This is a genomic window from Gluconobacter sp. DsW_056 (genome assembly GCF_002153595.1).
Lineage (GTDB): Bacteria > Pseudomonadota > Alphaproteobacteria > Acetobacterales > Acetobacteraceae > Gluconobacter > Gluconobacter albidus.
This window is the reverse complement of record NZ_JOPF01000015.1, coordinates 1-57671: the sequence shown is the minus strand read 5'-3', so window position 1 is coordinate 57671 and position 57671 is coordinate 1. Positions and strand designations below refer to the sequence as shown.

At 58.3% G+C, this 57671-nt stretch carries 42 protein-coding genes and 1 pseudogene (1 of these 43 running past the window's edge); 11 read left to right on the top strand and 32 right to left on the bottom strand.

Annotated elements, in window-relative coordinates:
* The 3 genes from HK22_RS13150 to HK22_RS13140 form a co-directional block, all read left to right on the top strand.
* Positions 1–8367, top strand: the 3' portion of a protein-coding gene (locus HK22_RS13150) for a GH36-type glycosyl hydrolase domain-containing protein (protein WP_233142648.1). It extends 69 nt beyond the left edge of the window; 8367 of the gene's 8436 nt are visible here — the last part of the coding sequence; the start codon falls outside the window, past its left edge; the stop codon is at positions 8365–8367.
* An 89-nt stretch (positions 8368–8456) separates the two neighbouring features.
* Positions 8457–9323, top strand: coding sequence for a DNA/RNA non-specific endonuclease (locus tag HK22_RS13145; RefSeq protein ID WP_062028901.1), 867 nt, complete (start codon positions 8457–8459; stop codon positions 9321–9323).
* Between the two features lie 157 nt (positions 9324–9480).
* Positions 9481–10833, top strand: coding sequence for an inorganic phosphate transporter (locus HK22_RS13140; protein ID WP_086649582.1), 1353 nt, complete (start codon positions 9481–9483; stop codon positions 10831–10833).
* Between the two features lie 84 nt (positions 10834–10917).
* On the opposite strand, the gene HK22_RS13135 is transcribed toward HK22_RS13140, so the two are convergent.
* The 7 genes from HK22_RS13135 to HK22_RS13105 all read right to left on the bottom strand — a co-directional run bounded on the left by HK22_RS13135 (position 10918) and on the right by HK22_RS13105 (position 20676).
* Positions 10918–12561, bottom strand: coding sequence for a phospholipase C (locus HK22_RS13135; RefSeq protein WP_086649581.1), 1644 nt, complete (start codon positions 12559–12561; stop codon positions 10918–10920).
* Positions 12562–12674: 113 nt separating this feature from the next.
* Positions 12675–13685 carry an MYG1 family protein gene (locus HK22_RS13130; RefSeq protein ID WP_062107647.1) on the bottom strand — a complete coding sequence of 337 codons (1011 nt, stop codon included), beginning with the start codon at positions 13683–13685 and terminating at the stop codon, positions 12675–12677.
* Positions 13686–13778: 93 nt separating this feature from the next.
* Positions 13779–14159, bottom strand: a complete 381-nt coding sequence (locus HK22_RS13125) for a VOC family protein (RefSeq protein WP_086649580.1) — start codon at positions 14157–14159, stop codon at positions 13779–13781.
* Positions 14160–14215: 56 nt separating this feature from the next.
* A complete protein-coding gene (locus HK22_RS13120; protein WP_086649579.1) occupies positions 14216–14548 on the bottom strand; it encodes a hypothetical protein in 333 nt (110 codons plus the stop codon).
* A 143-nt stretch (positions 14549–14691) separates the two neighbouring features.
* A complete protein-coding gene (locus HK22_RS13115; RefSeq protein ID WP_086649578.1) occupies positions 14692–16266 on the bottom strand; it encodes an efflux transporter outer membrane subunit in 1575 nt (524 codons plus the stop codon).
* A 1-nt stretch (position 16267) separates the two neighbouring features.
* Positions 16268–17452, bottom strand: a complete 1185-nt coding sequence (locus tag HK22_RS13110) for an efflux RND transporter periplasmic adaptor subunit (RefSeq protein WP_086649577.1) — start codon at positions 17450–17452, stop codon at positions 16268–16270.
* Positions 17452–20676, bottom strand: coding sequence for an efflux RND transporter permease subunit (locus HK22_RS13105; protein WP_086649576.1), 3225 nt, complete (start codon positions 20674–20676; stop codon positions 17452–17454). Before HK22_RS13105 ends, HK22_RS13110 begins: the two co-directional genes overlap by 1 nt.
* Positions 20677–20955: 279 nt before the next feature.
* On the opposite strand from HK22_RS13105, the gene hpxZ reads away from it, so the two are divergent.
* Positions 20956–21357, top strand: coding sequence for an oxalurate catabolism protein HpxZ (hpxZ, locus tag HK22_RS13100; protein ID WP_086649610.1), 402 nt, complete (start codon positions 20956–20958; stop codon positions 21355–21357).
* Between the two features lie 9 nt (positions 21358–21366).
* Here the strand turns inward: hpxZ and HK22_RS13095 are convergent, their stop codons facing one another.
* The 3 genes from HK22_RS13095 to HK22_RS13085 are packed head-to-tail and all read right to left on the bottom strand — an operon-like array spanning position 21367 to position 23994.
* Entirely contained in the window at positions 21367–22188 is an 822-nt protein-coding gene (locus HK22_RS13095; protein ID WP_086649609.1) for an ABC transporter permease, read from the bottom strand.
* 4 nt (positions 22189–22192) lie between these two features.
* A complete protein-coding gene (locus HK22_RS13090; protein ID WP_086649575.1) occupies positions 22193–23017 on the bottom strand; it encodes an ABC transporter permease in 825 nt (274 codons plus the stop codon).
* The gene (locus HK22_RS13085; RefSeq protein ID WP_086649574.1) at positions 23014–23994 is read right to left on the bottom strand and encodes an ATP-binding cassette domain-containing protein; all 981 of its coding nucleotides are present in this window, start codon (positions 23992–23994) and stop codon (positions 23014–23016) included. The genes HK22_RS13090 and HK22_RS13085 overlap by 4 nt, the downstream gene beginning before the upstream one ends.
* Positions 23995–24383: 389 nt before the next feature.
* Here HK22_RS13085 and HK22_RS13080 point away from each other — a divergent pair, with 389 nt between their 5' ends.
* Positions 24384–25739 carry a carbohydrate porin gene (locus tag HK22_RS13080; protein WP_369827270.1) on the top strand — a complete coding sequence of 452 codons (1356 nt, stop codon included), beginning with the start codon at positions 24384–24386 and terminating at the stop codon, positions 25737–25739.
* Positions 25740–25743: 4 nt separating this feature from the next.
* Here the strand turns inward: HK22_RS13080 and HK22_RS13075 are convergent, their stop codons facing one another.
* Positions 25744–26172, bottom strand: a complete 429-nt coding sequence (locus tag HK22_RS13075; protein ID WP_062027508.1) for an Lrp/AsnC family transcriptional regulator — start codon at positions 26170–26172, stop codon at positions 25744–25746.
* A gap of 120 nt (positions 26173–26292) precedes the next feature.
* Between HK22_RS13075 and HK22_RS13070 the strand changes: the two genes are divergently transcribed.
* Entirely contained in the window at positions 26293–27360 is a 1068-nt protein-coding gene (locus tag HK22_RS13070; protein WP_062027524.1) for a saccharopine dehydrogenase family protein, read from the top strand.
* Positions 27361–27367: 7 nt separating this feature from the next.
* On the opposite strand, the gene HK22_RS13065 is transcribed toward HK22_RS13070, so the two are convergent.
* A complete protein-coding gene (locus tag HK22_RS13065; protein ID WP_086649573.1) occupies positions 27368–28414 on the bottom strand; it encodes a YeiH family protein in 1047 nt (348 codons plus the stop codon).
* Between the two features lie 109 nt (positions 28415–28523).
* Between HK22_RS13065 and HK22_RS13060 the strand changes: the two genes are divergently transcribed.
* Positions 28524–29420, top strand: a complete 897-nt coding sequence (locus tag HK22_RS13060; RefSeq protein WP_086649572.1) for a LysR substrate-binding domain-containing protein — start codon at positions 28524–28526, stop codon at positions 29418–29420.
* Positions 29421–29474: 54 nt separating this feature from the next.
* Here HK22_RS13060 and HK22_RS13055 read toward each other — a convergent pair whose 3' ends face one another.
* Positions 29475–29681, bottom strand: a complete 207-nt coding sequence (locus HK22_RS13055; protein ID WP_062027513.1) for a cold-shock protein — start codon at positions 29679–29681, stop codon at positions 29475–29477.
* Between the two features lie 375 nt (positions 29682–30056).
* Between HK22_RS13055 and HK22_RS13050 the strand changes: the two genes are divergently transcribed.
* Entirely contained in the window at positions 30057–31322 is a 1266-nt protein-coding gene (locus HK22_RS13050; protein ID WP_086649571.1) for a glycerate kinase, read from the top strand.
* 50 nt (positions 31323–31372) lie between these two features.
* Here the strand turns inward: HK22_RS13050 and HK22_RS13045 are convergent, their stop codons facing one another.
* Complete coding sequence (locus HK22_RS13045; protein ID WP_086649570.1) at positions 31373–32998, bottom strand: inorganic phosphate transporter; 1626 nt, start codon at positions 32996–32998, stop codon at positions 31373–31375.
* A gap of 353 nt (positions 32999–33351) precedes the next feature.
* Between HK22_RS13045 and HK22_RS15245 the strand changes: the two genes are divergently transcribed.
* Complete coding sequence (locus HK22_RS15245) at positions 33352–33519, top strand: hypothetical protein (RefSeq protein ID WP_165919968.1); 168 nt, start codon at positions 33352–33354, stop codon at positions 33517–33519.
* Between the two features lie 141 nt (positions 33520–33660).
* Entirely contained in the window at positions 33661–36150 is a 2490-nt protein-coding gene (locus tag HK22_RS13040) for a phosphocholine-specific phospholipase C (RefSeq protein WP_086649569.1), read from the top strand.
* A gap of 13 nt (positions 36151–36163) precedes the next feature.
* Here HK22_RS13040 and HK22_RS13035 read toward each other — a convergent pair whose 3' ends face one another.
* From HK22_RS13035 to HK22_RS12980, 12 genes are all read right to left on the bottom strand, one after another.
* Positions 36164–36448 carry a hypothetical protein gene (locus HK22_RS13035; RefSeq protein ID WP_086649568.1) on the bottom strand — a complete coding sequence of 95 codons (285 nt, stop codon included), beginning with the start codon at positions 36446–36448 and terminating at the stop codon, positions 36164–36166.
* The gene (locus tag HK22_RS13030; RefSeq protein ID WP_086649567.1) at positions 36445–37908 is read right to left on the bottom strand and encodes a PepSY domain-containing protein; all 1464 of its coding nucleotides are present in this window, start codon (positions 37906–37908) and stop codon (positions 36445–36447) included. Before HK22_RS13030 ends, HK22_RS13035 begins: the two co-directional genes overlap by 4 nt.
* The gene (locus HK22_RS13025; RefSeq protein ID WP_086649566.1) at positions 37905–38207 is read right to left on the bottom strand and encodes a hypothetical protein; all 303 of its coding nucleotides are present in this window, start codon (positions 38205–38207) and stop codon (positions 37905–37907) included. The genes HK22_RS13030 and HK22_RS13025 overlap by 4 nt, the downstream gene beginning before the upstream one ends.
* Positions 38191–40380, bottom strand: a complete 2190-nt coding sequence (locus HK22_RS13020) for a TonB-dependent siderophore receptor (RefSeq protein ID WP_086649565.1) — start codon at positions 40378–40380, stop codon at positions 38191–38193. The genes HK22_RS13025 and HK22_RS13020 overlap by 17 nt, the downstream gene beginning before the upstream one ends.
* A 183-nt stretch (positions 40381–40563) precedes the next feature.
* Positions 40564–41337 (bottom strand): SDR family NAD(P)-dependent oxidoreductase, encoded by a 774-nt coding sequence (locus HK22_RS13015; RefSeq protein WP_086649564.1) that lies wholly within the window; start codon positions 41335–41337, stop codon positions 40564–40566.
* 18 nt (positions 41338–41355) lie between these two features.
* Positions 41356–42459 (bottom strand): ABC transporter ATP-binding protein, encoded by a 1104-nt coding sequence (locus HK22_RS13010; RefSeq protein ID WP_086649563.1) that lies wholly within the window; start codon positions 42457–42459, stop codon positions 41356–41358.
* 53 nt (positions 42460–42512) lie between these two features.
* Positions 42513–43340 carry a carbohydrate ABC transporter permease gene (locus tag HK22_RS13005; protein WP_086649562.1) on the bottom strand — a complete coding sequence of 276 codons (828 nt, stop codon included), beginning with the start codon at positions 43338–43340 and terminating at the stop codon, positions 42513–42515.
* Between the two features lies 1 nt (position 43341).
* Positions 43342–44250, bottom strand: coding sequence for a carbohydrate ABC transporter permease (locus HK22_RS13000; RefSeq protein WP_086649561.1), 909 nt, complete (start codon positions 44248–44250; stop codon positions 43342–43344).
* A gap of 26 nt (positions 44251–44276) precedes the next feature.
* Positions 44277–45605, bottom strand: a complete 1329-nt coding sequence (locus tag HK22_RS12995) for a sugar ABC transporter substrate-binding protein (RefSeq protein WP_086649560.1) — start codon at positions 45603–45605, stop codon at positions 44277–44279.
* Positions 45606–45685: 80 nt separating this feature from the next.
* A complete protein-coding gene (locus tag HK22_RS12990) occupies positions 45686–47332 on the bottom strand; it encodes an FGGY-family carbohydrate kinase (protein WP_086649559.1) in 1647 nt (548 codons plus the stop codon).
* A gap of 260 nt (positions 47333–47592) precedes the next feature.
* On the bottom strand, positions 47593–48624 hold the full coding sequence (locus HK22_RS12985) for an Ldh family oxidoreductase (RefSeq protein WP_062107605.1): 1032 nt from the start codon (positions 48622–48624) through the stop codon (positions 47593–47595).
* Between the two features lie 166 nt (positions 48625–48790).
* Positions 48791–51127, bottom strand: coding sequence for a TonB-dependent receptor domain-containing protein (locus HK22_RS12980; protein WP_086649558.1), 2337 nt, complete (start codon positions 51125–51127; stop codon positions 48791–48793).
* 191 nt (positions 51128–51318) lie between these two features.
* Between HK22_RS12980 and HK22_RS12975 the strand changes: the two genes are divergently transcribed.
* The gene (locus HK22_RS12975) at positions 51319–51981 is read left to right on the top strand and encodes a GntR family transcriptional regulator (protein WP_143412425.1); all 663 of its coding nucleotides are present in this window, start codon (positions 51319–51321) and stop codon (positions 51979–51981) included.
* Between the two features lie 455 nt (positions 51982–52436).
* Here the strand turns inward: HK22_RS12975 and HK22_RS12970 are convergent, their stop codons facing one another.
* From HK22_RS12970 to HK22_RS15010, 6 genes and pseudogenes are all read right to left on the bottom strand, one after another.
* The gene (locus HK22_RS12970; protein WP_086649556.1) at positions 52437–53867 is read right to left on the bottom strand and encodes an efflux transporter outer membrane subunit; all 1431 of its coding nucleotides are present in this window, start codon (positions 53865–53867) and stop codon (positions 52437–52439) included.
* A complete protein-coding gene (locus tag HK22_RS12965) occupies positions 53864–55042 on the bottom strand; it encodes an HlyD family secretion protein (protein ID WP_086649555.1) in 1179 nt (392 codons plus the stop codon). Before HK22_RS12965 ends, HK22_RS12970 begins: the two co-directional genes overlap by 4 nt.
* 51 nt (positions 55043–55093) lie before the next feature.
* Positions 55094–56626 (bottom strand): MFS transporter, encoded by a 1533-nt coding sequence (locus HK22_RS12960; RefSeq protein WP_233142642.1) that lies wholly within the window; start codon positions 56624–56626, stop codon positions 55094–55096.
* A 123-nt stretch (positions 56627–56749) separates the two neighbouring features.
* The gene (locus tag HK22_RS12955; RefSeq protein WP_086649554.1) at positions 56750–57286 is read right to left on the bottom strand and encodes a 2'-5' RNA ligase family protein; all 537 of its coding nucleotides are present in this window, start codon (positions 57284–57286) and stop codon (positions 56750–56752) included.
* Entirely contained in the window at positions 57283–57615 is a 333-nt protein-coding gene (locus HK22_RS12950) for a hypothetical protein (protein ID WP_369827271.1), read from the bottom strand. The genes HK22_RS12955 and HK22_RS12950 overlap by 4 nt, the downstream gene beginning before the upstream one ends.
* A pseudogene (locus tag HK22_RS15010) lies at positions 57581–57671 on the bottom strand (integrase core domain-containing protein); the annotation flags it as partial. The gene HK22_RS12950 and the pseudogene HK22_RS15010, both read right to left, overlap by 35 nt.

Here is a 57671-nt window from a genome sequence, read left to right as displayed (position 1 = left end):
CTGATTGCCCGTCTGAACGACAATGCGCGGGTGTTGCAGGATATCAATATCGTTCTGTCCCACGCCTCGGAGCAGGGAAAGCAGCTGACGCCAGCGGCTGAATGGCTGATCGACAACTATTATCTGATGGATATGCAGATCCAGACCATCAAGGTCGAACTGCCTGTCGGATATTACCGTGATCTTCCAAAACTGGTGGATGGTGCATTTTCCGGCCTGCCTCGCGTGTTTGAAATCGCCTGGGCGCTGGTGGCGCATACTGACAGTCATATCAGCACGGAAACGATCCGGGAGTTTCTCGAGACCTATCAGCAGACCCAGCCTCTTCTGATCCGGGAACTCTGGGCGGTCCCGATCAATATGCGCATCGTCCTGATCGAAAATCTGCGGCGCATTTCACAAAAGATCAGTGATGACCTGAAGGCACGGGAGAAGGCCGACACTCTTGTTGATGCACTGACGGAAAACGGGGGTGCCAATGGCCCACAGACCATGCAGGTTCTCGCCAGGGTCGAGACCCCCATGCTCTCCCGCGCTTTTCTCGTTCAGTTTGCCCATCGCCTGCGCGGGCATGATCCACAGAAAGACCCCGCTTTTCTGTGGCTTGATGGGGTGCTTCAGGAAAAAGGAACGGATCTCGAAACGATCGTTCATGAGGAGATGCAGGAACAGGGGGCCCTGAACGCGACAATCCGCAACATCATCAACAGTATCAGGCTGATGACGACGACGGACTGGAACGATCTGGTCGAGGATGTCAGCCTCGTCAGCAGGACGCTGGCGGCCCATGGCGAATTTTCCAGGATGGATCTGACAACCCGCCATCTGTACTGCCGGGCTGTCGAAAAGCTTGCGAAAGGATCGCAGTTTTCAGAATGCGACATTGCCAGTTTGGCGGTCGCAAAAGCACAGAACGCACGGATTGAGCAGTCTGCAGAACCGCGGCGCGCGGACCCCGGATATTATCTGATTGCGGAAGGACGCCCGACTCTGGAGAAAGAGCTGGGCTTTCGCGCACCCTTGCGGGTCCAGGTCGGGAGGATCTGCCGACAGCTTGGCATTACCGGATACAGTATTGCCGTAACGCTGCTGACGCTGCTTCTGCTGTCAGGGTTTCTGTCGCTCATGAACGGCTATTTGCCGGGCCGTGCGTTTCTGCTGCTGCTTTTTCTGGGATTTATTCCGGCCTCTGATGCCGTGGTTTCCGGAATGAACCGTTTTCTGATGTGGGCCATTACGGTTTCGGAACTTCCGTCACTGGAACTCAAGCAGGGCATTCCAACGGATCTGCGGACGATGGTCGTAGTGCCGACCCTGCTGACGCATCGTCAGGCCGTTGGAGAAATGGTTGACCGGCTTGAAAAACATTATCTCGCCAGCCGGGACGGGGATATCAGTTTTGCGCTGCTGACGGACTGGACGGACTGGTCTTCCGAACATCGTGCGGGAGACGAGGACCTGCTGGAGCAGGCCGTGCAGGGCATTGCGCGGCTGAACCGTATGTACGGGCGAACTGATGGAGCGGCTGATGGGGCTTCGGAGCGTTTCCTGCTGCTGCATCGCCGCCGGAAATGGTCGGAAGGTGAAGGGAAGTGGATCGGCTGGGAGCGCAAGCGCGGCAAGCTGCATGAGTTGAACCGCCTTCTGCGCGGAGCACAAGACACGAGCTTCATGCTGCTTCCGGGGCAGCGGATTCCAGAAGGCGTACGATATGTCGTGACGCTCGATAGCGACACGCGGCTGCCTTACGAAGTGGTACGGCGCCTGGTCGGTAAACTGGCCCATCCCCTGAACAGGGCGAGCTTCGATCCAGGACGTGGTGCTGTCGTAGAAGGCTATGGGATCCTCCAGCCACGCGTGACGCCCTCTCTGCCCAAGACGCGGAGTAGTACGCTGTTTCAGCGCGTCTTTTCCAGCCCGAATGGTATCGAGCCCTACACGGCCGCTGTTTCGGACCTGTATCAGGACATGTTTTCCGAAGGATCGTTTGCCGGCAAGGGAATTTACGACATTGATGCCTTCGAGGCTGCGCTGGCCGGTCGTGTACCTGAAGGAACGCTGCTGAGTCACGATCTGTTCGAAGGTGTTTTCGCCCGTGCCGGACTTGTGACCGATATCGAAGTCATCGAGGAATTCCCGACGGACTATCTCGTTTCGGCATCCCGCCTGCATAGATGGGCGCGAGGGGACTGGCAGCTTCTGCCATGGATTTTTTCATGGATGGGACGTTTGCCGACGATCGGCATACGCTCGACACCCATGACAGGCATTGCACGCTGGAAAATGCTGGATAACCTGCGGCGCAGTCTGTCCGCACCCATGGCTGTGGCGGCATTGTTCGCAGGATGGATGCTGGGAGGGCATGATGCCTTTGTCTGGACGGCATGTATCGTTGCAACCGTCGCCATTCCAGCCGTTCTTCCTCTACTGATTGACGCGTTTCGCTTCCGGCAGGGGGAGACGCTTGACAGTTACCTTGCCCTGCTCGGAACGGATCTGAAACGGACTGTTCTGACGACCGCGCTCTGTCTGGTGTTTTTGGCCGATCAAGCCTGCCTGATGGGCGATGCGATCGTCCGCACGTTTGCGAGAGTGTTCGTTACCCGAAGGCATCTCCTGCAATGGGTGACAGCGGCGCAGGCCGCCGAGGCGCCGCGTGAAAGTCTGATGGGATACGTACGTCAGATGGGAGGGGCCATCCTCCTCGGTGCTTTCGCATTTGCTCTGATGTCTCTGATGGCACCTCTGGTGTGGCTTGTGATGCTGCCCTTTGCATGTGTCTGGGTGCTGTCGCCGGTCTTCGCGTGGAAGGCGAGCCAATACAGTGTTTCCGCGCGCAGACTTGAGGCAACAGTGGACGAAACAATGGTCCTGCGCCTTCAGGGAAGAAGGACATGGAAATATTTCGAGACCTTCGTCACGGAATCGGATCATTTCCTGCCGCCTGACAACTTTCAGGAAGAGCCCGCCGCCCTCTTGGCGCGCAGAACGTCGCCTACAAATATGGGGCTGTATCTCCTGTGCGTTGTCGCCGCGCATGATTTTGGCTGGATCGGTATGGCCGAGGCTGTGGAGCGGGTACAGGAAACGCTCGCGACGATGGCCCGGCTGCCACGCTACCGGGGACATTTCTACAATTGGTACAGCACGGAAGACCTGTCCGTTCTCACGCCGGTGTATGTCTCGACCGTCGATAGCGGCAATCTGGCAGGGCATCTGATTGCGCTGGGCCGGACCTTTATGGAATGGGAACACAAGGGCCGTTCGCCTGACGGCTGGAGACGGGGCGTGCAGGATGCGCTGGCTCTGGCGCAGGCAGACCTGACCGCAGCTGGCGACGCTTTTCGCTCGGTCAGCATCGCGCAGGATATCCGGTCGCTGTTGCATGAATTGCTGGAGAATGCTGCCGGGCAGATTTTTGTCGAGCAAAGACTGATGGCTCTCGTTGCCCGTGCCGGTGAGGCCGTGCAGTCCCTGAACGGAACGAGAGCACGGAAAGTCAGTGACAGGGATAGCGTTCCGGCAGGAGGAGCGGAAAGTGTCCTGTTCTGGCTGCAGGCTGCCCAGAATGCCATTCGCAGCGACCAGAGAGACGGCGGTGCCGGACTGCAGACAGCCAGACTGCTGAAGGAACTGGCAGAACAGGCCCGGACCATGGCGCTTGATATGGAATTCGGCTTCCTGCGTAACCGTGAGCGCGGTCTGCTTTCGATTGGGTATGTCGTCAATGACGGCGTTCTGGACGATAATTGCTACGATCTTCTGGCGTCTGAAGCGCGCCTCGCCTCATTTTTTGCAATTGCGAAAGGCGATGTTCCTGCCCGGGACTGGTTCCGGCTGGGGCGGCCTGTCGCTGCTGTGGCGCGTGGTGAGGCGCTCGTATCGTGGTCAGGTTCCATGTTCGAATATCTGATGCCATCTTTGGTTATGGCGGCGCCGTTCGACAGTCTGTTGGAAGGAACCAGCCGACAGATCGTCAGACGTCAGATCGAATATGGGCAGGCGCGTGAAACGCCCTGGGGCATCTCGGAATCAGCCTATAATGCCCGGGATCTGGACTATAATTACCAGTACTCCAATTTCGGCGTCCCGGGTCTGGGAATGAAGCGGGGCCTTGCACAGAACCTCGTAATTGCGCCTTATGCGACGGCGCTGGCCGCCATGGTGAATGCCCGCAAGGCCGTGGCGAATTTTGCCCGTCTGGAGGCACTCGGCGCACAGGGAGCATTCGGCTTTTACGAGGCCCTGGACTACACGAAAGAGCGCCTGCGGCCGGGAGAAAATCCTGCGATCATTCGCTCCTACATGGCGCATCATCAGGGTATGTCCATTCTGGCTTTCGCAGATACCATTCTGGATGGGATCATGCGCAGACGGTTTCATGCGGAACCCATGATGGGCGCTGCCGAGCTTCTGCTTCAGGAGCGCGCGCCGATCGGAGGGGCCATAACGCGTCCGCTGAAGGAAGAAAAACTGCTTCCGCCTCCGGCTTCGACGGGACAGGCTCCCGGAGGGCGGCAGGTCATGCTGGATGTGGATGCCCCTCCGGTGACGCATCTTCTCTCCAATGGTCGTTACAGCGTCATGCTGACCGCCGCAGGGTCGGGTTACAGCCGCTGGAACGGGCAGGCGGTAACGCGCTGGCGGGAGGATGGGACGCTCGATAACTGGGGATCTTATGTCTATCTGAGGGATACCGGACGTGGCCGTGTGTGGTCCGCCGGTTTCCAGCCCTGCGGGGTTCCGGCGGATCATTGCAGCGTCGAGTTCCGCGAAGACCGCGCCACCTATCTGCGTCAGGATGGTGAACTGACGACGATGATGGATGTCTTGGTCTCTGCGGAGGATGATGCGGAACTGCGTCGTGTCTCGGTCAGGAATACAGGTCTGGCGACTGTTGAGATCGAAGTGACTTCCTATGTCGAACTGGCGCTCTGCCCGCCGGAGACGGACCTTGCCCATCCCGCTTTCGCCCGGATGTTCGTACAGACGGAATATCTTCCATCGCAGCGCGCCATTATCGCCACGCGCCGTCGCCGCAGTCCGGGGGAGCAGGAAATCTGGGCCGCCTGTCTGGTCGTCGGGGGAGGACCTCTTTCCATAGAAACTGACCGCGCCCGGTTCGTTGGACGGGGCCGTGATCTTCGGGCACCACTCGCGTTGCAGGGAGCTGCGGAACTTTCAGGGAGCACCGGTACGGTTCTGGATGCGGCCTTTGCCTTGCGGTGCAGACTGGCTGTCCCGCCACGGGCCACACGTCGGCTGTCGTTCTGGACGATTGTGGCCTCAACGCGAGCCGCTCTGATGGACAGCATCGAGCGGCATCAGGATGCAGCGGATCTTGACCGCGCCCTGACGCTGGCATGGACGCATGCACAGGTTCAGTTGCGGCATCTCGACATCCGCCCCACTCAGGCTGATCTGTTTCAGAAGCTGGCGGGGTTCCTGCTTTACGCGGGTCCGACGCTGCGGGCCTCTCCTGAGCAGATCAGGCGCGGAGCGGGGCGCCAGACCGATCTGTGGGGGCAGGGCCTGTCGGGCGATCTGCCGATCCTGCTTCTTGTCGTGAGCGAAAGCGAGGACTTTGAGCTTGCCCGCACGGTTCTGAGGGCACAGGAATATTTCCGGATCAAGGCGCTGGCCGTGGATGTGGTCATCCTGAATGAACACCCGACATCGTATGCGCAAGATCTTCAACAGGCACTTGAAACGCTCGTCAGGTCGTCTTCGATGGGAAGCGGTGCCGGGGGTGTTCATCTGCTGCGGGGCAGCCTGATGTCGGGGGGCGTGAAGGAGCTTCTGTTTTCTGCTGCGCGCGTGGTTCTTCCCGGGAAGGGCGGGAGTCTGCAATATCAGATCACCCGGGCGGAAACGATCCGGCTGGACAGGGCAGGTTTGGGGAAGGAAACGTTCTTCCGGCCTTACCGGGCTTCAGGAGAAACTCCAGAACTTCCGGAACTCGAACTTTCAAACGGGTATGGAGGATTCACGGCGGAGGGGACGGAATATGTCGTAATTCTGCGCGGACGTCGCACCACGCCGGCGCCGTGGATCAACGTGATCTCAAATCCACATTTCGGGTTTCAGGTCTCAGCGGAAGGCAGCAGCTATACATGGTCTGAAAACAGCCGTGAGAACCAGCTCACGCCCTGGAGCAACGATCCTGTCAGCAATCCGCCGGGAGAGGCTTTTTATCTGTGCGATGAGGAGAGCCGGGTTTTCTGGTCGCCTCTGGCGGCGGTCTGTTCTGACGAAACGGCGGTCCATGTTGCGTATCACGGGCGCGGTTACAGTCGGTTCGAGCGGGTTGCGGACGGGATTGCCAGTACACTGCTGCAGTATGTGCCACAGGAAGATCCGATCAGGATTTCAAGGCTGCGTCTGGTGAATCAGACCTCCCGCACACGGACTTTGCGCGCGACGGCCTATGTGGAATGGGTTCTCGGGCGCTCCCGGATGTCTGCGGCGCCCTTTGTGTTCTCGGAAACCGATGCTGAAACGGGTGCCGTATTCGCCCGGAATGTATGGGGAGATACGTTCGGCGATCGTGTGGCATTTGCGGATTTCGGCGGGCATCCGGTTTCGGGTATGGATGACCGGACGGCATTTCTGGGACGTTACGGGAGCCTGTCCGCGCCTCGGGCGATTGTTCGAGGTGGTGATCTTGCGGGTTTTGTCGGCGCAGGTGTCGATCCCTGCGCGGCCTTGCAGACGGTCCTCAGTCTGGCGCCGGGTGAAGAGACGGAAATCGTCTTCCTTCTGGGGCAAGGACAGAATGTCGAGCACGCCCGGAAATTGATTGCGCAATACCGGGCCGCGGATCTCGATGTTGTTCTGGAGGAGGTGAAGCAGGGCTGGCGTTCTGTTACGGAAGCCCTTCAGGTTCGCACTCCGGACCGGTCGATGGACATCATGCTCAATGGGTGGCTCCTGTATCAGTCCCTGTCGAGCCGCATCTGGTCGCGGGCCGGATTCTATCAGGCCAGCGGTGCGTATGGGTTCCGCGACCAGCTTCAGGACGGGATGTCGCTTGTAACCTCCGCCCCTGCACTGGTCCGCGAGCATCTGCTGCGCGCCGCGTCGCGGCAGTTTGTAGAAGGCGATGTCCAGCACTGGTGGCTGCCCCAGAAGGGCAACGGCGTGCGGACGCGCATTTCCGACGACTGCGCATGGCTGGCATTTACAGTCGCGCAATATGTGCGTGTCAGCGGGGACCGCAGTGTCCTGGATGAGGAATTATCCTTCCTTGCGGCGCCTGTGCTGGCGAATGACGAGCATGAACGCTTCCTTCAGCCCTCAATGACGGAACAGCGCGCTTCGCTTTACGAACACTGTGCTTTAGCGCTCGACCACAGTCTGACATGGGGGGCTCATGGCCTGCCGCTCATGGGGACTGGCGACTGGAATGACGGGATGAACCGCGTCGGCGAGGCCGGTCGGGGAGAAAGCGTTTGGCTTGGCTGGTTCCTGTCCTCGGCGTTGAAGGCGTTTATCCCTCATGCGGAGGCGCGGGGCGACCAGGCCCGTCTTGAGAAGTGGCATCGTGCGCTTACGGATCTCAAGGCAGGACTTGAAAATGCCTGGGACGGGGAGTGGTACTGCCGGGCCTATTTTGATGACGGGTCGCCGCTGGGCAGTCATCTCAACAGGGAAGGGCGGATTGATGCGATCGCGCAGTCCTGGGCCGTGATTTCCGGGATTGGAGACCCTGAGCGCGCCCGCCTGGCCATGCAGGCAGTGCGGGAGCAGCTCGTGCGGCTTGACGACGGCATTATCATGGTCCTGACGCCGCCCTTTGATAAATCCGAGCCTGACCCAGGCTATATTCGCGGCTACCCGCCCGGCGTTCGGGAAAATGGCGGTCAGTATACCCATGCTGCTCTCTGGACCGTCATGGCGACCGCCCTTCTGGGGGACGGAGCTGCGGCCCATGCAATGTTTGCCACCATCAACCCCGTTCATCATGCCCGGAACGAAGCTGCTGCCGGGCGGTACAGGCTGGAGCCTTATGTGGTGGCGGCGGATGTCTATTCCGCAGCACCCCATGTCGGGCGTGGCGGTTGGTCCTGGTATACGGGCTCGGCAGGATGGATGCAGCGTGTTGGTACTGAGGTCCTGCTGGGTGTGCGGATCGAGGACGGCGAACTGTTTCTCTCGCCCTGCATTCCGCCGGAATGGCCGGGGTTTGACGTGGTGCTCCGCTGGAAAACAGCGACCTACCGGGTTGAGGTGAGAAATCCGGATCAGATCAGCCGGGGCGTGGTGGACGTCTGGGAAAACGGAAGCCACCTCGAAAATGAAGCGCCGGTTGTGCTGAAGGATGACGGAGCGGTGCACCTGATCAAGGCTGTCATGAAAAGAAATTGAAAAATCAGTCAGTTGCGCGGAGCGTCCTGATCCATTAACACCGGGCGCTCCCGGAACTGACCCCGTGAGACCGGGCGTGCGAGACGCTGTTGAAATATTTTCTGTATTTTCCTGTATTGGCCCTGATCTTTTCCACCTCGGCTCTGGCGGAGACATGTCCAGCCCTTTTTGCGGAGGGCCAGCCCCCCGCGATCCTGCGGGAAACCGCGCGGATCGGCACGGTTCAGCTCTGTAATTCCGGTTATGCCGTTCTTGTCTCGGAAGCGAGCAAAGGCCCACTCTGGTCTGCCGAGGACCTGACGGAAGAAAACCTGGAAATTGCAGACCGGACGCGCCGGCAGGGGAGTTTTTCCGCTGATGGGCGTCTTCCTTTCCGTATGCAGGCTACTCTGAACGATTACAGGGCATCGGGTTATGACCGGGGACATATGACGCCCAGCGGAGATGAGGCGGGCCTGAGGGCGCAGCAGGAGTCATTCCTGCTGTCCAACATCATCCCTCAGACAGCGGAGTTGAATCGTGGTCCGTGGGAAGGTGTGGAAAGTGCTGTCAGGGGCTGGGCGCGTCAGGAAGGCGAAATCTTCGTCGTAACCGGGCCGGGTTACGATCCGGATGACGTCCGGACGATCGGGAAGGGCCGTATTCCGGTTCCTGCGGTGACCTGGAAGGCTATTTATGATCCCGCAGTCAACGGCACAGGGGCGTATGTGTGTCTGAATACACACCGTCCGACCTGTCGCATTACGAGCGTGGCGCTGCTGACGCAGTTGGTAAATATTGATCCTTTCCCGGCACTTCCGTCCAGCATCAAGGATCATGTGAGTGCCATGCCACCAATCAGGGAAACGCCTGAAGCGCTTTCGAAACAGCCACAGGCTCGTGAACTGTTGCGGGAATGGGGCTCCAAAGCCGCACAGAAGGCTCTCAAGGCGCTCATAAAAGCACTTGTGCCCTGAGGAATGCGATACAGGCCGATAGAAGGCTGATGGCGCATCTTATACTTTATGTGTCTTATGCTGTTACTATGAAAGTTTTATGAAAAGCAGAAACGTCATAACTAAAAATTTATTAAATGGATTAAGGCAGGAGGCAGAATAACGGAATCCGGGATTTATGTTTCATTTTGACCCCTCCTCGGCTGTATCGCTTGTCGCGTTATGCCTCTGCTTCGTTCTGGTCTGTGTGTTTGAATTTGCCAATGGCTTTCATGACACGGCCAATGCTGTTGCAACTGTCATCTATACCAATTCGCTGAAGCCGACCGTCGCGGTCGTCTGGTCCGGATTGATGAATCTTCTGGGCGTAATTCTGGGCGGCATTTCCGTCGCTTACGCGCTGGTGGAACTTCTTCCGCCGGATGTGCTTTCGCCGCCGAGCGGTAATCCGGCTGTCCCTATGCTGGTTGCTCTTTTCGGCACGGCTCTTGCCTGGAACCTGATGACATGGTGGTTCGGGATCCCGAACTCTTCCTCCCATTGCGTTATCGGCTCGCTGGTCGGCATTGCCATTGGTGACTCCTTCGTTCACGCCCGTGAACTGGGGCACAGCGTGGACTGGAGCCAGATCTGGAAGGTGCTCCGTGCTCTGGCCGTGTCGCCTCTGTTGGGTTTTGTAGGCGCGCTTTTGCTGTATTTCCTCATCCGTTCGCTCGTGAAGATGCCGGAAATGTATAAGGCGCCGATGCCTGATCAGAAACCGAACCCGATCGTACGCGGTGTTCTGGTTCTGACCTGCACGCTCGTCAGCTTCTCGCATGGCAGCAACGACGGTCAGAAGAGCATCGGCCTGATCATGCTGACGATTATCGGCATCATGCCCGCGACTTTCGCACTGAATCCGGCCGCTCCTGTCAGCATTCAGCAGATCCGTCAGGACGCACAGCAGGCGCTCCCGCTGGTGACGCAGTATGACCGGTATTCTTTCAAGGAAGATGCCATCGCATCAATCAACCGCCTTTCGCAGACGGACGGCCCTTCAGAGGTACCGGCTGAACTGCGTGGCGATGTGTATCAGGTTCTGTCCGGCCTGCGGTCCGTTGCCGCAAATCCCGCTGCTTCCGATGCCGAGAAAAAGCAGGCTTCCCGCCTTGCATCCGAACTGCGGCCGACTGTTGAATACGCTCCCGGCTGGGTACGTCTTCTGAGTGCGCTCTGCCTCGGCATCGGAACGATGGTCGGCTACAAGCGCATCGTCCGGACGCTGGGTGAAGGCATTGGAACGACGCATCTGACGCCGGCACAGGGTGCGGCTTCGGAAGTCGTGGGGGCGGGCCTCATTATGACGGCAGGTTATACTGGCCTTCCGGTTTCCACGACGCATATCATCACATCCGGCGTGGCCGGAACGATGGTGGCTGCGGGCTCTGGCATTAACAAAAAGATGCTGAGCAAGATCGTGATGGCCTGGCTGCTGACGCTGCCCGTGACGGTCTGTGTTGCGGCGACGGTATTCTACCTTCTCGCCTGAGATATCTTTATCAGAGGCCGGAGCGTGTTCACGCTTTGGCCAAGACGACAAAGGGACGCGGTGTCATCGCGTCCCTTTGTCGTTTCAGGAGTGCTGTTTTACAGCACCCGTTCCGGCATCGAGAAACAGGGGCTCCGGTCTGGGTGCGTGACTGAAATCGAACAGGTCCTCGAGAGAATTGGCATCCGCATCGAAAGAGCCTTTGCCCAGTCTGTCGCCCTGAAGCCAGTTGTCTTCGATGAAGCGGGGGATGGAGGACTGGGTCAGGAAAACATGGCTGACATAATTCGTCCGTGCCCAGGGTGACAGCACCAGAAGGGGGATCCGTGTCCCCGGTCCGCACCGGCCGTTCACTTCAGAGCCGCCCACACCTTTCGGACGCGCTGCGGTTCCGCAATGTCCCGGTCGGTCCAGCTGATCGACTTCGGGATCGGCGGACCCATGACGGGGAGGGACGAAGGCGTGATCGTACCACCCGTCTGAATCGTCATAAGCAATGAAAATGGCGGTATCGCGCCATTCCGGGCGGGTCTGGATAAAATTGACGAGTTCAACTACGCCCTTCTGTTCATCCAGCGGGTCCGAATACCCCGCATGGGCGTCCTGCCAGGCGGGCATTTTTACAAAAGAAACGGCGGGGAGGTTTCCTGCTTTTGTCGCAGCAAAGAAGTCCTGAAGATCGTATTCGTGGTTGGCGGGGTCCGGCTGGCCGTTGTCCGGGCGCAGGCTGCGTCCGATGGCGGCTGTGGAAGACGGCCGTGCATGTGTCGGATTGGCCGTGCTGGCGTAATACTGGAACCAGTTATGATGGGGGATGTAGTCCGCCACGGTCTGGCTGACGGTCGGGGAGAGCGTCTGGCGCTGGCATCCTGTCGAGCCATCGGGATTGTGGATTGAAAGGTTGAATCCCCCCATGAAGCCACCCCAGGTGATTCCATGTCTGTTGAGCAGATCCCCGATATTCGGCCCGGTCATCCGTACCTGATTGTTGGGCGTGGAGCAGACGTCGTCTGCGGGATCAATGTCATTGATCATGGTCCAACCGCCCTGTCCGTCTCCGACATAAGGCGATGCGGCATGCAGTGTTGAAGGCTTCTGGGTCGTGGTTTTGATCTGCAGACCGTTGGTTTGGCCGGAAACCACTTCCAGTGCGCCGGGCGTGGAGGGGCCGTATGTGTCTGTATAGGTCGCATCGCTCATGGCGAAACGTTGTGCATAGCGCCATAGCGCCGTGACGGTGTTGCCGTCGAAATAGCCCATGACCTCCCCTCTGGTGCCAAACGCACCGACGCCGCCGGGCAGTGCTCGTCCGGTATAGCGTGGGAACAGGTCGGACCTTCCGTGGTCATAGGCCCGCTGTTCTGCCGTGTAGCCATGGTTCTGGTCGGCGGTTGCGGCCTGTGTGCGATCCAGCCGGAAGGGCAGGGAGGCGTCCCGGCCATTGGCCAGGATCGTGTTGGGATTGTGCCTCAGCAGGTCTGCCGTAGCGAGCGTATCGACACGCGGTGTGTCTGCTGACGGATGGAATTCGGGCTCGCCGGCGAGGTTGGCAGCCTTCGGATATGTTCCGAAGTAGTGATCGAACGAGACATTCTCCTGATAGATCACCACCAGATGTTTGATCGGGGTTCTGGTCGGAGGGGCCGTATCGGCTGCGTGAGCGGCGAGCGGCCACATCAGACACAGACCGATCGCCGCAACAGGAAGACGCAAAGGGAGGTTCGTCATCAAAGTGGTCCGCCGCTGAGAAATCCGGAATTCGGAGCTTTCCTAGCGGCAACACCGACTTCCGATGAAGAAATTTATTTGAAGATCAAGGCCCTGAGTTGAGACGTTTCGTCTCAGACCCCGGCGATCTGCAGAGCCAGCTGGGCCATGCGGATGGCCCCTTCGCGGCTCATTGCACCACAGATGAAGCGGGCAGGATGGGCAAATACGGCGTCGGAAACGCCAGAGACGGAAGCCAGCGTGTCCCGCTCCAGGCCGCCCCAGGCTTCCGGCAAGGAGACGCGCTGCCCAAAATCGCCACGCACAGGCGGAACGGCCTTGACGTTCCACTGCTCCGGCCCTGCCGGAGAGACGACATACACCACCGGCAGGTCACGCTCGAAAATGACCTTTTCCGTCGGCATGCCCGTTTCCATGACGAGAATGCGCTTGTCTTCGGCGCTCTCATACGCCGCGATCACGCGGTTCGTCGCTTTGAGGCTGGCACGGATGCGGTCCACGACATTGATCAGATGCGAGGCGACCGCTGTGGCGGCATTGGCGAAACCGAGGGATTCCCGTGCGCGGGCTTCTTGGCGTCCGTAAAGCTCAGCCGTATCCCATGGTGGGCTGCACGCCGAGACGATGTCCGCCAGCGAGAGCTTGCCCATCTTGACCACACCATTGTCATCCTGGTCGATCGGCAGGATCAGGGACTTGTCGAGGCTCTGCCAGATCAGATCCACGGTGGCGTCATCGGCCGCCGTGTTCAGGATGTTGCGAATGGCCGCGTGACCATAATCCTTCCATAGGAGACCAGCTGCGCTGTAGGGGGTGCCGTCTTCACGAAGGGGCTTGTCTTTCATGTGGTGGTCGTAACGGCCATGCGGCGGATCGTAGAGGCCACCGACGTCGAAAACGATATCGGCCGACTTGATGATATCCGGATTGCGCGTCCGGATGAAGGTCAGGCGGTCGGCGGATTTTTCTTCGAGAACACGCGCACGAAGATCCCCCTGCGGCGCAAGGGCATAGTGCAGGATGACATAACCCATGGTCTCATCGACATGAAAATTACCCGAATGGGTGAGTGCCGTGACGGGCGCAGAGCCGTTTTCGAGACCAATGGGGGTATGGTTAGACATCTTGGAAACCTGCCGACAGGGAAAAGGGACGTGTTGGTCCCTTTCATGCCGCAGGCCCGCCCGGCAGACAACCTCGCTGCCGGGATTGGTTTCTCAGCCGACCCGGTGCAGGGCGCAGAGCTTGTTGCCGTCCGGATCGCGCAGATAGGCCAGGTACAGGTCGCCCATTCCGGTATGGCGGATGCCGGGCGGGTTTTCGATGGCCTCGCCACCGTTTTCAACGCCGGCTTTGTGCCAGGCGTCCGCCTGTTCGGGGCTGCTCATGGCAAACCCGACAGTCCCGCCATTCGCACCAGTGGCAGGTTCGCCGTTCAGGGGCTTCGTGATGATCAGACGACCGCCGGAATGGGCATAGACAAGCCGACCCTTGGCGTCGGGTTCGGCGGCCGTACAGCCGAGGACACCAAGCGTTGCATCATAGAACGCCTTGGAACGGACAATGTCGTTGCTACCCAGCATGATGTGGCTGAACATGAAAAGACCTTCCTTTGTGAGGGGCTGCGGGAATACGAAACTGTTTCCGCGACGGATCAGTCGATATTGATGTTGCGGATGCCGCCGGGAATTTTCGTCTTGGAATCGCGCGGCACGAATGCAAGTCCGGCGGTATTGTAATCCGGGTTTTCCGCCATGGCCTGAAGGGTCATGTCGTCACGCACGTCCAGCGGGCGCCCATGTCCCTTGTTTTCCCTGCGGATGGCGGCGGCACAGAAGCCTGCGGCCGCTGCGAAGGGGCGGGCATTGCCAGTGGCCCCACTCACCATCTGTTCGCGGATGCATTTGCTGTCGGTATGTCCTGTGACCCACGGGGCAGAAGAACAGGATGCAAGCAGAAGAACACTGGAAAGAATGACGTAACGCATGAAGCAGAGCCTACTCGTGGCAGGGAACGGGGTAAAGCATAGGCCCGGTAGAACCTGGGTGCTTATTGGAGCGCTCCTTGCGGAAAGGTCAATGCCCTGTTTTGCCCTGACCCGTTTGACATCGGTCAGGGCAAAATATTCGTTCACCGTGCCGCTGGCAGGCCAGTCGTCAGGTTCTCGAACTGTTCGGGATGCTGTGACGTCGTGACGTCCCCGACGGGTTTGGGATGGTGCAGGTTGTCGTACTGCAACGGCGTAATGGACAGGGTCTGGTCCATTGTGGGCAGGTCGCGGATGGTCCAGCCGCCGCCAAGGCTGCGGATCAGGTCCACGTCCGCGTGGTACAGACGGGTTGCGATCTCGACCTGATGGATGCGGCTTTCCAGCGTGTTTTCTTGGCTGAAGATGGCCTCAAGATAGGTTCCGACGCCGCCCTGATAGAGCGTCATGGTCATGTTCTGCGTGGCGAGATTGGCTTTGACAGCCTGTTCCAGCGCCGCGTTTTCCTTGGTCAGACGTTCGGTCAGGGACAGCCCGTCTTCCACTTCGCGGAAGGCCGACAGAACTTTCATACGATAGTCGTCACGCGTTTCACGATAGGCCGACCATGTTCTCTGAAGTTCCGCCCGGCGCAGTCCGCCATCAAAGAGCGGCATGTCGAGCGTCGCGCCATAGGTCCACAGCGAGTTGGCCAGATTGGCCAGATCGAAGCCATTGGCGGAGAACCCACCATTCAGGCGCAGGGCGATATGCGGATAGAAAGCCGCACGTGCGATACCGATTTCACGATTGGCCTGTGCCATTTCGCGCTCGGATGATGCGATGTCCGGACGACGCTGGAGCAGGGTGGAGGGAACGTCCGTAGGGATCGTCGGCTGAACAAAATGAAACTGCGGACTGGCCGGGATGTGGAAGCTTGACGGCGAACTGTTGGTCAGCACCGCGATGGCATGTTCCGTAACCTGCCTTGCGGCCTGAATGTCCAGACGCGCTGCCTGTGTGGTGTAGAGCTGCGCCTGTGCCCGTGCCAGATCGAGGCGGGGAGCAGCCTGGTTCTGGACCTGATTTTCGGTGATATGAACGGCACGCTCATAATAGCCGATGGACTGCGCATAGATCGCATCCTGCGCGTCATAGCCGCGAAGCTGGATGTAGTCGCGCGCAAGCTCGGCCTGCGTGCTCAGGCGGGCCATCGCGAAATCGGCCGCACGCTGCTGGGCGAACTGTTTCTGTTCGCGGACGCGGTTGCGGATGGACGACCAGAAGTCAGGTTCCCAAGATGCCAGACCGCCATATTCCTCTTCGGTCTGGGTCAGGGTCGCACCGTTGCGGAACAGCCGATCGGCGGACTGCTTGTTGTCCGAGGCACCGGCTTCGAGGCTGACATGCGGGAGCAGTTCCGAACGCGCGGCCACGACGAGGGCGCGCGCCTGAACGAAGCGTTCGGCAGCGGCCTGGATGTCACCGTTATCCGAGGTGGCGCGGGCTTCAAGATCGTTCAGCAGCGGGTCCTGAAACATGGTCCACCAGTTGGTGGGTAGTGCTGTATCCGCGGGTGTGGCCACGGCGAACGGCGCCTGTCCCTGCCATGAAGCAGGGACGACGAGATTGGGGGCCTTGTAGCCCGGCGCCAGATCACATGCGGACAGGCCGAGCAGCGACAGGGCGGTGCCGCAGACCAGACCGGTGCGGCGGAGGCGGGAGAAGGATGGGATCATCTTACTCGTTCTCTTTTCCAAAGCCGGACTGGTTGTAGCCGCGCTGCGGTACCGTCACGTTGACCTTGTCGCCTTCGAGTACGTCCGCTGGAGGGTTGGCAATCACGCGGTCGTTCGGGCCGATGCCAGCCTGAATTTCCGTTGCCGTATCGGCCATGCGTCCGACCGTCACGTTCTGGAAATGGACCGTGTTGTCATCCCGGACCACTGCGAGCTGCATGCCCTTCTCCTGAAAGACCAGAGCACTCGTGGGCACTTCATAGAGATGGGCATTCTCGTTGTTTGCCTTGAGTTCCACCGAAGCAAAGGTGCCGGGCCACAGGACTTCATTCGGGTTGTCCATCTCGAATTCCGTGGTGGAGGTCCGGGTGTTCGGATCATAGCCGCGCGCGGTCGTCAGGAAGTTCGCTGTGAACTTGCGCTCCTTAAACTGCGGGACGGTGACTTCGGCTGTGATGTCCGGCTGGAGGACATACTGGAAGACTTCCGGCACTGAGACGAACAGACGCAGCTTGTGGACGTCAGCCACGGTGAAAAGCTCGGAGGCCGCACCCGCGGCGTTGAGGTTGCCACCACCGTCATGGACGTAGTCGCCGACGTTGATGTCACGCGAGGTTACGATACCATCGAAGGGGGCGACGATCGTTTTAAAGCGTTCGAGCGCCTCGAAATGCGCAACGTTCCGCTCGGCGGCTTCGACCTGCGCCTTGGCGGACTGCTGGTCAGCCTGTGCGACTGAGACGGACTGCCCCGAGACGGACTGTGAGCGGCCCATGGCCTGCCAGCGCTGGAGCGTGACATTGGACAGGTTGTATTTGGCCATGATCGACGCAAGGTCGGCTTTCGCCTGTGCGTATTGTGCGTCCAGCGCCGGGGCGTTGATCTCGGCCAGAACGTCGCCCTGCTTCACGCGGGCACCGTAGTCCTTGTACCACATCTTCACGTAGCCCGAGACCTGCGGATAGATCGGGGCCTGATACCAGGCGTCGATATTGCCGGGCAGCGTCAGGGCGACCTTCTTGGGTGACTGGATCGGCTTGACGACGGCAACGTCGGGAAGAGCATTTTCCCTGGTCTCGGCCGCGAGGGCGGTAGAGACATGAATGCGGTCCACGACGATATAGCCGACATAGAGCGCGAGGAGGCACCCTCCCGCAGCGGCGATGAGTTTGGGGGAGGTAGCCATCAGGCGATTTCCTTCTGACGCGATGTGCGGTTGTGGAGGATTGCGTAGACGCAGGGAACAAAAAGGAGGGTCGAGATCGTTGCGACGATCAGGCCGCCGATTACGGCGCGTCCGAGAGGCGCATTGGTCGAGTTCGATGTCGCCATCGGGATCATGCCCACGACCATGGCCAGAGCGGTCATGATGACCGGGCGGATGCGGCCATAACCGGCTTCGATAGCGGCTTTAAGCGCATCGCCGTGGATTTCGAGGCGTTCACGAGCAAAGGACACCACGAGGATCGAGTTCGCGGTTGCAGTTCCCATGCACATGATGGCGCCCGTCAGGGCCGGGACGGACAAGCGTGTCTGTGTGAGGAACAGAGCCCATGCGATGCCGCCGAGTGCGCCCGGAAGGGCTGTGATGATGATGAACGGATCCAGCCAGGACTGGAAGTTCACCACGATCAGCAGATAGATCAGGACGATCGAGATCGCGAGACCAATGATGAGCTGCTTGTAGGCGCTTGCCATCGTTGTGGCCTGACCATGGATATCGACTTCGGCGGAGGTCGGTTTGTTATGATCGTCGTGGGCGACGACCTGACGCACCTTGTCCAGCACGGAGCCCATATCGGTGCCTTCGATGTTCACATAGATGTCGATTTCGGACATCGAGTTGTAGTGCGAGACTTCGCCCGGGGTGCCGGCTGCCACGACATTGGCAAGAGCGCCGAGAAGCTGGGTCTTGTCGTTGGGATCGCCGTCTCCCTTGTCGACCGGGATGGTCAGCAGATCATTGAGATGGGTGAGCTGGTCCTGTGACGTGTAGACGTTGAGCGGGAAGGTGACGTTGTCGACAGGGTCGAGCCAGAACTGCGGATCGACGACGCCGGAACCGGCAAGCGTCAGCAGTTCGTTGGTTGCAAGATCGGCTTCCGTCACGCCAGTTGCCTGACTAAAGGTTCGGTTGCCATTCACCATCAGCGTTGGTGTGGACATCGTCTGCTGGATGTTCACGTCTGCCGTGCCCGGGATCTGGCGGATCAGCCCGATCAGGTGCTTGGCGTAGTTGTAGTTTTCCATGGCATCCGGGCCGGAGAGCTGGATGTCGATTGGGGCGGCGGAGCCGAAGTTCAGGATCTTGTTCGTCAGATCCGCAGGCTGGAAGGTGAAGACCGTTCCTGGGAAGCGTTTGGAGAGATCCTTGCGCAGGAGGGCACGGTAATCCCAGACCGGGGATTCAGCGTTCTTCAGGGCAATCGTCAGATCGCAATCCTGTGTCCCGATGGACGGGGTCGGGATGAAGGCCTGGTTATGCGGTCCTTCGGGAAGGCCGCAGTTCGAGATGATGTTCTCGATTTTGCCCGGCAGAAGCTGGTTGATGCGGTCATCCACGAGGGCGGCGATGCGGCCTGCAACTTCAATACGCGTTCCGAGCGGGGCGCGCATGTGCATCTGAAGGGCATCGGATTTCACTTCGGGGAAGAAGTCCCGCCCTGCGACGAAATAGAGCCCCATGGACGCAATGGAGAGCACCATGAAGATGCCGACAAAGGCGCCACGGCGTGCCACGCAGCGTGTGAGGATCGTGTTGTATCCTTCACGGAAGCTGGTGAAACGTGCTTCGAAACCTTTCTGGAAGCGGCTGAAGAAGCCCGATGGCGGACGCTGGGTCGCATGAGGGTTCGGGATGTCGATCGCAGAGTCATGGATGCCGTGCGGGTCTTCATCGGGGCCGGGCGCGCCGACGGGATGATGCACATGGCCTGCGAGAAGGTACTTCGCCATGGTCGGAACGAGGGTTCGCGACAGGATGAAGGACGCGATCATCGCGAACATGATGGCAAGGGCCATCGGCATGAAGAGGTAGCCTGCGACGCCATCCAGCTCAAACAGCGGCAGCCAGACGATGCAGATGCAGGTTGTGGAGACGAAAGTCGCGATGACGATCTGGTTTGCCGCATCAATAATGGCGGTTTCGAGATCCTTGCCCATTTCGAGGTGAACGTCGATGTTCTCGATCATCACTGTGGCATCATCGACAAGGATGCCGACTGCAAGGGCCAGACCACCGAGCGTCATGACGTTAATCGACTGGCCGGCCCATCCAAGGGCTATGATCGAGCACAGAATGGCGAGCGGAATTGAGGTCGCGATGATGACCGTGGAGCGCCAGGAGCCGAGGAAGAGCAGAACCACGATACCGGTCAGGAACGACGCGGTGATCATTTCCTGAACCACATCCTTGATCTGATCCTTCACCATGATGGAGGCGTCGGACAGGATGGAGATATGGACGTCAGGAGGCAGGATTGCTTTCAGGCGCGGGAGCAGGGCCTTGGTGGCCGCGACCACATCGAGCGTGGAGGCCGTACCGCCCTTCTGGGTGATCATCTCGACGCCCTGGCGGCCTTTGACCAGCACGAGGTTCGTCTGGGGATGGCCGCCGCGATAGACTGACGCCACATCGCGCACATAAATGACCGCATTGCCAACCCGCTTGACCGGAATATTGGCGATATCGTCCATGGATTCCGGGGCGGCGTTGGTCTGGACCATCCAGTCCGTTGCGTCGATCTTTTGGTCGCCTGCCGGCAGAACGATGTTCTGGGCGGTCAGGGCTGCCTGAACGTCTGCGGCGGAGAGGTGGTGGGCCTGAAGCTGCTTCTGGTCCAGGGAGACCATGACGAAGCTGTCCATGCCGCCGTAAGGATGGGCGACGATGGCGCCGGGAACCGTGGCAAGGAGCGGACGAACGCGAATGACACCGAGCTTGAAGAGATCGGAGGGCGTCTGTTTGTCAGACGTCATCTGAAGGGCAATGACCGGAACCTGTGACGGGTTCAGGGCCACGATCATCGGCGCCGGGACTTTGGGCGGGAGCCCGAGCAGCACGGTCTGTGCGATGGCCGATACTTCGGCTTCGGCGGTACCGACCGATGTTCCGGGCTGGAAATAGATATTGACGATCGAGCGGCCGTAATAGGAGCTGGACTCCATGTGCTCGATGTTCTGAACGGTCGTGGTAACGGCCAGTTCGAAGTTATAGGTGATACGACCGGCAAATTCCTGGGGCAGAAGTCCCGGGTAAGTCCAGATTGCCGCGACTACCGGAACCTTGATGTTTGGAAAAACATCGGTTGGCGTCTTGAAGATCGACATCACGCCAAGCAGCACGATCATGATCGACAGGACGACAAAGGTGAGCGGTCGCCTTAGCGCGGTGACGACGATGGCATTCATTCAGCTCGGTTCCCAACAGATTTTGAGCAAGGAAGGGAAACCGGGACAATAGGTGGGATGAAATACAACGTCTTTTAAATCGTGGTTTATGGAGTTTTTTTTACTTTTCAAAATCCATTAATTTTTTTTTATGATTTGGGGAGAGGAATCAGTATTTACGAAAAATGGTACAGATCTCGTTACGTTTCGAAAATTCACGAGATGGTGATTTTTTCGAAGAATGCTATGTCTTTTTCGTGAGTGAAAGCCCTTCTCGAAAGTCCTGCCGGAGACCGAATGATGACGCTGAATCCTTTTCCTGCGCTGAATGATCCTCAGGTTCTTGCAGACGTGACTGCGATGTCCGACCGCTATGAAAAGGCGCTGGGCGAGAACATCCTGCATGAACTGGATGCTCTTTTTTACGACGGCGCGGAAACGGTTCGTTACGGTGTGGGGGAGAACCTTTACGGGTTCGAGGAAATCCAGGCCTTCCGCCGGGCGCGGACGGGAGGGTCGCCGCCGCGGGAGGTTCTGCGGCGTGTCGTTACGGCTGTCGGGCAGGATGTGGCGACGGTGGATCTGGAGTTCCGGCGCATCGGGGCAGAGAAAATCGGGCGTCAGAGCCAGACCTGGTTCCGCACGCCAGATGGATGGAAGATCATTGCCGCGCATGTATCACTGATGAGTGCCGGGTCTTAAACCCCGCTGTCAGCTTCCGCTGGAAACATATCTGGCAACGGCCCGGTGCCAGATCAGGACCATGACGCCCAGAAAGGCAAAACCTGCTAGTGGCGAGAGGCTGCCGATCCATGTCGGTATGCCCAGCGGGTCGGGATGGTTGAGGCTGAACAGGGCGGGATAGTAGCAGACTGCTGCGAGCGGCAGGACAAAAGTGATGAACCGCCGGAGCCAGCGTCCGAACATGGTCAGAGGATACTGTCCAGCCTCGACGCCGCCATAGGTCAGGACGTTCACGACTTCCAGCCCCTCGACCGTGATGAAGCACAGTGCGGCCTGTCCGATCAGGACGCCGAGGAACATGGCTGCACCGCCTGCGATGGCGAGCGGCAGAACCAGAACCGCGCTCCACTGGACATGAGGCGCAAGCCATAATCCCGCGATGAGAACGAACGCGCCCTGAAGGAAACGTCCAATGGGGCGCAGGCGCAGTTCGTGGCCCAGAAGCAGAAGCAGGGTCGAGCGTGGCCGCAGGAGCAGGCGGTCGAAGCTACCTGTACGGACATATTCGCCGCCAAAGACCTCGAAACCGCGCCCCAGTGTTTCGGCGACCGCAAAGGCTACGTTCACAAGGCCATAAAGAACGGCGACCGTACCGATATCCCAGCCTGCGATACTGCCGAAGCGGCGAAAGAGGCTCCAGATGCCGAAGAAGCCGAGCAGGGTCGTGACGAAATTCCCGATGGCCTGAATGGCGAATGTGCCGGGGTAGCGGAGTTGTGCGACGATCGAAGCGCCCGCCATGCGGCGGTAGAGACCAAGGGCGCTGAGCGTGCGGGTCGGAGATGGCATCGTTTCAGGCACCCTGCACCTCCAGCCGGTTGACTGTCTGGCGCATCCACAGGCGTCCGAGCAGGGTCAGGGTGGTCAGCCAGAAAAGCTGAAGACCCAGTCCGGTTGCGACGCCGCCCGGAATGGGTGTGCCCAGATAGATCCGGATGGGAATGTCGGTAATTCCGGCAAAGGGCTGTGCGAGCAGGAAGGGACGGATCCAGTCGGGATAGAGCGGCAGCGGCAGGAGCATTCCCGACAGCAGCACGGCCAGCGGCGTGCCGACGGCGTAGCTGCCGAGGGGCGAAAGCGTGCGGGCCGTCAGGATATTCCACCACATGACGATGGTGGCCGAGAGCAGTGCGCCAAACGTGATGGAGAGCAGCGACAGTCCTGCTGCAGTCAGATCCGCTGGTGGCGCGAGGCTCCATGCGCCGAGGCCGACCAGCATGGCCAGCGGGCCCGCCACGCAGGCCAGCAGGACTGCACGTGGTACGGCATTGCCCAGCAGACGCGCCAGACTGGCCGACAGCCACCAGTTCCACATATCGACCGGGCGCAGCAGATCATAGACGATCGCGCCGGTTTTGGCGGCGTCTCCGACAGCGGGCAGGCAGCCCAGCGGTAAAAGCGTGAAGAGGGACTGCTGAATCCAGGTGTAGGTCATGGCCTGTCGCAGCGAGAGCGGGGCCTGGACGTCGGGGGCTGCGTGGTAAACGGAGGCATAGGCCATCAACGTCACGGCGCCGAACCACATCTGCGCCACCAGTCCGGCCACGACCGCGATACGGTAGCGCAGACCGATCTTCCATTGCAGCCCGAAGGCCGTGAGATAGGGGCGGAGCGTCATGCGGCGTGGTCCGCATAAAAGCGTGTGATGATCTCGTCGATTGAGGGGCGGCTGATCCTCAGATCGTCCAGTCCGGGCAGATGTCCCACATGGGCGACGAGGGCGGGGGCCGGAATCTGGCGCGGATCGAACGTGATGGTGAGGCTGTGTGGCGCGCGGGCGGTTTCGACCGCTCCGGCCGGAAGCGCCATTTCGGGTGGCGTACCGTGAAAATCCAGTTCGAGAATGCGTTCGGACAGGGTTGTCATGCGCAGATCCTCGAACGGGCTGTCCGCGAGGATACGGCCATGCCCGATGACGATCACGCGTTCGGCCAGCGCCTCTATATCATGCATGTCGTGGGTGGTGAGCAGAACGGTCGTGCCGCGGTCCCGGCAGAGTTCATGGACAAATGCCCGGACGGCGAGCTTGGACGGTGCGTCCAGACCGATGGTGGGCTCATCGAGAATCAAAATGTCGGGGTCGTGGATGAGGGAAGCGGCGATTTCGGCGCGCATTCTCTGTCCGAGCGAAAGCTGACGAACGGACTGGTCCATGATCTCGCCCAGATCAAGCGCATCGGCCAGACGGGCGCGGTTGCGGGCGAAGCGTTCGGGCTCGACGCCGTAAATGTCGCGCAGGAGCGCCAGACCTTCACCGACCGACAGATCCCACCAGAGCTGGGTGCGTTGACCGAAGACGACCCCGATCCGTGCGACGTGAGCGACGCGGCTGGTCCAGGGCACAAGTCCGTTGACCTGCACTTCGCCAGAGGTGGGGCGCAGGATTCCGGACAGGATTTTGATGGCCGTCGATTTTCCCGCGCCGTTCGGACCGATAAAACCGGCGATCTGGCCTTTGGGGACGGAAAAGGAAATTCCGTCCAGCGCCACGATCTCGCGCGTCTTTCCGCGCCAGCTTCCTCCTTCGCGGATCCGGTAGGTTTTCCGGAGATTATTGACGGTAATGGCGTCAGGAGCGGGGCAGGGAGGCTGCATCGGGATTCCGGGATGGGAGGATAATAAAAACTAATGTGATCTTATTTCCAAAATAAAGTCTTATTGTTTCAATTGTATCACTGTTTTGTGCCTTCCTGCAGCAAGGCTCTTTCTGTAAAGAGAACTGTAAAGTGAATTTTACTAAAGGTGTCCGATCATGGCATCGGTGTATTTCGCGTTTTTTGGCTCTGCAAGGGGATGTTGGTTTGAGGCATGTGAGTAAATTCCTGACGTTGGTTTCTTCTGGTACGGCTTATCGTCGATCCGGTTCCGCTCTGTCGTTCGCTTTCGCCTGCGGGCTGGGGGTGCTGACGATGGGGTCTGGTACTGCTGAGGCGCAGAGCAGCAAGAGCAAGGCCAGTTCGGAAGATCTGACGAATCCTGCCCCCATGGGGTCAGAGACGCAGCCGGTTCCTCCGCTGTCCACGACCATTCCGGGTTTTCTCCAGTCTCCTTATGGACCACCGTCCTTTGGTGCGCCCTACGGCACGACCCATATGTTCGGGACCTGGGGAGGGGTGCAGACCTGGCTCCAGAAGCATGGCATCTATGTTGCGGTGGATGTGTATGAAAGTCTTATGGGCAATGTGACGGGTGGTCGTCACCAGACCGAGACGAATGCCGGGCAGGTTGGCGTGACGGTTGATCTGGACTGGCACCAGATTCTGGGTGGCGACTGGTCGAAGGATCTGTGGCTGCATACGCTCATGGTCAACGGGCATGGCCGGAACCTGAGCGGTGATATCGGGGATAATGTCACGCAGGCCCAGCAGATCTATGGTGCGCGTGGCAATGTCGTGGCGCATCTCGTCTGGGCTTATGCGGAAAAAGCGTGGTTCAACCGGAAGGTGGATCTGGCGGCAGGGTGGATCCCGACGGGGACGTTCTTCAACAACTCCCCCTGGCTTTGCAGCTTCACGAACGTTTCCATGTGCGGAAACGTGACGCCGACCAAGTACCTCAATGGCGGACGTGACTGGCCGTCGGGCAATATGGGCACGGTTCTGCGTCTGATGCCGAACCCGCATCTCTATCTGATGGGCGGGCTGTTTGCCGTGTCTCCCCATTCCTATAATGGCGGTATTTCCGGCTGGTCCTGGGCGCAGAGCGGGCTTGGAAAGCTTTCTACCGAGGTTGAACTGGGCTGGATTCCGGAGTTTGGCAAGGACAAGCTGATCGGCCATTACAAGGTCGGCGCCATGTACGACAATTCGCGCTATCACGATCTGTATGATGACGGCTCTGGGCAGGCCTGGGTGTTGAGTGGCCGGAGTCCGCGCTATCAGAGTGGTCAGACGTCCGTCTGGGTGCTGATGGATCAGATGCTGATCCGGCATGGTGATGGTCCGATGAACGGCCTCATGCTGGCAGGATACTATTCCTATGCCTCTGGCCAGACCTCGGCGATGAACCATCATCTGGTCGGCTCTCTGCTTGATACCGGAAAGCTCTGGGGGCGTCCGCTGGATACGTGGGGTATTGCGTATCAGTGGATGAACTTCAGCCGGGCTGCGACCCTTCAGCAGGAAGCGTCGTTTGATAATGGGCTGCCGTTCCAGTCCACCAATTTCGGTGTTCCGCACGGCATTCAGTCCCATGAGAACATTTACGAATTCTTCTACAGCTATCACATCATGAATGGTCTGACGCTTCAGCCGGACTTTCAGTATTTCAACCGTCTTGGCGGAACCACCCGCTACAAGGATGCTGCGGTTCTGGGACTGGTGTTCAACGCCGCTCTCTGAGGGATCAGTTCCCTTTACGGAAGCGTGTGGAGAGGATGATGGCGGACACCGTCCTCTCTACGCCTTCCATCTGGCCGATGTCGTCAATGGCACGGTTGATGCCCTCCGTCGTTGCGGCGCCGAGCAGGGCGATCAGATCCGAGGCGCCGCTGACTGCGTGTAATTCGCGGAGTTCGGGTAGCGTTTTCAGGTCGCGCTCCACCTTCTGGCTGTGACGGGGCGTGATGACGATCGAGACATGTGCACGCAGCAGGTCGTCGTCAGTATTTTCCACAAGCGTATAGCCACGGATATGGCCCTGCCGCTCCAGGCGTTCCATGCGTCCCTGAAGTGTAGTGCGTGAAATCCCCAGCCTGCGCGCCAGCGCAGCTGTGGGCGTGCGCGCATTGCGACGCAGGATGTCGAGCAGGGCCTGATCTAGTGAATCCGTCATTCTGCCAGTTATAACCGGCAATCTGCCGATGGAAACTGTATTTCATCGTCGGGATGCCGCTTGAGATCCGTCTGCCCTGATCGTGATGCTGTCATAACACTTCCGGAACAGGATATGATCATGAAGCAGGTTACGGTTGCAGGCGCGGGAAAGATCGGTTCAGCCATTGCGGAACTCCTTCATCACGGAGGCTATGGCGTCACGCTGCTGGACTGCCATGCTGATCATCTTCAGGGACTGAGTTTGCCGGAAGGCATCAGGCGCAGGACAGTGGACATCGCAAAAGGGCTGGATCCGGCGCTGCTGGACGGTCAGTTCGCCGTACTGTCGGCACTCCCCTTTCATCTGACGCGGAATATTGCAAAAGCGGCTGCGGCGGCCGGCACGCATTACCTCGATCTGACGGAGGACGTGGCCTCCACGAAAGATGTGCGGGCGCTGGCCGAAGGGGCGTCCAGCGCATTCATTCCGCAATGTGGTCTGGCACCGGGCTTTGTTTCCATTGCTGCACATGATCTGGCGCAGCATTTCGATGAGGTGGAGACAATCCGGTTGCGGGTCGGGGCGCTGCCGCGGTTTCCGTCCAACGCGCTGGGTTATAACCTGACCTGGAGCACGGAAGGTCTGATCAACGAATATATCGAGCCGTGCGAAGCGATCGTAGACGGGCGGCGGGTTGTGGTTCCTGCTATGGACGGGGTCGAGACGCTGGGTGTTGATGGCGTGACCTATGAAGCCTTCAACACGTCAGGCGGGCTCGGGTCTCTGTGCGAGACCTATGAGGGCAAGGTTCGGGAACTCAATTATCGCACCATGCGCTATCCGGGCCATCGGGATATCATGAAGGTTCTGCTGTCGGATCTGCGTCTGTCGGAGCGGCGGCATATCCTTCAGGATATTTTCACGCATGCCATTCCGGGGACTGCACAGGATCTGGTTGTGCTTTCCGTTATCGTGACAGGTCTGAAGAACGGAAAGCTCCAGCAGGAAACCGTGGCCCGTTCCATTGAGGCGCAGGATTTCATGGGAGGGTTCCGCACGGCGATCCAGCTTACGACGGCCGGGTCCATCTGTGCCGTTCTGGATCTGCTGGCGGAAGGAAAAATTCCGACTCAGGGTTTTGTCCGGCAGGAAGATATTCCCCTAGCTGATTATCTGGCCAACCGTTACGGGAAAATCTACCAGTAGGATTGTGTCAGGTCAGGATCTTCATCAGCGCCAGACTGGCGCTGACGAGGCCGGCCAGAGACAGGGCGACCGTGAGCATCAACGGCCCGCTGGCCTTGAAGACGGAGCGGATATCGATGCTCATTCCCAATGCGGCCATCGCCATGACGGTCAGGGTCGTGGCGAGGGTGTTGAGGACGGGAAGAAGCGCTTCAGGGATTATGTTGAAAGACCGGCAGGTTATCATCAGCAGAAATCCCGTGATGTACCACGGGATAAGACGACGTGACGTTTGATGCGTTCCTGTCTGACGGTTTTTGCGGGCGTACAGAAGCGACAGGACAATGCACACGGGTCCCAGCGTCAGGACACGCATGAGCTTGACCAGTGTTCCGGTATGCAGGGCAGCGGTCCCGAATGGTGACGCTGCCGCCATGACCTGTGGGACGGCATAGACGGTCAGTCCGGCAACGCTGCCTTCCGCGATATCGGACAGATGCAGGAATGGCAGAAGAAGTGGCAGGCCCAGAACAATGGCAAGACCGCCTGTGGCGGTGAAGGCAAGAGCGGCGCCAATATCTTCTTCACGGGCATGAATGACGGGTGCGACGGCCATGATGGCGGAGTTTCCGCAGATCGAATTGCCGCAGGCCACGAGGAGGGTCTGTGAGTGGGACAGGCCGGTGAGGCGTCCGATCAGTATGGTCAGGGCAAGGCTGAAAGCGACTATTCCGAAAACACAGACGAGAATTCCGGGGCCTGCCGAGACAATTCCAGTCATGCTAAATCCGGTTCCAAGAAGAACGATTGCCACATCCAGAAGGGATTTTGAGCAGAACCTGATCCCTGGATCGAAAACGCGGCTTCGACTGGAGACCATTCGGAGGCAGATCCCGATGACAAGGGCCAGATTAAGCATTTCAAGCCATGATTTCTGAAGGAATGCGCGTTCGATTTTTTCTGCTTCAAAAGCCAGCAGGGCCGTGCTCGCGCAAAGAGCGATGCCGGGAAATTTTGTGACCAAAATTTCGGGCAATCTGAAAGCAGGCCGGTTTCTGAAGCAGGATATGTGCATGATGATCTCCCTTGCCGGAGATATCTAGGCTGAGGCCGATATATCATTCCAACGAATAACTTTTTTGATTCCAATCGGAAAATCAGATGGAATCTGTTAGAAAGACGGCATGACACTCGACCAGCTTCGTCTTTTCATCGCCGTTGCAGAACGGGAGCACGTCACAGCCGCAAGCCAGGCGATGAACGTGACCCAGTCCGCAGTTTCGGCCGCTATTGCGGCGCTGGAAGCGCGTTATGGGATCAAGCTTTTCCATCGGGTTGGGCGGGGGATCGGTCTGACGGATGCCGGACGGCTGTTTCTGCCGGAGGCACGGGCGGTGGTGGCGCAGGCAACGGCAGCTGAGAATATTCTGAAGGATATCAGCGGTTTGAGGCGGGGGACGCTGAAGGCTGTCGCCAGTCAGACCATTGCCGCATACTGGTTGCCCGCGATCCTTGTCGCCTTCCGGAAGAGATATCCAGATATCGAGGTCGAGCTGGCGATCAGCAATACGGAAGAAGCGGCCCGAATGGTCAGGGAGGGCGAGGCCGAGGTCGGGATTGTGGAAGCCGTTGTCGATGACCCCGCATTGGCGCAATGGCCGGTCGGCGAGGACCATATGATTCTTGTGCAGGCAAGTTCCCTGATTCCACCCCGGATCGACGCCGTCTGGTTACGTCAACAGGATTGGGTCATGCGAGAGGCGGGCTCCGGGACACGCTCAGCGCTGGAGCACTATCTGGGAAAATATGATATCGGCATCGAAGATCTGAATATCAGTCTGGTTCTGCCTTCAAATGAGGGTGTGCGGACGGCCATAGAAGCGGGGGCCGGAATCGGCGCATTGTCGTCTCTGGTTGTTGGTCCGGCGTTGCGCGCAGGCACGTTGCATGCCGTACTTCAGGTCCCTGAAAGTCGTTTTTTCTATGGTCTGCGTCACAAGGAGCGTTATCAGAGCCCGGCTGCCACGGCCCTGCTTGGTATGAGCGAATTTACCGCAGTTTCCCGAGGTGTGCAGACATGAAAAAAGCCGCCCGTAAAGGCGGCTTTCTGCACATCAGAATGTACATCGGGGCAATCAGATTGCCTTGATGCTCACTGCTGAGGTTTTGCCGTTGCGACCAGCTTCGAGCTCGTAAGAGACGTGCTGACCTTCGTTGAGGGTGTGCATTCCGGCGCGCTCGAGTTCAGAGATATGAACGAACGCGTCCTGTCCACCGTTGTCAGGCTGGATGAAGCCAAAGCCCTTGGTGGAGTTAAACCATTTTACGGTGCCTGTTGCCATAACGAGGCTCCTTTTTAACAATAGCAGTCGTGTACAAGATACACACGAAATCATAACACTTAAGGAGAACGAATGGCGCAACACGCGCCGAAAACTCGCCTAAGAGCACCTGCCGGATCAATGTAGACGGCATATTTCGTCATAATGCAAGAAAAAAATCTCCAGAAAGAAATTCAAACTGTGACGTCGGGTAATATCGAAGGTGGTTTTCCTGTGAATTTATTTTCAGATAATCGTGATTTCATTCTCGGTGTGAAATATGAGCCCCTCTGAAAATTACGGATTCCACCGAAGTTTTACTGGAATCATGGAAATTGAGTGTGACCAGGCCAGTGGGCGAAACCTCACGTGCAAGAGGACAGACAGGAACTGACAATGATGTTTCAGGATCGCAGGTTTCTGACGGGACTTTTCGAGGCCGCCGTTGGAGCGGCAGAACCCGATCGCATTCTGGGGGCGTATCTTCCCGATCCCCCTAAAGGACGAACGGTCGTTATCGGTGCGGGGAAAGGGGCTGCCCAGCTTGCGGCGGCTTTTGAGCGTGTCTGGACCGGGCCGCTGAGCGGTGTGGTGGTCACCCGTTACGGCAATGTGTGTCCAACGCAGTTCATTCGTGTGCTGGAGGCGTCGCACCCCGTGCCAGACGAGGCTGGCCTGAGGGCAACAGACGCACTGTTTGACGCCGTGAGAGGACTTGGGCCGGATGATCTTGTGGTGGCGCTGATCTGTGGCGGCGGATCTGCCCTCTTGCCCTCTCCGTCAGCGGAACTGACACTTGCGGATGAGGCTGAACTCAATCGTGTGCTGCTGGCATCAGGGGCGCCGATTTCGGTTATGAACAGCATCCGCAAGCAGGTCTCCGGTATCAAGGGCGGCCGTCTTGCAGCGGCGGCCAGTCCGGCGAAGGTGGTGTCTCTCGTGGTGTCCGACGTTCCGTTCGATGATCCGGCACAGGTGGCTTCAGGGCCTACAGTGCCGGACATGGGAACCCGCGAAGACGCCCGGCGCCTTGTGAAAAGCTGGAAAATACAGCTTCCGGCGAAGGTCCGCTTATGGCTCGATGGGGAGGAAGGCCGGGCCCCACTGGCAACCGATCCGGTGTTCAGCGGGAACACTGTCCGCGTGATCGCGTCCGCGCATCTGTCTCTGGAAGCTGCGGCGGAAAAGGCGCGGCAGGCTGGAATTCAGCCTGTGATCCTGTCCGATGCGATTGAAGGGGAAGCCAGAGATGTCGGAAAGGTTCATGCCGCTCTGGTTCGGGAAATCGTTCTGAGAGATCGGCCTTTCCGGCGGCCGGTCGTGCTCCTGTCGGGCGGTGAAACCACGGTAACGATGCGCGGGCAAGGGCGGGGCGGCCGGAACACAGAGTTTCTCCTGGCTTTTGCGCTTGCGGCGGAGGGCTTCCCGTTTGTGGCTCTGGCGGCGGATACCGATGGCATTGACGGGTCAGAAGACAATGCGGGAGCGTTCGCCGATGGGGCCAGCATGGAGCGTTTGCGGGAGAGAGGGATCAGTCCCATTGATCTTCTGATGGAAAATGACGCCTATACCGCGTTCGAGGCTTTGGGTGACCTGTTTGTGCCCGGTCCGACCGGGACGAACGTCAATGATTTCAGGGCGATCCTGATACGTCAGGAATAGGACGGAAGCCCTGTACGGATCTGGTTTCCGCACAGGGCGTCAGGGTTTCTTCAGAAAATCTGGCGGAACAGGACATACAGGATGCCTGCGATTGCCATGGCGGCGGGCAGGGTGGTGACCCATGCCAGAGCCATGGAGCGGAGGGTTGAGATCTGAATACCTGATCCGTTGGCCGCCATTGTTCCAGCCACGCCGCTCGACAGGATGTGCGTCGTCGAGACGGGGAGGCCGTATCTTTCGGCCAGACCAATGGTTGTCATCGCCACGAGTTCAGCAGAGGCTCCTTCGGCATAGGTCATGTGGGTCTTGCCGATCTTTTCACCGACCGTCACCACAATGCGCTTCCATCCGACCATTGTTCCAAGACCCAGCGCAATGGCGACGGAAATCTTGACCCAAAGCGGAATGAAACGTGTGCCGTGATAGAGTTCGGACTGGAAGGATTTCAGCGCATTCTTTTCCGCCGGCGTGAAGTCCTTTGCTTCTCCCATGACGCGGATGGCGTCTGCGACCAGATACATGTCCGTACGGACGTTTGGCACGGCCGCGGCAGGGACGGCCTTCATGGAACCATAGGTTTTGACCGAGGTGGAGATGTCGTTGCTGAGAACGGCCAGCGCATCATAAGTCTGCGGAGAGGCCACGGACTTGGCGCGCAGGCCGGCGCCCACGATTTCGCGGGCGTTTTCTGCCGTCAGGGTGGTGGAAGGGTCCGGAGTATGGCTCAGGAAGATCTTTTCGGCTTCCGCAGAGGTCTGGAAAAAGGCCGGCATGGCGCTTTCCGGCATGGCGCGGTTCAGGGCATAGGCGGTGGGAGCGGCGCCGATCAGGATCAGCATGATCAGGCCCATGCCTTTCTGCCCGTCATTGCCCCCATGCGAGAACGAGACGCCTGTGCAGGTAAAGATCAGCAGTGCGCGGATCCACAGAGGCGGCGGGGTATCGCCCTTGGGGGCCTGATAGAGTGCCTTGTTGCGGATCAGCAGCTTCATGACGAGCAGCAGAAGTCCGGCCATGACGAACCCGCAGATGGGGCTGAACAGCAGGGCGGAGAACACCTTTCCGACCTGGCTCCAGTCAACACCCTGGGTCGCAGCTCCGGTCGGCGACATCAGCTGGTTGGCCAGGCCGACGCCCATGATCGACCCCACGAGAGCATGGGACGAACTATTGGGGATGCCGAATGCCCATGTCACGAGATTCCACACGATGGCAGCGATCAGAAGGGCGAAAATCATGGCGTAGCCCGCGTCACTTCCGGCCTGCAGGATCAGTTCCACCGGCAGAAGTGTGACGATGCTGTAGGCGACTGCGCCAGTTGAGAGCGCAACCCCAAGAAAATTCCAGAATCCGGACCAGATGACGGCAATCAGCGGTGGCAGGCTGCGGGTATAGATGACGGTTGCGACGGCGTTGGCCGTGTCGTGGAAGCCGTTAACGAACTCGAAAGCCAGAGCAATGATCAGCGCGATGCCGAGCATCACGAAGGTTCCCGTTGCGAGGGCCCCTTCGCCGACCGAATGCATGTCCCGAAGGATACTGAATGCGGCGAAGCCCAGTGCGCCGATCAAGACTGCGAAAAAGAGGACAACATGAAGAGGCTTGTTGCCTCCGCTCATGTCGGGGCGCGAAGAGGACTGGATTTCCGCGCGGGAACCTATCGTCGTTTCAGACATCACCGATCCATGGGTTGTTTACCTTTTTTCAATTTATGGCAGCCCGCAAAGGGATGCGACCATTGAAACATGACTGTTTTGCGACAGTCGATATGCCTTAAAAATCTGCGGGTTTATTTTAATTAGGAAAATATAGTGTCATATTATGAATATAGTGATTTTTGATTTACTGGTTCCGATTGGGGTGGATGAGAATTTTATTTCGGGAATGACTGTATTTTTTGGTGGGCGGCATGATGAAAGGGCAGGCCTGTCCGGGTACAGACTGAAAATCGTTTCGGATTTCTGAAAGAAACCGGAAAAAGCCTGCGGCGTTTTACCGTGTCGAAACGTTTTTTTGAAGGAACACTCCCATGCGAAAATCAATCCTGCTTCTTCTTGCTCTTTCTGTGTCGTGCGTTACGCTGACGGCTTGCGAGCATCATCGGACGTTTGGCGAGAAGGTTCGCGATACTGTTGATCCGCCGAAGGGGCCGGTCGAGCGCGCAGGACGCTCTGTTGACCGCTCGCTTGGGAACTGATCCTCGCCACAGTTGCGGGTGGTGAAACCTTTATTAAATTATAAAAACGGGGGGTGAACCGGTTCTGCGAAGTGTCTAGGACTGTCCTGATATACCTTTTCTGGCGTTACAAACGCCTTCCGGTTTCAGGCAAAGATCGACATGTCCTCTCGCAGAACCTTTCTCAAATATGCCCTGTTCGGCGGAGCGGCCGCAGCAACGCAGGGGCTGCCGGCCGCCATTCGCCGCGCTTACGCCATAGCGCCCGATCCGGGAACGACATATCTGAATGCCGAGCATGTGGTGATCCTCATGCAGGAAAACCGGTCTTTCGATCATATGTTCGGAACACTCGCCGGTGTTCGCGGGTTCAATGACAGGCGGGCCATCCGGCAGAAAAACGGTAATTCCGTTTTCGTGCAGTCGGGGAAGGGGGGCGAAACCTATGCACCCTGGCGCCTCAATATTCATGATACCAGAGTCACGTGGATGGGCTCGATCCCGCATTCACGGGACAGTCAGGTCGATGCCTGGAATGGGGGGCATCATGATGACTGGATTGATGCCAAGCGACCTCACAAAAAGGAATACAAACAGTATCCTTTGACGATGGGTTATTATACCCGAGAGGATCTTCCGTTTTATTACGCGCTGGCCGATGCCTTTACGGTCTGTGATCAGAATTATTGTGGGGCGATGACAAGCACGACGCCCAATCGCCTGATCTTCTGGACGGGAACCGTCCGTGACCAGCAGAACACGACATCCAGCGTCTATATGCGGAACCCGGAAATTCTTGAAGGCGGGATGACCTGGACGACTTTTCCGGAGCGGCTGGAAAAGATCGGGGTTTCCTGGAAGTTCTATCAGAACGAACTCAGTCAGACGGGAGGGATGTCGGGGCCGGAACGATCCTGGCTGTCGAACTTCGGATGTAACGTTCTGGAGTGTTTTGACAGCTTCAATGTCGGTTCCAATCCAGGCTTCGGAGACTGGATTGACGAGCGGATCCAGGAATGTTCCGAGCATATCAACCGGCTTGAAAAACTTGAGATGCTGGTTTCGGGTGAGCGTGGTGAGCAGCTTGTGGAAGCCAAGGCGCTGATGGAGGTTCTGCGCCGGCGGCAGAAATCCGCAAAGGGTTATGAAGAGCTGACCCCGGCGGAGCGCGCACTTTTCACCAAGGCGTTCGTGACGAACAAGGCTGATCCGGATTATCATTCGCTTGAAGATCTGGCGTTTGAGGATGATCCGGACGCGAAGGGAATGAAAGCGCCCAAGGGCGATGTGCTCTACCAGTTCCGCAAGGACGCGAGGACAGGGACTCTTCCGGCCGTTTCATGGCTGGCCGCTCCGGAGCATTTCTCGGACCACCCGACATCGGCCTGGTACGGGGCGTGGTATGTCTCGGAGGTCATGAATATTCTGACTGAAAATCCTGAGGTCTGGAAAAAGACCATTTTCATCCTGACCTATGATGAAAATGACGGGTATTTCGATCATTGCTGCTCTTACGCTGCCCCCGATCCCCAGCGTCCGGAGACGGGTCGGTCTTCCGGGACAATCGGAGCGGACGGACTGGAGTATACAGTCGCTGAAGATGAAGTCCGACTGGGTGTTCCCGAGCGACTGGCCCGTAGCGGCCCGATTGGCCTCGGGTTCCGGGTGCCGATGGTGGTTGCGTCCCCGTGGAGCCGGGGCGGACGGGTCAATTCAGAGCTTTTCGACCACAGTTCGACGTTGCAGTTTCTGGAGCATTTCGTTGAACGGAAGTTCGGAACGCCTGTCCGGGAGACGAATATTTCTCCTTGGCGTCGTGCGATCTGTGGCAATCTGACGTCCTGCTTTCATTCTTCTGAAGAAGCTGCACCGTCCCTGAGTTATCTGGATCGCGACACGCATCTGCGGGTGATTGAGGATGCACGGAACCGTCCGATGCCGGGCGGTTTTCGCTCTCTGTCCGCTTCCGAGATGGCGACACTGAGGGCACAGCCGGATCTGTTGCGGGAAACCGTTCGGCAGGAACCGGGAACACGTCCGGCCTGTGCGCTGCCGTATGAACTTTATTGCGACGGGGGCGTGCAGGCCGGAGAGAGGCGCGTGCATCTGAAGCTCCGCGCGGGGCGGAGTGTTCATGGGGAACGCTCTGCGGGTGCGCCGTTCAATGTCTATGATTATCGCAATGATGGTAGGGACATGCAGGCGGGCACCTATGCTGTTGCGGCTGGTGACGACATGGATGTGACGCTTCCGGTCGTAGAAGGGCTGTATGATGTGGCGGTTCATGCGCCCAATGGCTTTTACCGCGCCTATCGGGGGCATATTGACCGTGTTCTGTTGCGCTCCGCATGTCGCTATGAAAGCAGTGCAAAGGGGAGGGGCGCAGCACTTCTTCTCTCCCTCAGCAATGGCGGCAGGGCTCCGGTGACTGTCCAGTACCGAACGGGAGATGCTGCGCCGTTGCAAACGGTTGTTCTGAAATCCGGTGGGCATAAAGATATCAGGCTGGATCTGTCAGCCACGCATCAGTGGTATGATGTGACGCTGACTTCTCCGGAGGACCCGGACTTCAGACATGTGCTGGGCGGGCGGATGGAGACCGGGCAACTCACGATTACCGATCCGGCTGCGGCGGTGGCGTTTTCTGGCTAACCGTTTTTGACGGTCATGATCGCGGACGCTGTTCCCGCCACGAGCAGAGCAGCGTTGCGATCATGATTTCCGGACCTGCGAGCAGCATCCATTCAAGGGTATTCAGAATGATGAAATCGCTGGATGTGGCCTGAAAAGCGAGGCTGGCGGCCAGACCGGCAGCGGCGCAGCATTTCAGGATATTTCGTTGCAGATCGGTAAGGCTGTCGCGACACAGGATGCGGTTTCCGCGTATCGAGGCCATCACGAACAGCAGCATTGCACCCTGCCCGAGTAGCAGCGAGATGATCCAGTTCATTCTGGGAGAGCCGTTTTCTGCAGGGTGCGCAATGTTGCAAAGGCGAATGACGCAGACAGGAGAGCGGACGTCGCGCTAACAGCCGCCAGAACGGATGTGTGCCATGGCAGGCTGAGCAGTGAGACCACAAGGCACGCAACCGCGCTGCCGCCCAGCAGTTCCGGGCAGGCCCGTTCCGGACGGCGGGCCAGTGCGTAAAGCAGGGTAAGGCCCCACACGGCGAAGAGAGTTGTCACCTCATACCCGGCCCGGTGCGGAACTGTTGGGCCGATGAGGCGATTGGCGATGAAAAAGGATGCAAAAGCGAGCGGTGTTCCGCCAAGCACGCCCACATTCAGGCGCGCGACAATCCGGTGTCCCCGATGGTGGGGGCGGCGCAGGCGTTTGATTGCCCACAAATGCATGCCACTGCCGATCACTGCTGCGAGTGCGAGGCCGGACAGGAAATAGAGCCAGCGCGTGACGGTGGGGGCAAAGCGGGCGACATGCAGTCCGTACAGGAAGGCATAGGTTTTGATGATGGGGCGGTGTTCGATGTGTTGTCTGATGATGCGGCCAGAGGGGCCATCGAATGTGATGATCTGAGAGGACGTGCTGACCGTATGGCCGTTACCGGCGATCATGGTCACGAGAGAGGCCTGATCGGACGGATTGAACACATAGATCTGCTCCAGCCCGGCACCCCCGAATTTGCTTTCGGCCTCGCGCAGCATCGGCAGAAAAGGGGCGAGATGGGCAGGATGGCCCGTGGCGGGACGGGAATAGAGAGCGGGGTTGAGCTCGGTATAAGACGCCGTCAGATCATTGCGGTAGAGCGCCTGTGTACTCCATGGAAGCAGCAGCGTGCCGAGCGTGACGGCGCCGGTGAAGGAAATCATCAGGTGAAAGGGCAGGGCTGCGACACCGAGCATGTTGTGCATGTCCAGCCAGCTTCTCTGCCCGCGTGAGGGCCGGAAGGTGAAGAAATCCGCAAAAATGCGCCGGTGGATGACAACGCCGGTCATCAGCCCGACAACCAGTGCGAGCGCAGCAAGGGCGGCGATCAGACGGCCGAGAGGATAGGGAAGCTGAAGCTCGAAATGAAAGCGGTAGAAGAATTCACCGCCGAGCGTGTCGCGGATGCCGTCAGGGCTGCCGGTAGTGGGGTCAAGGGCGCGCTGGATGTAGTTCCCTTTCGCATCCGGCCACAGGGCTGTTGCAAAAGGCTGAAGGGCGTTTGCACTTGCGACATACCATGCGCGGGCGGCAGGGGCGTTGTGGCTCAGCCAGTCCAGCGCATGGGCGTTTACGGTGAGAGGATCGGAGGCGTCAGCAGGCAATTCGGGTCTGGCCCAGAGATTGATATCCTGTCGGAACACGCTCAGGGCGCCGGACAGGGCAATGGCGAACAGGACCCATCCCGTCACGAGGCCCAGCGTGGTGTGGACCAGCGCCATGGAGGCGCGGAAAGTGTTTTTCATGAGTGCCAGCCGCCGCCGAAAACACAGGCGCTCAGGACAAGGGTCAGAACACCGGTCATTGCTGCTAGTCGCCTGATATTTGTGATCCCGAAGGACATCATGAAGACGAGCGGCCAGAGCAGCAGGTCGAGCAGGATCCCGGCCATGGCGTTATCGGCCCTGGAAAGCGGCAGCCAGAATGCGAGGCACATGCCTGCCAGCGCGGACACCACGTATCCGGCCGGCAGCGCTACGACAAGACGCAGGATCGTGTCGTAGCGCCGGGTGTGTCTGCTCAGCGGTTTACCAGCTGAAGCCAATATTGGCCTGCGCGTTGCGGCGCTCTCCGTAATAGCAGAATTCCTGACCGTAAGAGGCGTAGCTCAGGCAGTTTGCGACAAAGTTCTTGTCAAAGAGATTGCGGACGCTGGCGCCCACGTTCCAGCCATGAAGGCTGTGCGACAGGTTGGAAAGGTCGTAGCGCACCGAAGCATCGAACACGGCATATTGTGGCACCCAGACACTCCCGTAAGACGCTTCGCCGCCATAGGATTTGTTGGAATAGCGCATGCCGCCGCCGAAGCCGAGACCCTTCGCCGGGCCGGAGGGCATTGTATAGAATGCGAACAGCGAGGCATTGCCTTTTCCGGACTGGATCAGGGGCTTGCCGGTTGAGTCGTTATGGACATTCTGGATACTGACAGCGGCTGTCAGAACGAGGTTGTGGAACGGCTCGGCATGGGCTTCGAACTCGAAACCATCTGAATGGACCAGTCCGCTTTCGGCGCTGTAGCCCGTGTTGCCGATCCCGACGAGAACGTTCGTCTGCTCGATATGGAACCCTGCGGCGGTGAGAAGCAGGGATGTGCCCGGGAGCTGGTATTTCAGGCCGCCTTCAAGCTGTTTGCCGATGGACGGGTTGGCCTGACGCACCGTCTTTCCACCATCTGTCGACACGCTTCCGGACTGGGGCTGAAAAGACGTGGAATAGCTGATGTATGGCGAGAGGCCGAAATCGAAGTGATAGAGGCCAGAAGCGCGCCATGTGATCTGGCTGGGGCTCTGGTTGGTGGTGGTGTGGTACATGTTGTCGGTCTGGTGGGAGCGGTACCAGTCGTTACGCAGGCTTCCCGTCAGGATCAGGCGCTTCCAGTGGATCTCGTCCTGACCATAAATACCGGCCTGATGGGAGTCGGTATTGTAGTTCACCCAGGGGCTCAGGGGAGCAATGGCCATCTGATAGTCGGGATGGAAGACGTTCATGGACGGAGCGTCGCCGTAGAAGCCGACTTCGGAGGCACTCTGCTGCATGTAGTCGAAGCCGAACATCATGGTGTGACGCAGGGGGCCGGTGCGAACCTTGCCTTTGAACTGGCTGTCGAATGTCAGGTTGTGCGTATGTTCGTTGGTCGCAATGGCCGAGCGGGCCAGTGTGTCATCCGAAACATAATAGCCGCTGTCATAGACGCTGCGATACTGGGTCTTGATGTCGTCGTAACGGCCACGGGTGCTGAAGCTCCAATTGTCGTTGAAACGGTGATTGAAAATGTAGGTGATGGCACCGTGGCGGCGGTTGTATTTTTCGAACGAGGTGTCGCCGTCGTAGAAATTGCGCGGCAGAAAGCCGAACGGCGCGCGTTTGAGCGAACCGACCAGCGGGACGCCGCCATAGGTGCCGTTTTCGGGATCGTATTGGTAATTGCCGAGGATTGTCAGCGTGGTCGGGCCATCGCCGCCGAATGTGAAGGACGGGCTGATCGAGAAGCGGCGGCTGCCGGTCCGGGCGAGCTGGCTGTGCTGGCCGTTGATGGTGCCATCGAGGCGGTAGCGGACAAAGCCGTTCTTCGTCACGAAACCGCCGACATCGGCATCCACGCGATACAGGTCGAACATGCCGCCGGTCGCGTTCACGCTGCCATAGGAGCGCTGATCCGTTGGCAGTCTGCTGGAGAGGGCGACAAGGCCACCGGGGCTCGACTGGCCATAAAGGGCCGAGGCCGGGCCTTTGAGAATTTCGATACGATCCAGACGTGACGTGTCGGTCTGGGCGACGGCGTAACCGGTCGGACTGTCCTGAAGTTTCAGGCCATCGAGGAATGTCGGTGCCGAAAATCCACGCAGGGCGAACTGGTCATAGCGCGTTCCGACGCCGCCGCCGCGAAGATCCGGCGTAATGCCTGCGGTGTAGCGGACGGCCTGATTGAGGTTCAGGACGTTGCGGATATCCATTTCGTTGCGGGTGATGACCGTGACCGACTGGGCGGTTTCAACGAGCGGCGTGTCCGACTTTGTGGCGGAAGATGCGATCGTCGAGGCGCGGCGGGCGCGGACCTTGAGCGTCTCGACCGTTTTGGCCTGTGTTCCGGCAGTCTCGGTTTTTCTGGTCCCGGAGCGCTGGGTTTGTTCGGGTGTAACATTCTGGTCGGCTGCGAAGACTTCTCCACTCATGACGAGGGAGAGGGGTATCGCGTAAAAAATCCTGTTGCGGTGCATACCCGACCTCAAATGACTGTTCATGCTGATGCGTGGTCAGAGGCTGGTATCGCTATTGAGAGTTAGTTGCAAGTAGAGGTCTGGAAAATAAAACTTTGAAAGATTTCTTTCATGGAAACGAAGTGTTTCGGTCTGTTGCGAAGGGGAAATCCGGGCAGTTTTCTGCTGCCCGGACCAGCGGATTCACCAGACGGTAAATCCTGCGTCCACGTTCACGATCGCGCCCGTCATGAGGCTTGCGGCGTCGGAGGCCAGGAACTGTACGACCGAAGCGACTTCGTCGGGCTGGCCGACACGTCCCATCGGGGTTCCGGCAATCCAGGCGTCGTAAAGTTCCGGTTTTTCCATGCCGAAGCGCGTGAGGGTGGTTTCGATATAGGTCGGGGCGACGGCATTGGCGCGGATGCCGTGAGGCGCCCATTCTGCGGCCAGCGAACGGATATACTGGTGAACACCTGCCTTTGACGCATTATAGGCAGCCTGTTGCTGGGGACGGTTCACGATCAGGCCGGACATGGAGCCGATCGCGACGATGACGCCCTTCTTCTGCTCAAGCATGATGCGTCCTGCGGCCTGACAGGAGCGGAACATCCCGTTCAGGTTGATATCCACCTGCTTGAGCCACTGACCATCCGTCATGTCCTCGGCCTTGACCTCGGAAATGCAGATTCCCGCGCAGGCGACCAGAATGTCCAGACGGCCTTCCTTTTCATGAACGCTGCGCACGGCGTTCTGTACGCTGTCCGTCTTTGTGACGTCCATGAGAACGCTGCTGACGTCATGACCCTGATCGCGCAGGTCTCGGACGGCCTGGGCTGCGAGGGGTTCGTCGAGGTCCGCAATAACGACGCGTGCGCCCGCTTCGGCAAGGGCCGTTACGCAGGCCAGACCGATGTTCTGTGCGCCACCGGTGACGATGGCGACGCGGTTATCGAGGCGGAGTTTTTCCATGTACATGATGTGTGGTTCCTAAAATCAGGCAGCGAGCGGGTGACGGTGACAGGCCTCGAAGGCCAGGCCGTCAGGAGCAAAAAGGTGACAGTTGCGCGGGGGCAGGGTCAGGCTGACGCGGGTATCCACATCCGTGAGAACGGCACCATCCGTCTGGACGACGATGATTTCCCCGTCTGGCATGCGGACATGAACGAGCGTGATGGCGCCGAGGCGTTCGATGACTTCCACGACGCCGCTGTTGGGGCCTGAAGGTGCCAGTTCGACGTGTTCGGGGCGGATGCCGACCGTCACTTTGGTTCCGGGCAGAAGGCCCGGGGATGTGACGGGGACGTAGAGGTTTGATCCATCCCGGAGTTGCACGCTCGATCCGGCGGCGTCTCCGCCCTGGAAAATGGCCGAGAAGAAGTTCATGGGCGGGGAGCCGATGAAGCGGGCCACGAACAGGTTACGCGGGTGATGGTACAGTTCGAGCGGGGAGCCGATCTGTTCGACCACGCCTTTCTGCAGGACGACGATCTTGTCGGCCATGGTCATGGCTTCGACCTGGTCGTGCGTCACATAGATCGTGGTGGCGCCGAGCTTTCGGTGCAGGGCTGAGAGTTCCACGCGCATCTGACCGCGCAGGGCGGCGTCGAGGTTGGAGAGCGGTTCGTCGAACAGGAACACTTTCGGATTGCGCACAATGGCGCGCCCGATGGCGACACGCTGCCGCTGACCGCCGGAAAGCTGTCCGGGCTTGTGGTTCAGGTAGGGTTCGAGCTGGAGCGTGCGGGCGACATGCTCGATTTTTGTACGCCGTTCCGCTTCCGGCATGCCGGACAGCTTCAGGCCGAATTCCATGTTTTTGTAAACGTTCATGTGCGGGTAGAGCGCATAGGACTGAAAGACCATAGCCAGACCGCGCTTGCCGGGTTCCACGTCGTTCACGCGCTGGCCGTCAATGAGCAGATCGCCGGAGGTGATATCTTCCAGCCCTGCGATCATGCGCAGGAGCGTGGATTTTCCGCAGCCCGACGGGCCGACGAAGACCACGAATTCGCGCTCTTCGATCGACAGGGAGATGCCCTTGATGATTTCTTCCGTAAGATACGTCTTGCGGAGGTTTTTGAGTTCGACAGTCGCCATGGGTCAGGCCCCGTTCGTGTAGAGAGAGTGAAGGGAGTGAGCCGGGATCAGAGTCATTTGACGGCTCCGAAGGTCAGGCCGCGGACGAGCTGTTTCTGGCTGATCCAGCCGAAAACGAGGATCGGGGCGACGGCAAGGGTGGAGGCGGCGGACAGTTTTCCGAAGAACAGGCCTTCTGGCGACGAGAACGACGCGATGAAGGCTGTCAGCGGGGCCGCGTGCGAGGACGTCAGGTTCAGGGACCAGAATGCCTCGTTCCAGCAAAGGATAAGCGACAGCAGGGCTGTGGACGCGATGCCGGGCAGGGCAAGCGGCAGGAGCACCATCGTCATTTCCTGCCAGCGTGTGGCGCCGTCCATCCGGCCGGCTTCCAGGATGGGGGCCGGGACTTCGCGAAAGAACGTGTAGAGCATCCACACGATGATCGGCAGGTTCGTGAGCATGTCTACGATCGCAAGGCCCGTGCAGGTGTCGAGCAGATGCGTGTTGCGGGCCAGAATGTAGATCGGCACCAGAACGCCCACGGGGGGCAGCATCCGGGTCGAGAGCATCCAGAGCAAAGTCCCGCGGGTGCGCTTTGAAGGCATGAACGCCATCGAATAGGCGGCGGGAACAGCCAGTGCGATGGCGATGGCTGTCGCTCCGACCGAGACGATCACGGTATTCAGCGCGAAGTGCCAGTAGTTGGCGCGTTCGAACACCTCGGCATAGCTGCTTAGTGTAGGCATGAAGAACAGCTTCGGCGGCGTAGAGATGGCCTGCACTTCGCTTTTAAAGCTTGTGAGGATCATCCAGAAAATCGGGAAGAACAGCCAGAGCGCTATTCCCCATCCAAGAATGGTTACGCCAATGCGGGTGCTGGTTTTTGTCTTGAGCGCCATGTCAGGCCTCCAGATTGCGGGCTACGGCGCGCACCAGAAAAATTGCGACGATATTGGCGATGACGATTGCGACCATGCCACCCGCTGAAGCACCGCCCACATCGAACTGAAGCAGGGCGCGGGAATAGATCAGGTAGGCGAGATTGGTAGAGGCCACGCCGGGTCCGCCCGCCGTAGTGACGGAGATTTCGGCAAAGATTGTCAGCAGGTAGATCGTCTCGATCATGACCACGACGCTGATGGCGCGGCCCAGATGCGGCAGAATGATGTAGCGGAAACGCGCGATCGGCCCCGCGCCATCCATGCGGGCGGCTTCACGCTGCTCGCCGTCCAGAGACTGCACGGCCGTCAGCAGGATGAGAACCGCGAAGGGCAGCCATTCCCAGGCGACGATCATCATGACGGTCATGAGCGGAAACCGCGCCAGCCAGTCGATCGGGGTGAGGCCCACGGCCCGCATCATGGCGGAATAGACGCCATAGATCGGGTGCAGCATCAGGTTTTTCCACAACAGCGCGGAAACCGTCGGCATGATGAAGAATGGCGAAATGACCATGATGCGAGCGATGCCGCGTCCGAAGAATTCCTGATCGTACAGAATAGCCAGCAGTGTTCCACCGCCAATGCTGATCAGCAGGACGCCCGCAACGAGGACGAGTGTGTTCAGCAAAGCGTGCAGAAAATCGGGGTCGGTCAGCAGGTACCAGTAATTGTCGATGCCCGCGAAGCCGTGCAGCGTGGGATCGACGAGGTTATAGTTCTGTAGCGAGTACCACAGCGTCATGACGAGTGGGACGATCGACCAGACCAGAAGGATCAGGACGGACGGAGAGAGGAGCAGGAATCCTGTCCTCTTCGTGGTCCGGACTGTCGCCCCTGCGGGCGGGCTGTGTTCGAGAACGGCCTGCATGGTATCTTGACCTTGATCTGGCGGCGTTATCGCGCGCGGCCGGACTGGCGGAGCGCGCGGGTGACCGAAGCCTGAGCGGATGTCAGCGCCTGATCGACCGTCATCTGGTCGGACAGGGTTGCTGCAACTGTCTGGCCGACCTGAGTGCCGATGGACTGGAATTCCGGGATCGCGACGAACTGGGCGCCTGTGTAGGGGCGGGGCTGTGCGGTCGGACCATTGGGATCAGCGGTCTTGATGGCGTTCAGGACGAAGGAGGCGAAGGGGGCGGCCTTGAGATATTCGGGCGCTGCATAGGTCGAGGCGCGTGTTCCCGGAGGGACTGCGACCCAGCCCTTCCGGGCGGCGACCAGTTTCACATAATCCTTGGATGTGGCCCATGTGATGAAGGTCTGGGCATCGGCGCTCTGATGGGAGCTGACGGGCACGGCGAGGCTCCAGCTCCACAGCCAGGTCGGTCCTTTGCCGTAGGGGCCTTTGGGAGCGGGAGCAAAGCCGACTTTGTCTGCAACCTGCGACTGCTTCGGATCGAACAGCAGGCCGCCTGCGACCGTGGAATCAATCCAGATTCCGCAATGCCCGCTGGCAAACAGAGCCAGGTTTTCGTTGAAGCCATTGGACGTGGCACCCGGAGGGCCATCAGCCTTCAGGGCAGAGACATACCAGTTCAGGGTCGCTTTCCAGGCGTCGGATGTCAGGGTCGGTTTCCAGGACATATCGAACCACTGCGCGCCGAACGTGTTGGCGAGCGAGGAAATATACGCCATGTTTTCGCCCCAGCCGGGCTTGCCGCGCAGACAGATGCCGTAGACCTGATTGGGCTTGTCCGTGATCTTGTCCGCGAACTGGCGGATCTGATCATAAGTCGGCTGTTCGGGCATTGTCAGCCCAGCTTTCTGGAACAGGTCCTTGCGGTAATAGGTGATGACGCTCTCGGCATAGAATGGCACGGCGTAGAGCTTGCCGTCTGCTGTGAGGCTCTCACGCACGGAAGGCAGGATGTCATTCATGTCATAGGCATCGTCAGGCTTGATTTCGGTGAGCCAACCCTGCTTGGCCCAGATCGGCACTTCGTAATTGCCGATGGTGACGACATCGAACTGGCCGGTTTTCATGGCGATGTCGGTCGTTACGCGCTGACGCAGGACGTTTTCTTCAAGCGTGACCCAGTTCAGGTGAATGTCGGGATGGGCTTTTTCGAATTCCGTCGAAAGCTGGCGCATGACGATCATGTCGCCGTTGTTCACTGTGGCGATCGTCAGGGTTCCGGCGGCTTGTGCGCTGGAGAGGACCGAGCCTGCGAGCAGGGCGCCAAGGGCGCAGAGAGCTGTACGGGTGGATTTCAGGTGACGCATGGGATGACCTCTGGAAAAGGAGTTCTGGTTGGGTGGGAGTGGTAAGTGGAGGAATACCGGCGGGGCAGCAGACCCTGCCTTCAGGCGGTGGCCTCCTTTTCCAGAACGTCGCGCATCTGCTGACGCCAGGTGATCTGGCTTTCGAGCATGTCGTGCGCGATGTTACATTTGGCGGCGTGATATGAGGTGGTGCGCCCGTCGGGGAGGATTTCGTCTCCCGCATGACTCATTCGCGCCATGGCCTGCCTCAGGTCGGTATAGGTTCCGCTTGCGACGGCCCCGAGGATGGCTGCTCCCAGAAGAACGGAATCCGGTTCTGCGGGAAGCAGGATGCGGCACCCGGTTGCATTGGCGTGTTCCCGCAGGAAAACGGAGTTTTTGGTACTGCCACCGGTCGCGAGGATCGTGTCGATCCGGTAGCCCTTCGCGTTGAGAGCGTTAATGATGTCTTTTGTGCCGTAAGCCAGGCCCTGTACGGTGGCGAGGTAAAGCCGTGCCAGATCATCGAGCGTATCAGACAGGGTCAGTCCGCTGATCATGCCTCTCAGATCCGGATCGGCATGGGGCGAGCGGTTTCCGTAAAAATCCGGAAAGACATGCAGGTCGGACGTGATCGTTCCCGGCAGCTTGTCGCCTTCAAGCGCTTCAATTCGCGCATTCAGCAGCGCATATACGCTTGCTCCGGCTTTTTCTGCCTCCTGCCTGAGCGAGGAGCCAAGCCTGTGGCTGGAGATGATGAAGTCGATCAGTGATCCTGTTGAGGACTGGCCGGCCTCATTGAGCCACATTCCAGGGACCATCGCGTTCCAGTAGGGGCCCCAGACTCCCGGTACGAAGCGTGCTTCTTTCGAGACCGCCATATGACAGCTCGAAGTGCCACAGATCAGTGATATTGAGCGCTCAAGTTGTTCATCGGACAGAGAATCTTCTGTGTTAAGGCCAAACAGGCCTATCCCTCCGGCATGGGCGTCAATTGCGGAGACACCGACGGGAATGCCGGGTGTCAGACCCATTTCCGAGGCCGCTTTAGCGCTCAAGTTGGTATCAAGAATACCGCCTAACGGACGAATATCATTCCCGATACGTTTGAAATTGTCAGCCGCGAGGTCTTCCAGTCCGACAGACTGAAAATACCCTTCATCCCAGCGGTTTTCGTGGGCGAGATAGGTCCATTTACAGGCTGTCGAACAGGCGGAACGGGACAGGCAGCCTGTCGCGCGCCACGTCAGAAAGTCCGGAAGATCAAAGAAATGAGCTGCCTGATCGTAGATATGGGGAAGGTGACGTTTCAGCCAGAGCAGCTTTGGCGTCTCCATTTCAAGGGAGATCGTACCACCGACGTAGCGAAGCACATCATGTCCGCCGCGATTGATGTCCCGCGCTTCTTCAAGGGCACGGTGATCCGCCCAGAGAATGATGTTCTGCTCAGGTGCCCCATCGGGGTCTATCGACAGGGCATGACCGTCTTCATCAAGCACGACGAGAGAGCAGGTTGCGTCAAAGCCGATCCCGGTGATTCTGTATGGTTCATCAAGCATTGCCAGTGCGTTGCGGGTCGCTTCGCAGATGGCGGACCAGATATCAGTAGACGATTGCTGGGCATAGCCGGCACGTGGTGTCCATGTCTGGATTTTATGGACGAAGGCCGCTTTCTTCTGCCCGTCAAGGGTGAAGAGACCAGCCCGGGCGCTCCCTGTCCCCACATCAATTCCAAGAACCAGATCCATAGACGACATCCAGACCATATGAAGCACAGAGCAGACATGACGGGTCAGTCATGCCCAAGGTTCCATCCGATCCGTTTTGTGATGGAATATCACACTTTGGCCGTAAGAACTATCTCTCATTATGTTACATATAACGATATGTGTGTCCATAAGGTTGTGAGATATTTTTCTCCTGTGGAGATAAGACTCATCAACAAGAGGTTATTTTCCGTGGGAAACGGGCTGGATGGGGGCTCCTGATTTTCGGTTAGGAGCGTAAGCTACAAGCCGAGTATCCGTCGGGTTTCCGCGTCAACCGGGATGCCATTGACGGCTCTTCGTCTGGCTTCCTGCCATTCCCGGTCTCCGGGTGCCATAACCGGGTGTTGTCCGTCCGCCGAGGGGCTGTTGCGCAGAAGATCGAGATATTTACGCATTGCGAGGTCATAGGCGACGGATCCGATAAATTTTTCTGGATCTATTGCGATTGCAAAATGCCCGACATTCTGTCGCTTCAGGAAATTCTGCTCTTCATCTGTTCCGGTCATAACGGGGTCCAGTTCTGCGCCCGTCAGTGCGCCGGCCAGTACCGTAACCAATCCCGCCAGTGCAGCTCCCTTGAACCCGAAGCCTTCACCGCCAAGCGGCTGAAGAAAGGAGGCAGCCATCGCATCCTGCGTGGATAGACCCGAACTATCCGCCGCTACTCCGACAGGCAATGGAAGTCCCAGCGACCGGTAAAGTTTGACCCGGTTGAAGGGGATCGAAGATGTGGCGATATCCATAAGCCACGGATCCGAATTCTTCACGGGTGCTGCCATGGCTATGGGGTTTGTCCCATGAAACGGTTTGGCGCCCCCGAACAGAGACACGGCGGCGTCGGAATTGCTCATGATCAGGCCAATCATGCCTTGTCGCGCAGCTTCCAGCACATAAGCGCCAGCGGCTCCAAAATGGGAGGAATGATGTACGCCCACGGCTCCGATTCCTGCTTCCCGTGCCAGCAGGATGGCTTCGTTCATGGCCCTGTAGGCAGCAGGATGGGCAAGGCCGCCATCAGCATTCAGTTGACCGGTTGCAGGCCCGGTTCTCTTAAAGGTTGTGGACGGTCTGGGATTGATGCCGCCTGTTCCAAGAAGCCGGAGATAGTGACCTATCAAACGGACACCGTGACTGTCTACACCGATGCGAGAGGCGTGCAGAAGAGCGCATGTCGTCGCCTCTGCGTCCTTTTCCTGTGCGCCAGCTTGAAGCAGAAGGGTCTTGACCTGCTGAGAAAGGACAGATTCCGGATAATACTGAACGGTCGTCATAACATTCACCAGAGAAATCCATTTTTTGCAGGGAAACCGGAATGTCGTGAACCCGCTCTGGGGGCGGGACGAGGCCTGTGCTGCGCAACTCGGCATACAGGTCGTCCCATCCCTGCCTCGAAACAGATGAACGATTAAAAAGCGAGAGGCTCAAGGCCTCCAGCCATCAATATGTTACGTTCATCTTTGCGCCTACAAAACGTGGCAGACCTGGCATGACGCCATAGAAAGTTGCCTGTGTGCCGCCTGAAAGCCAGTAGCGGCGATCAGCAAGATTCTGGCCGTAAACCGTGACAGACCAATGTTGTTTCGGGGCGGTAAAGGTCAGAAAGGAGTTTACGAGAAAGTATGAAGGGGCACGGTAGATGCCTCCGTCTCCAATATGCTGAGGCTGTGTCTGGGCGCCGCGGTAGTTATAGTCGACACCAAAAGTCATTTTGTAGTCGCGGAACATCGGCCATGAGTAAGTCGCGGCACCGGACAGTGTCAGGTTTGCCAGACCCATATTGTAGCCATTGTAGTTTGTATTGACCGGTGACCATATTCCTGTCGCTGCAAACTGGGCTGTAGTTGCACTGCGGTTCAGGCTTTGGAACTGGGAGTAGGAACCGTTCTGGTAGCCGAAATTCTGTGTCAGCACGAGCCCGTGGAATGGGTGGGCTTCCATGTCGAATTCGGCACCATAGATATTGGAGCGCGGAGCATTCACATAGCCGCCGAGCACGCCATACGGTGGTACAAGAATGGTGCCCAGAAGCTGCTGGTCACGATAGTCATAGTAGAAACCAGCGGCATTGAACCGCAGGCGGCGGTTGAAGAACATGGTCTTGAAACCGCCTTCATAGGTCAGAACCTGTTCGGGCTTGAATGGCTTCAGCTGACTGGATTGCTGGGTGATATTGGCGGAGAAGCCGCCTGGCTTGAAGCCGCGCGAGAACATCACGTAACCCATGATGTTCGGCTCGAACTGATACTGGGCCCCAACGCGTCCGGCAAACTGGTTGGTCAACGCGCCGGAATTTCCGAAATTCTGAAGACGTGTTCTTGCGCCCGTGTTGAGATCATAATCTGCACTGAGAACGTTCAGCATCTGACGGTCATCAGATTCATGGCTGATCGCCCCGATTACAGTCAGCTTTGGAAGTATCCGGTAGGAGAGCTGGACGTATTGATTGAAATTCTGCTGGTTCTGACGATACGATGTCTCATTGAGAGGTGTCGTATTGGGACGATCTGAAGAATCATACCAGAAATTCTGTGCCATCCGTGCCCGGCTGTAATACATCCCTGCTTCCCAATGAAATTTGGCATGCGGGTTCAGGGATTCAATCTTGAGTTCCTGAGAAAAGACATTGGTCTGATTGTTGCGGAACATGTTGCCATAGGAGGCGACAGAGTTGGTCTGATTGGTCAACTCATGTTCGTCCACAGTCTCAAACGCACTCAGCGTCCACAGGCGACCCCAGCTGAAATCCTTGGTATATTTGATGTTGGCGCCCCAGAACATGTTGTCTTCGCGCGGCTTTTTGTTGTTGCCGTCTATACCGATGATTTTTGCAAATCGTGGGTCAAGTCCCCATTCTGTTTCCATGATATTGGATGTAATGGGGATGCCGTAGCTATTGTACAGATTGTGTCCAGACGATGCTTCAGATTGATCCGTCGTCCAGTGGCCGCCAACATCGAGTGTCGAAGTTTCGTCGATCTTCCAGCGAAGCTTTCCACGAAGAGCGCCGATATTGGCGTTGCCGTAACCCTCACCTCTGGAATTGCGCTGAAAGCCGCCACCAGTCATGGACTGTCCGGCAAGCCGGAACGATACAGATCGGGAGATCGGCCCAGAAACGAACCCTTCAACTCGGTTACGCCCATAGCTGGCAATATCTTCCGTCAGACCCGCGTGAAATTCGGGCGTTGGGTCTGCCGTATGGAAATTGATTTCTCCACCCGTAGTGGATTGTCCATGCGTAAAGCCGGATGCGCCTGGGGCAACCGAGATGTCGTCCATGTCGAACAGTATGCCAGATGTCATGATGCTGACGGGATAGGCCACACCGTCTACATAAGGCATGACGGATGGCGTATTGTTCTGTGTAAAATCCATCAGCCCGACACCACGCAGGGCAAAATTCAGTGCAGAGCTTCCAAAAGAAGGCTGAATGGTCAGGTTCGGTGCGACACGAACGATATCTGTCAGCTGCCGAACATTCCGGTTCTGAAGTTCCTGGCGGGACAATACAGTTTCGGAATGTGCTTCGTGCTGTCCTGCCCCTGTTACTCCGCGCCGAGCATTGACACGAACAACCTCGTTACTTGTCGCAGAAACGTCGGTCGCATGATGTCGTGAGGCGGCAGACTCATGTTTGTTTGCGGAGTGTACTCCTCGTTTTGCTGCTATCGCAGCCGCATCAGCACTTCCTGCGCAGGACAGGAGAGCTGTGGATAAAAGCATTGTGCGCAGCGAAAAAACAGGGCGGAGGCGACAGGACGAAGCAAGGGACATCGGGCATTTCCAGATCGGCGATGTGAAGCAGTCAGGATGTGTCACAATTCACCAATCCGGCGAATCTTGTATACAAGATAGAATATAAAATTCTCTTGTTCCATATTAAAAACGATCTTGTCCGGAATATTCCTTTCACGGATCTACTGTCGTGCTTGTCCCTTCGGAAAAGGAAGCGCATACAAACTGTTATGAAAGCCTGGGAAAAACCGCTGCAGCCAGCCAGCAGCAATGTCATCGAGAACAGGATCATACAGGCCGTTCTTTCTGCGGAAATCTCGCCAGGAGAAAGGCTCGGAGAGAAAGATCTGGGCGAGATTTTCGGTGTCTCGCGAACTTTGGTGCGAGAAGCGATGATGCGGCTCAGTAGCCGAGGCATTGTAGCTGTTTCGCCACGGAGAGGCTGGTTCGTTGTTGAACCCACTGCGAAAGAGGCCCGTGAAACGATAGAAGCGCGTCGATCGATTGAGGTCGGTCTTCTTATGACCCGAAAAAGCATCAGCACAGATGCGATTGATCACCTTGAGACGCATGTTCTCGAGCAGCAGCGTGCCATTGACGAGAATGATCTGGGACGCCGCAGCTATCTTCTGGGTCATTTCCACGTCCATTTGGCCACGGCACTCGGGAGTTCTATTATAGCCAACTTTCTTGAGGAATTGACGACCCGGACCGTGCTGATCGCAGCCCTCTATCAATCTAGGGCCGATGCACAGAAATCCTGCGACAACCACCGCCGATTGGTACATGCATTACGTGAAAACGATGTGGAGGGGGCCGTGAAAATCATGGATGATCATTTCACGCATCTCAACAAGGCACTCAAAACCAGGTCACGTTTACAAAGGACCTAATGCGGTCCCGATAGCTTTTCCAGTCTGCTTGCTGGGAGCGCCACGGCCTTTTCGTGAGGGAATAACCGGCAGGATCCCGTGGATCAGCAGGTCCTGGCGGCGGCTGTCGCTGTCGTTGCCCCGATCGGCCAGCATGGCTTTGTTATTCGAGAGCTGGCCAGCGGTAAGGACAAAGCCGGGAGTGCGTCCTTGACTGTCGCATGGAGCGTGGATTTTGCTCATAAAGCTGCTGCATGGTCGACCAGAAGCCTCCGAATGAGCTTCCCTTCTCCAGCCGGATACTGTGAATAGGCACGGACTACGGTGCTGTTGATCATATGCTGCCCGTTATCGCCCATTCCTGATCCGTCAGATTACCTCGTGCCATACCTGCTCCATTACGCTGCCTCGCCATAGCAATTAGCAAAATAGATCTTACCCAACACAAACCGGTCTTTTGGTAACGCGACCCAGGTCTATTCGGCATACTCCCAGCCTCCACCGAGTGCGCGGTAGAGGCCAACAAGTGTGGTCTCAGTTCGCGTCTGGCTAATGGAGAGAGCAGACTGGCTGGAAAGCAGAGCTGCCTGTGTTGCCACAACGTTCAGATAATCCGACGCGCCTTGCCGGTAACGCTCATGTGCGGCGTTGAAGGCGGCCTTGTTCTGAAGAAGTGCCTGTTGCGTCAGATTATAAGTTGACTGTGCCTTGGTATAGGCCGTCATGGCATCGTCGACTTCGCGCCAGGCATTCAAAACCGTATTGTGCCATGTCAGGATGGCTTCACGCTGCGCGGCTTTCCGAAACTGAAGCGTAGAGATCAGCCTTCCGCCCTCGAAAACAGGGATGTTGAGAGTAGGACCAACGCTGAACTGCTTTGCTGGCAGCGAAAAGAAATCAGCAGCGGAAAAGGATTCTGTTCCCATATTTCCGGCAAGCGTAATGTCCGGATAAAAGGCCGCCGTGGCAACACCGACTTCTGCGGTCGCAGCATGGAGACGCGCTTCTGCCTGAAGGATGTCCGGACGGCGACGTGTCAGATCTGACGGAAAACCCACGGGAACGCGGGCTGGCAAGGGCGGCTGGACAGAGTATGGTCGCAGTTCGGCTTCAAGGGTGCGGGGTGGCTCTGCCAGAAGCAGGCTGATAGCATTGATGAGGGCTGCTTCGGAGTTCTCGAGGCCGGGTAAATCGGCGCTCATGCTGGCAAGCTGTGCAGAGGCCTGTGAGACGTCCAGATTTGTGGCAACGCCATTGGCGAAACGCTCCTTCACCAGCTTCAGGCTGGTCCGGGCCAGTGCGATATTTGATTTGAGAATGGCTTGCTGCTGCTGGACGCCGCGCAGTTGCATGTAGCTGGTTGCCAGGTCGCTGACCGCCGCGAGGGCTGTGGCACGGCGTCCCGCGAGCATGGCTGTTGCGTTGGCATGTTGCGCTTCAACGCTGCGACGAATGGTGCCAAACAGATCCAGATCCCAACTGGTGCTCAGGACGTTTTCGTAAAGATTGAAGTTCATACTCGAACCGGGGCGTGGTTCCGCGAGTGAGAAAATGCCTTCAGAGCTGAGCTGACGGTAGGCATAGGAGCCGGACCAGTTGGCCTGTGGCAACCCAGCGGATGCGGCAGCTTTCATCTGCGATCGGGCCTCGCTGATGCGTTCTGCGGCGATCTGCAGGTTGAGGTTCTGTTTTCCGAGCCGATTGGCAAGGCTGGTCAGTTCAGGGTCATGGAAGTTTTGCCACCAGCGCGTATCGACAGCACCCGCATAGGTCTGACTGACACTCTGGGGTTCAGGCCCCCAACTGGCGGGAGTATTCATGGTCGGACGCTGGAAGTTCGGCCCCATGGTGCATGCCGAAAGTACGAGGCTGCCGGTCAGCAATACGGAAATGGAACGGCACTTCATGGTGCAGCTGCAGGCGTGGGAGATGATAGGGAGGGCGTAACGCTTCTCGGGTTTTGAAGCTGTTCGACGGTGACATTGTCGAGGTTGGTATCAACCGTGGTCTCTACGGAAAAGCCAAGGCGCAGCAGACGGGCCAGGGGCTGGTTCGGTGCAAGGATAATCTTGACCGGCAGGCGCTGGACGATCTTCGTGAAGTTTCCAGTCGCGTTTTCCGGCGCAATAGGGGCGAAGACAGCGCCCGAGGCCGGGGGAATGCTGTCCACGATCCCGTCCAGAGTCACGTCGTAGGCATCCACATGGATTTTGACAGCTTGACCAGGACGCATGTGACGGAGCGCGAGCTCACGGTAGTTGGCGCGGATCCAGATCTGGTCGAGCGGGACGAGGGCCATAAGAGCGGTGCCCGGATCAACATAATTTCCGGTCTGGACGCTGCGTTCGCCGATCATGCCGTCTTCCAGCGCGCGGACTTTGGTATAGGACAGGTTCAACTCGGCCTGTCGGACATGGGCACGGTCCATATCCACGGTCGTCAGTGCAGATTTGTGTCGGGCCTGAAGAACGGGAATCTGGGCGCGTGCGGCGGCAATGCGTGCTTCAAGGGATTGGAGCGTTGCTTCCATTTCGCGCAGGCTCGCCGCGGACTGCTGATGTTCCTGCGTCGAACCGGCACCTGTACGGGCCAGGTTGGTATAACGCTGGTCATTCTGACGGGCAAAAACGAGCTGGGCACGGATGCGGGCGGCTTCCCCGACATTCTCATCAATAATGGAGGGCTGGCGTGACACGCTGGCTGCGGCATCCTGCACGAGCGCTTCGTCCCGCGCGAGCGTCGCACGGCTCTGGTCCAGTGTGGTCTGGTAATCGTGGGGGTCAAGTTCGACAAGAACCTGTCCGGCCTTCACTGGCTGGTTGTCTGTGACGTCAACAGCGATCACCTGTCCGGCAACTCGGGGAGCAACGACGGTATAATGGGCTGTAACATAGGCATCGTCGGTCCAGACATGGCGGTTGGGCACAAAAATAATGGCCAGAACGACAGCGATGAAGACGAGGATGACAAGGCCGCCACCAATGAAAAGCCAGCGGGTGATGGTTTGGTGTTTGCGGTCCTGCTTTTTTTTCTGCTCTTCTTCACGGGGATCCTGGGAAGACTTGTCGTGCTGATCTGCCATCCTGCGGCAATTCCTTTCAAGTCCTGCTGCATGGCAGGATGGCTTCGGGAGTTATTTCGACTGAAACACGATACGTGGGGGATAGGTTCGAACGGGAAGTACGCAGACCCAGATCATCAGGAAAACCACGAGACTACCGAGTACGACCCAGTCATCGCTGAACGTCAGTGTTGCGGTCTGTCGGGCCATCTGGGCATGCAAGGCGCCCATACTGCCGGGAGAGGCAGCCTGGCCTGAGGGCGTGAGAGGAGCAGGCCGTTGCAGAACCGGGTTTGTGCCCTGCACGAGGCTGTAGCGAACCTGCCCGAGGCGATCGGCAATCCGATCCGAGTGAAGCGAGCCGCGCTCGCGGTGCATGAGTTGAAGCAACCAGATGCCTACGGCTTCCGCAACCGCCCGGGGTGTGTTGACCATGGCAGAGGCAAATGGTCCCTCCGAAGGATCGAGTGTGTTGGTGGACATCATGAGCAGGGGCATGACGATCATCGCGTCGCCAATCCCCTGTAACGCCTGCCAGAGATAGAACTGGTCACGGTTCCAGTTCGAGGTGAGGAAAAAATCGCCGATGCAGGCCGTCAGAATGCAGGACATGCCGATAAAGCTGACAATGCGGGAGTCTACCCAGGTTCTGTTCAGAACGACCGCCATCAAAGGGAGCATGACGAGCTGTATGGCCGCGATTTCCAGTGTGACAGGATAGATCTGTTCCGGACGGTAACCAGCGGCGGATTGCAAAAAGGACGCTGGTAGCGTGGATGAGGATAGAGAAATGACAACAAATGTCAGCAGGGTGGTGGCGCCATAGGCGAAGTTGCGGCGACCAAGAAGCTGGAATCTGAACAGTGGAAGTGGGTGAAACCACTCGTTCAGAACGAAAAGCGGAATACAGACGAGGCTTGTCAGCCCCAGGACACAGATAAAGGGACTGTTGAACCAGTCCATCCAGTCGCCCATCTGCAGCATGATCGAGAAAGAGCCCATTCCAAAGACGATCAGAAGGAAACCTTTCCAGTCGAATTTCCAAAACCGCTCATGTTTTGGAGGATCGACCGGCATGCCGTACCACAGCAGCAGGAAGGACAGGGTGCAGAGCGGGATGGACTGCCAGAAGACGAAACGCCAGTCTACGAGGTCGCTCCATAATCCAGCGAATGCCATGCTGAGATTGGGAAAGAAGGTCGCAGTCAGGGCATATGCGGCCAAACCGTAAAGCCTTATGGGGGGCGCCAGCACCCGCAAGGCGATCGTCATGAGAAGAGGAACGGTAAAGCCACCTGCCAGCCCTTGAAGAACGCGCAGGATGTAGAGCAGGGACAGGGTGGAGGTAAACGGAATGAGGCTGGACGACAGGACAGCGAGAAGTGCTACGAAAAACGAGAACCGTCGCAAAGTCAGTGTTACGGCGAGCCAGGGCGAGACCGACATCCCGATGATTTCGGCGGTAATATAGAGGCTGGAGAACCAGCGCTGGGAGTCCAGACTTAGCCCCAGAGCGCCCGCGATATCGGGAAGGGCCTGGGCGGAGACCTGCTCATTCAGTTCTGTAGCGAAAGAGAGGGCGATGATGCCGGCAAGCCCGAACAATGACCTTTGCTGGGGTGTCATGCAGATGATCGGGCAGGAAAAAAGAGCATCATTCCTCAGGTCATGCCGGAACAGTCGAACTATTTTAGACCGGATTCAGTAATTTTCGGCATAAGGAAAAATTTAAGAATCGCCACGCAGCATAAAAGGAGCCCGAACGAGAAGTTTCCACGGTCCTCCAAGATATCGCCACAGGCGCAGGGCCGCTCCATGGGTTTTCACAGGTTCATAGCCCTGTGACAGATGTTTCAGAAGCTCACGGGCTTTCTGGGGAGAAACCTTGTTCTGGATGGTCAGGTGTGGGTGCCATGGAGCGCGATCCTGTGCCGTACAGTGCTCTGGCGGAACAAGGCCGGAAATTTCTTCCCGAACGGCTTTGATCTCAGGGGAGATGATACGATAAGCCACACCCCGTCCCAGCAGAAATGGCGCCTCGATTGTGACGCAGGGTGCCTGCCGATCTCTGATGAGATGCGTAAGGAGGATGTCTGTATATTCTGCAGGCAAGGCGTGGAAAATCGTGACATGCGCAGGAACGATATTGCGGTCTTGGGGAAAATGGCGGTCCCGCATGGACTGCGCCCAGTCCTGCACGGACTGTTCCAGCTCAAGGGTCAGGATCAGGGGCGCCTCCTGTTTCTCCGCCAGAAAACGGCTCACGCTTTACGAGCCCAGCCCGGTGCAGCCGGAGTAAGAGTTTCGAGAAAAGCAGATGCGCTCGAGCGATACTCCTGCTGTTTTTCCCTGCTGAAACGGTGCCACGTTGCGTACATGTTTTTCATGCGCATGTTGTGAGAAAAGCGTGTTTCGTGCCGTGCCAGAAAGTCCCAGTAGAGAGCGTTGAAGGGGCAGGCCTCGGAGCCTGTCTTCTGCCCGACGTCAAACCGGCATTTCCCGCAGTAATCCGACATGCGGTTGATATAGGCGCCTGAACCTACATACGGTTTGGACGCGATCTTCCCGCCAGTCAGCCAGAACCTGTCGGGCATGGTTGAGAGACGTGAGCAACGCCTCGTTGAGGCATTCATCCCTCAACCGGCCGTTG

What these genes read in the sequence shown, in the direction of transcription:
- HK22_RS13105 (WP_086649576.1), bottom strand. Translation starts at nt 20,676, where the DNA reads ATGAATGCCATCGTCGTCACCGCGCTAAGGCGACCGCTCACCTTTGTC.
- HK22_RS13065 (WP_086649573.1), bottom strand. Translation starts at nt 28,414, where the DNA reads ATGCACATATCCTGCTTCAGAAACCGGCCTGCTTTCAGATTGCCCGAA.
- HK22_RS13035 (WP_086649568.1), bottom strand. Translation starts at nt 36,448, where the DNA reads ATGAACTGGATCATCTCGCTGCTACTCGGGCAGGGTGCAATGCTGCTG.
- HK22_RS13050 (WP_086649571.1), top strand. Translation starts at nt 30,057, where the DNA reads ATGATGTTTCAGGATCGCAGGTTTCTGACGGGACTTTTCGAGGCCGCC.
- HK22_RS13010 (WP_086649563.1), bottom strand. Translation starts at nt 42,459, where the DNA reads ATGGCGACTGTCGAACTCAAAAACCTCCGCAAGACGTATCTTACGGAA.
- HK22_RS12965 (WP_086649555.1), bottom strand. Translation starts at nt 55,042, where the DNA reads ATGGCAGATCAGCACGACAAGTCTTCCCAGGATCCCCGTGAAGAAGAG.
- HK22_RS13135 (WP_086649581.1), bottom strand. Translation starts at nt 12,561, where the DNA reads ATGACGAACCTCCCTTTGCGTCTTCCTGTTGCGGCGATCGGTCTGTGT.
- HK22_RS15245 (WP_165919968.1), top strand. Translation starts at nt 33,352, where the DNA reads ATGCGAAAATCAATCCTGCTTCTTCTTGCTCTTTCTGTGTCGTGCGTT.
- HK22_RS13130 (WP_062107647.1), bottom strand. Translation starts at nt 13,685, where the DNA reads ATGTCTAACCATACCCCCATTGGTCTCGAAAACGGCTCTGCGCCCGTC.
- HK22_RS12990 (WP_086649559.1), bottom strand. Translation starts at nt 47,332, where the DNA reads ATGGATCTGGTTCTTGGAATTGATGTGGGGACAGGGAGCGCCCGGGCT.
- HK22_RS13070 (WP_062027524.1), top strand. Translation starts at nt 26,293, where the DNA reads ATGAAGCAGGTTACGGTTGCAGGCGCGGGAAAGATCGGTTCAGCCATT.
- HK22_RS13055 (WP_062027513.1), bottom strand. Translation starts at nt 29,681, where the DNA reads ATGGCAACAGGCACCGTAAAATGGTTTAACTCCACCAAGGGCTTTGGC.
- HK22_RS13005 (WP_086649562.1), bottom strand. Translation starts at nt 43,340, where the DNA reads ATGGCGCTCAAGACAAAAACCAGCACCCGCATTGGCGTAACCATTCTT.
- HK22_RS13090 (WP_086649575.1), bottom strand. Translation starts at nt 23,017, where the DNA reads ATGACGCTCCGCCCCTATCTCACGGCCTTCGGGCTGCAATGGAAGATC.
- HK22_RS13085 (WP_086649574.1), bottom strand. Translation starts at nt 23,994, where the DNA reads ATGCAGCCTCCCTGCCCCGCTCCTGACGCCATTACCGTCAATAATCTC.
- HK22_RS12975 (WP_143412425.1), top strand. Translation starts at nt 51,319, where the DNA reads ATGAAAGCCTGGGAAAAACCGCTGCAGCCAGCCAGCAGCAATGTCATC.
- HK22_RS13115 (WP_086649578.1), bottom strand. Translation starts at nt 16,266, where the DNA reads ATGATCCCATCCTTCTCCCGCCTCCGCCGCACCGGTCTGGTCTGCGGC.
- hpxZ (WP_086649610.1), top strand. Translation starts at nt 20,956, where the DNA reads ATGACGCTGAATCCTTTTCCTGCGCTGAATGATCCTCAGGTTCTTGCA.
- HK22_RS13080 (WP_369827270.1), top strand. Translation starts at nt 24,384, where the DNA reads ATGGGGTCAGAGACGCAGCCGGTTCCTCCGCTGTCCACGACCATTCCG.
- HK22_RS12950 (WP_369827271.1), bottom strand. Translation starts at nt 57,615, where the DNA reads ATGCCCGACAGGTTCTGGCTGACTGGCGGGAAGATCGCGTCCAAACCG.
- HK22_RS12970 (WP_086649556.1), bottom strand. Translation starts at nt 53,867, where the DNA reads ATGAAGTGCCGTTCCATTTCCGTATTGCTGACCGGCAGCCTCGTACTT.
- HK22_RS13125 (WP_086649580.1), bottom strand. Translation starts at nt 14,159, where the DNA reads ATGTTCAGCCACATCATGCTGGGTAGCAACGACATTGTCCGTTCCAAG.
- HK22_RS13040 (WP_086649569.1), top strand. Translation starts at nt 33,661, where the DNA reads ATGTCCTCTCGCAGAACCTTTCTCAAATATGCCCTGTTCGGCGGAGCG.
- HK22_RS13075 (WP_062027508.1), bottom strand. Translation starts at nt 26,172, where the DNA reads ATGACGGATTCACTAGATCAGGCCCTGCTCGACATCCTGCGTCGCAAT.
- HK22_RS13110 (WP_086649577.1), bottom strand. Translation starts at nt 17,452, where the DNA reads ATGGCTACCTCCCCCAAACTCATCGCCGCTGCGGGAGGGTGCCTCCTC.
- HK22_RS13120 (WP_086649579.1), bottom strand. Translation starts at nt 14,548, where the DNA reads ATGCGTTACGTCATTCTTTCCAGTGTTCTTCTGCTTGCATCCTGTTCT.
- HK22_RS13030 (WP_086649567.1), bottom strand. Translation starts at nt 37,908, where the DNA reads ATGAAAAACACTTTCCGCGCCTCCATGGCGCTGGTCCACACCACGCTG.
- HK22_RS13045 (WP_086649570.1), bottom strand. Translation starts at nt 32,998, where the DNA reads ATGTCTGAAACGACGATAGGTTCCCGCGCGGAAATCCAGTCCTCTTCG.
- HK22_RS13020 (WP_086649565.1), bottom strand. Translation starts at nt 40,380, where the DNA reads ATGCACCGCAACAGGATTTTTTACGCGATACCCCTCTCCCTCGTCATG.
- HK22_RS13060 (WP_086649572.1), top strand. Translation starts at nt 28,524, where the DNA reads ATGACACTCGACCAGCTTCGTCTTTTCATCGCCGTTGCAGAACGGGAG.
- HK22_RS13000 (WP_086649561.1), bottom strand. Translation starts at nt 44,250, where the DNA reads ATGCAGGCCGTTCTCGAACACAGCCCGCCCGCAGGGGCGACAGTCCGG.
- HK22_RS13015 (WP_086649564.1), bottom strand. Translation starts at nt 41,337, where the DNA reads ATGTACATGGAAAAACTCCGCCTCGATAACCGCGTCGCCATCGTCACC.
- HK22_RS12995 (WP_086649560.1), bottom strand. Translation starts at nt 45,605, where the DNA reads ATGCGTCACCTGAAATCCACCCGTACAGCTCTCTGCGCCCTTGGCGCC.
- HK22_RS13140 (WP_086649582.1), top strand. Translation starts at nt 9,481, where the DNA reads ATGTTTCATTTTGACCCCTCCTCGGCTGTATCGCTTGTCGCGTTATGC.
- HK22_RS12985 (WP_062107605.1), bottom strand. Translation starts at nt 48,624, where the DNA reads ATGACGACCGTTCAGTATTATCCGGAATCTGTCCTTTCTCAGCAGGTC.
- HK22_RS13095 (WP_086649609.1), bottom strand. Translation starts at nt 22,188, where the DNA reads ATGCCATCTCCGACCCGCACGCTCAGCGCCCTTGGTCTCTACCGCCGC.
- HK22_RS12980 (WP_086649558.1), bottom strand. Translation starts at nt 51,127, where the DNA reads ATGTCCCTTGCTTCGTCCTGTCGCCTCCGCCCTGTTTTTTCGCTGCGC.